Origin of the sequence: Sanguibacter hominis ATCC BAA-789 (genome assembly GCF_012396185.1) — a bacterium.
Taxonomy (GTDB): domain Bacteria; phylum Actinomycetota; class Actinomycetes; order Actinomycetales; family Cellulomonadaceae; genus Flavimobilis; species Flavimobilis hominis.
Genome location: NZ_JAAXOW010000001.1, coordinates 1,317,300 through 1,371,817 on the forward strand (window position 1 = coordinate 1,317,300; position 54,518 = coordinate 1,371,817).

Below are 54,518 nucleotides of genomic sequence, written 5' to 3' on the forward strand. Positions count from 1 at the left end.
GTGATGAGGGTGCCCGTGTAGCCCCACTCGCCGCGCAGCACGTCGTTGAGCAGCCAGTCGTTGAGGGTGATCGGCACGCCGTCGGTCGACTGGTAGCCGAGCATGAACGTGCGGCAGCCCTCGCGCGCGACGCGCTCGAACGGCGGCAGGAACCAGGAGCGCATCTTGCGGCGGGAGACGTCGGCCTCGCTCGCGTCGCGGCCGCCCTGCGTCTCGGAGTACGCGGCGAAGTGCTTGGCGGTCGCGAGGATCGCCGTCGGGTCGTCGAGGCCGGCGCCCTGGTAGCCGCGGACCATCGCGGACGCGAGCTCACCGATGAGGAACGGGTCCTCGCCGAACGTCTCGGAGACGCGGCCCCAGCGCAGGTCGCGGGCGATGCACAGGACGGGGGAGAAGGTCCAGTGGATGCCCGTCGCGGCGGCCTCGACGGCGGTGATGCGGGCGGCGCGCTCGACGAGCTCGGGGTCCCAGGAGGCGGCCATGCCGAGCTGGGTGGGGAAGATCGTCGTGCCCTTGAAGAACGAGTGGCCGTGGATGCAGTCCTCGGCGATGAGGAGCGGGATGCGCAGGCGCGTGGTCTCGGTGAGCGCGTGGGCCTCGCGGACCAGCTCGGGCGAGGTGTGCAGGATCGAGCCGACGTGCTTCTCCTCGATGAGGTGGCGGACGCCGTAGCTCGCGTCGAGCTGGAGCATCTGGCCGACCTTCTCGGGGAGCGTCATGCGTCCGAGGAGGTCCGCGACGCGGTCGGGGACCGGGAGGGACGGGTCGAGGTAGGGCAGGGTCACGGGAGGGTCCTCTCACGGCGGCGTCGGCGTCTCGGGCGGTGGCCCGGGGTGGGTGTGGCAGCGCTCCCACACTTGCACAGGCGAGCATAGTCGAATCGTTCCGACAAGGCCACGGGCCCTGACCAGCGGGGCGATCGGCGGGGTGGCTCAGGCCCTGGGCTCAGGGGGCGGGCGCGGGCGGCCCGGCTGGTCGAGGCGGCTCCGGCGCCGTCACCGCCGACCCGAGGCTCGCCGCGATGACCGCCCCGGCCGCCACCACGTGCAGCGCATCGACCGCCTGGCTCAGCAGCAGCCACCCGAACAGCATCGCGACCGCCGGCTCGAGGCTCAGCATGATCCCGAACGGGCGCGGCGACAGGCGCCGCAGCGCCGCGAGCTCGAGCGTGTACGGAACGACCGACGCCAGCAGGCCCGTGACGACCGCGAGCAGCAACAGCGACGCGTCGTCGCGCACGACGACCGCGTCCGCCGCGCCGAACGGCGCGAGCGCGACCGCCGCGACCGCCGCCGCGACCACGAGACCACCCTGCCCCGGCACAGTCCGCGCCACGCGCGAGCTCGCGAGGATGTACGCCGCCCAGAACGCTCCCGCGCCGAGCGCGAACGCGACGCCCCACGGGTCGAGCCGGCCGCCGACGTCGTCCGACGACAGTCCCAGCGCCGCGACCCCCGCAGCCGCCGTGGCGACCCACACCAGGTCCCTCGCCCGCCGCGTCAGCACCGCCGACAGCGCGAGCGGTCCCACGAACTCGATCGTCACCGCGACCCCGAGCGGGATCCGCGCGATCGCCTCGTAGAACATGCCGTTCATCGCCGCGAGCGTCACCCCGAACACGACCGCGGCGCGCCACTGCGCCGCCGTCCATCCGCGTACGCGCGGCCGGAACAGCACCCCCAGCACGACGGCGGCCACCGCGAGCCGCAGGAACGACACCCCGGCGGGGGACACGTCGTCGAACAGGTGGGCAGCGCCCGCGGCGCCGAGCTGGAGAGACACGCACGAGCCGAGCACGAGCCCCAGCGCGGGGACGGACGACGGACGGGCGGACGGCACGTGACCACTGTCTCACCCGAGGTGGACATGTCAGGACCCGGTAGTCGAGAGATCATGTGGATGTGAGCGCCCACACGAGCGACGCCGCCACCAGGCCCGCCGCACCCTTCGACATGGCTGCCGCGCGCGCCCTCTGGGAGGAGTACGCCGCGGCCCACCCCGACGTGGTCGCCGAGCACCCCGAGTGGGAGGTCGACCGGTTCGCCGACACGGCCGACTATGCGACCGAGATCGCCGGGTGGATCGAGACGCGCCACAAGCGCGCGACGTCGGACCTCGTCGACACGTTCCTCCAGCGCGGTGTGCCGCTGCCGCGCGTCGGCGCGCACTGGGTCGTGTGCGACGGCGACGGCAAGCCCCGCTACGTCCTGCGAACCCTGGGCCTCCGCCTCGGCACGATCTGGACCGCCGACGAGTCGTTCGCCGTGGACGAGGGTGACGGCACCCTCGACGAGTGGCGCGACGTCCACCGCCGCTACTGGACACGCATCTGCGCGTCTCGTGGCGAGGTGTTCACGGACGCGACGCCCGTCGTCCTCGAGCGCTTCGAGGTGGTCTGGCCTGCTACTGCCGCCGACCGCTAAAGTGCTCCTGCGCGGCCGCTGACCAGGCCGTCCATGTCGAGCACGACCAGGGGGCACGCGGTGGCATGCACGATCTCGGGCGCTCGTAGGGCTGTGGCCGTCGTCGCGACCGCAGCGCTCCTCCTGGTAGGCGCGGCCACGGCCGCCGCGCCCGCCCACGCTGCCGACCCGAAGCCCACCATCACGATCGGAACGATCAAGAACAAGAGCGTCACTCGCGGCAAGACCGCGACGATCAAGCCGGTCTACAAGACCAAGGGCAACGTCAAGGTCGTCCGCGCGCAGCTGCACGTCGTGAAGAACCGCCACTTCCTCCACCGCTACAAGAGGTCGGTCAAGCTCCCCGCCGGTAAGTACAAGATCACGACCCTCATCACGTACAAGACATGGCGGCCGCGGAAGGTCACGGATGTCAGGCTGAAGACCGTGACAGTCCCGTTGACGCAGGGCGCCGCGACGTTGCGGTGCACGGTCGGCGGGATCGTGAGCTTCGAGTACACGCACCGCGACCCGACGCATCGCGCTTCGTTGGAGTGTGTTGATCCGGTGACCCGCGGCACGGTCACGTATGGGCCCGTCGACCTGTGGTTCTCGAAGGACCAGGGGATCTGGATCGGTCACGGCCTGCGGGGCGACGGGTTCGCGCTGGCGAACCTGTGGGCCAAGGGCGCGCAGGACACGATCGTCGCCCCGAGGGACGAGCTCAAGGCCTTCGTCTCCACCAGGACGACGCGCACCGTCAAGGACTGGTCGTACGAGAAGACCAAGCAGAAGGTGCAGTGGGTGACCGTCCGGCCCCGGTGACCTGCAGGGACCCCGGCTTGCTCGCACAGGCTCGCGCGTCTCCAGGCTCATGCTCGACGCCCGAGGTGCCGATAGGTGAGCAGCGGTGCGTCCGGGGGGATCTGAGGGGCCCGAGCCGCGCCGGATCCGGGCACCACCACCAAGGAGAAGCACCATGTCAGTCATCACCTCCGGCGCGCGCAGGATCGTCGCCACCGTCGCGACCTCCGCGCTCATCCTGGCGGGCGCCGCCGTCGCTGCCGCGCCTGCCGGCGCAGCCGACGTCAAGCCCACCGTCACGATCGGCAAGATCGCGAAGAAGTCGGTCGTCAAGGGCAAGAAGGCGACGGTCAAGCCGGTCGTCAGGGCCAAGGGCAACGTCAAGATCCTCTCGACGACCGTCACCGTCACCAAGGCGGGCAAGGCAGTCGCGAAGAACAAGAAGTCCGCGAAGCTCGGTACGGGCGTCTACAAGGTCAAGACGACCGTCACGTACAAGACGTGGACCACGAAGACCACGACGAAGAAGGTCACGGTCCCGCTCACCGACGGCGCGGCGCCGATGATGTGCAAGGCGTCCGACGTCGAGAAGATCAAGCCGGTCGAGATGCTCACGCACATGGCCGACGTCGCGTGCACCGACCCGAAGACCAAGGGCACCGTCAAGTTCTCGAACGTCCTCTTCGGCTACGACGAGAACGACGGTGCCTGGTACGGCGCCGACCTTCGCGGCAACGGCATCGCCTTCGAGGACCTCATGCGCACCACGTCGCAGGAGTCGTACGTCATCCCGGTCGACTCGCTCAAGGTCACTGTCAAGGCCAAGACGAAGGTCTGGTCGAAGATCAAGACCAAGAAGTCCGTGCAGACGGTGAAGATCTCCGCCAAGTGATGTGACAGGGCCGGGCGCTGAGGCGCCCGGCCCTCGTCGTCTGGCGCCGACCCTCGGCGTTCGTCGTGTCCCGGGCCCCGGTCAGCGACCGGACCGCCGGTCCGCGCTCAGCGCGCGGGCGGTGCCGTCGAGCCGCGCACGACGAGCGACGTCTCGACGACGGTCTCGTGCTCTGTGGGCCGGCCCGCGAGGGTGTCGAGGAGAAGTTGCGCGGCAAGCTCGCCCTGGAGCGCGACCTGCTGGTTGACGGTCGTGAGGTCGACGAACGACGACACGGGGTGGTCATCGATGCCGACGATCGAGATGTCCTCCGGGATGCGCAGGCCGCGCCGGACGATCGCCTGGGTCGCGCCGTAGGCGAGCTCGTCGCTGTGCGCGAAGACCGCGGTGGGCATGGGGTCGCCCCGCTCGGCGCAGCCGTCGAGGATCGAGTCGATCGCTGCGGCTGCTTCCGTGCCGACCCAGGTGATGTTCCGGACGAGGTTGCCGTCGGCGGCGACGCCGGCGTCGCGCAGCGCCTCGTGCCAGGCGCGTGACCGGCCGGATGCGTCGGGCCAGTCGGGGTGGTGCGGGTCGGTGCCGGCGATCATGGCGATGCGCCGGTGGCCGAGGTCCAGCAGGTGCTGGACGGCTTGCCGTCCCGCGGCGGAGTCGTCGATGTGGACGTTCGGGTAGTCGGCCGTCTGGCCGCCTGCGGCGACCACCTGGACGCCGAGCAGCTCGAGGCGCTTCTGCTCTGCGGCGTCGACGGGGAAGGCGACCGCGATGACGGCGTCGACCTTGCGGCGCGCAGGCAGCCGGGTGAGGAACGTTGCGCGGTCCTCGGGGCCGTCGACGTGGTACAGCAGGAGGTCCATGTTGGCGCGCGAGAGGACGCGCTCGATCCCGGAGACCATCTCGCCGAAGAACCACCGGTTGATGTGCGGGACGACGAGGGCGACACGGCGGGCGGCGCCGCCTGCGAGGCGCTGCGCCTCGGGGGAGGCGACGTAGTCGAGCTCGCTCGCGGCCTCGAGGACGCGGGCGCGGGTCGACGCGGCGACGCCGTAGGCGCCGTTGAGCGCGCGCGACGCGGTCGCGAGGGAGACTCCGGCGGCCTGGGCGACGTCGTTGAGGCTCGGCGTGCTTCCAGAGGACATGTGCCGATCGTATGCCTGGAGCGGGCACAAAAGAAAGCGCTTCCGGCGGATCGCCCCTTGACGTCGGAAGCGCTTCCGATCCATGCTGGGAACATGAAGAACCAGGTCCAGCTCATCACCTACGCCGACCGCCTCGGCGGCGACCTCGCCGGCACCGCGCGCATCCTGCGCGAACGCTTCGCAGGAGCGTTCGGCGGCGTGCACCTCCTGCCCTTCTTCACGCCGTTCGACGGCGCCGACGCGGGCTTCGACCCCGTGGACCACACCGCCGTCGACCCCCGCCTCGGCTCGTGGGACGACGTCCGCGACCTCTCCCAGACGCACGACACCGTCGTCGACCTCATTGTCAACCACGTCTCCGCCGACTCCGCTGCGTTCCAGGACGTGCTGCGCCACGGCACGGCGTCCCCGCACTTCCCCATGTTCCTCACCATGTCGTCCGTCTTCCCCGACGGCGCGACCGAGGCCGAGCTCGCGCGCATCTACCGCCCCCGCCCCGGCCTGCCCTTCACCGCGATGCGTCTCGGCGACGAGCTGCGCTTCGTGTGGACGACGTTCACCCCCCAGCAGGTCGACATCGACATCCGCTCCGAGCAGGGCCGCGCCTACCTCACGAGCATCCTCGACGTCGTCGCCGCCGCCGGCGTGAGCCTCGTGCGGCTCGACGCCGTCGGCTACGCCGTCAAGACGCCCGGCACCACGAGCTTCATGACCCCCGAGACGTTCACGTTCATCGAGGAGTTCACTGCCGAGGCCCGCGCCAAGGGCGTCGAGGTCCTCGTCGAGGTGCACTCGTACTACCAGCGGCAGATCGAGATCGGCCGGTCCGTCGACCTCGTCTACGACTTCGCCCTGCCGCCCCTCGTGCTGCACGCCCTGTACACGGGCGACGGCTCCGTCCTCGCCGAGTGGATGCGCATCCGGCCCCGCAACGCCGTGACCGTCCTCGACACGCACGACGGCATCGGCGTGATCGACGTCGGCCCCGACCAGACCGTGCGCCCGGGCGAGGCCCCGCGGCCCGGGCTGCTCGACGCCACCCAGATCGACCAGCTCGTCGAGGGCATCCACGAGCACACGCGCGGCACGAGCCGCCTCGCGACCGGCGCCGCGGCGTCGAACCTCGACCTGTACCAGGTCAACTCGACGTTCTACGACGCCCTCGGTGGCGACGACCGCCGGTACCTCGCGGCCCGCGCCATCCAGGTGTTCACGCCGGGCGTACCGCAGGTCTACTACGTCGGCGCGCTCGCGGGCGGCAACGACGTCGAGCTGCTCGAGCGCACGGGCGTCGGACGGGACATCAACCGGCACCACTTCACGCCCGCGGAGATCGACGCGGCCCTCGAGCGTCCCGTCGTGCGCGCGCAGCTCGACCTGTTCCGCCTGCGCAACGAGGTCCCCGCGTTCGACGGCGACGTCGAGGCGAGCCTCGACGGCAGCGTCCTGACGATGGTGCGCCGCGGCGTCGAGGTGCCCGACGCCGTCGCGACCCTGCGCGTCGACCTCGCCACGGGCGAGGCGGACGTCGAGGTCACGGGGCCCGCGCCGCGGACCTGGACGTCCCGGATCTAGCCGAGGATCACCGGGACGCGCGCCCAGCCGCCGACGGGCGCGACCTCGCGGACGGGCGGGGTCGTCGGGTCGGCGGTGAGGGACTGCGTCGCGGCGACGATCGCGCGCACGAGCGTGCGCAGCTCGATCGTCGCCAGAGCCCGGCCCGGGCACACGTGCGCGCCGATGCCGTAGACGAGGTTGTGCGGTGCGTGGGCCTCCGGGGCGAGCTCGTCGGGGTCGCCGAAGACCTGCTCGTCGCGGTTGGCCGACGTCCAGTGCAGCTTGACCTTCGCTCCGGCCGGTATCGAGACGCCGCCCACCTCGACGGGGCACGTCGTGACACGGCGGTTGCCGATGAACGGCGAGTCGCGCCGGAGCAGCTCGTCGATGATCGCGTCGAGCTCCGCGTCCGAGACGCCCTCGCGCAGGCGCGCCTGGAGCGCGGGAGCCTGCGTGAGCTCGTGGAGCAGCACGCCCGCGCACAGCGCGATCGAGCCGAGGTCGCCGCCGGTCCAGTTGCGCAGCACCGAGATGACGTCCGCCCCGGCGAGGGGTGCTCCGTCGACCGTGACCGCGAGCAGCTGGTCGGTGACGTCAGCCTCGGGGGACGGGTCCGGGAGCCTGCCGTCGAGGATCGTCCGGATGATGTCGTCGAAGTCCTCGGCGACCTGTCGGGTGCGCTCGAGGGCGCCTGAACGGGTCGCGTCGTAGTTCTCGCTCATCCAGGACAGGAGCCGCTGCTCGACGTCGGCGGGCCAGCCGAGCCACGCGCTCTGGGCGCGTACCGCGAACACGGCGCCGATCTCGTTCACCGCGTCGACCTGCCTCCCCCGCGGCAGGCTGGCGACGAGCTCCGCGGCGACGCTCTCGAAGACGGGGACGTGCCGGGCCAGCGCGTCGAGGCTCAGCAGCGGGTCGAGCGCCTCGCGGACGCGGGCGTGCTCCGGCCCGTCCAGACCGTTGGGGACCTGCCGGAAGCGTGAGGTCGCGCTCGAGAAGGTCTGCGGGTCGAGCGCCGCGCGGCGCACGAGGTCGTGCCGGAGCAGGACCCATTCCCCGCGGTCGTTCTGGACGACCGGGTGGTGCGGGCGCAGCTCGTCCGTGTAGGCGCGCAGGTCGCGTCCGGCCGGGGAGACCTCGCCGGGGATGTGGTCGGTCATGCATCCAGTATCGGCGCGTCGGTGAGGTTTTGCCTCGGATGGCGCCGTGAAAAAACGTCGACGGGTCTTCGCGTAGGTCCTGGCGATCAGGCCAGGATCGACGTGACGGCCCGGGCGGCCGAGCCGAGCGGGTCGGCGAGCGCCGCGTCGCGGCCGCACGTCTCCACGAGGCTCGCGGTCGGGAACGGAGCAGGGATCCCCGGCGCGACGTCCCCGACGACGGCGGCGACGGGCACGCCCGCGGCGCGCGCCCGGTCGGCGACCCCGCCCACGACCTTCCCCGCGAACGACGTCGCGTCCAGCAGACCCTCGCCGGTGATCACGAGGTCGGCGCGGGTGATCGCGGCATCGAGCCCGACGACGTCCGCGACGAGGTCGAAGCCCGGCACGAGACGGGCGCCGAGCGCCGCGAGCCCGCCCGCGAGGCCACCCGCCGCCCCCGATCCGGGGATCGTGCCGACGTCCACCCCGAAGCGCCGCTCGTAGAGCCGCCGCAGTGCGACGAGACGGCGTGTGAGCGTGTCGACCTGCTCGGGCGTCGCGCCCTTCTGCGGACCGAACTCGCGGGCTGCGTCCTCGAAGCGCGTGGTGACGTCGCACGCGACCTCGAGCGCCACGCCTGCCGGGAGCGCGCCGATGGCGTCGAGCGCGGGGGCGCCGCCGTCCGTCATGGCAGAGCCGCCGACCGTGACGACGACGCGCGTCGCGCCGTCGTCCAGGGCGGCACGCACGAGCTGGCCCGTTCCCTGGCTCGTCGCGTCGAGCGGCCGCAGCCGCTGCCCTGCGAGCAGGGCGAGGCCGGACGCTCGCGCAGACTCGATCACGGCCGTCCCGTCCTCGAGCCGCCAGCCCGCCGTGACCGGCGCGCCGAGCGGACCGGTCACCGTCGTCGTCCGGTTCGGGCCGCCGAGGACGTCGAGCGTGCCCTCTCCGCCGTCGGCGAGGGGCAGCAGCTCGGTCGTGTGGCCGCGCTCCGCGCAGACGGCAGCGATCGCGGCGGCGATCTCCGCAGCGGTCGCGGTCCCCTTGAACTTGTCGGGGCAGATCAGGATGTGCACTGTCCCATCGTGCCGTGTCTCGGGAACGGCCCGCCGCTAGCGCTGCGGCCGGGCGCGGACCAGGGCGAGCGCCGCGACGAGCAGGACCGCGACGACACCGCCGAGCACGCACAGCGCGCCGTAGCTCCACGTCGACACGACGACCCCGGACAGCACTCCCGCACCGGCTCCGGCGAGCGACACGAGAACGTCGACCGACCCCTGCGTGCGTGCGCGACGGTCGAGCGGGAGGTTCTCGGCGACCGCCGTCGTCCCGGCGACGAGGCCCAGGCTCCATCCGAGGCCGAGCAGCCCGAGGGCGAACGCGAGCCACGGTACCGACGACTCGGGGGCGAGCCACGCGACGAAGCTCGCCGCGAGCAGCGTCAGCCCGGCCAGACCCGCGACGACGCGCGACCCGAGCCGGTCGACGAGCCAGCCGGACAGCGGTGACGGGAGGTACATCGCGCCGATGTGGATCGCGATGACCAGCCCGGTCGCGCCGAGCCCGTGACCGTGCGCCTTCATGTGGATCGGCGTCATCGTCATGATCGCTGCCATCACGATCTGCGTGACGACCATGGTGGTCGCGCCGAGGCGTACGCCCGGCGCGGACCCCGGCGAGCGATGACCGCCGCCGTCGTTGCCGGGCTTGGGCGGTACGGGTGCCGTCGCGGCGTGCTCGCGGGCGAGCAGCAGCGGGTCGGGTCGCAGCGCGACGGCGAGGATCGCGGCTGCGGCGCCGTACGCGACCGCAGCGAGCAGGAAGGGGCCGGCGAGACGCGGGATGGAGAGGGCGTCTGCGACGTCGCCCATCACCCCGACGAGGTTGGGGCCGGCGACCGCGCCGAGAGTCGTCGCGACGAGGACCGTCGAGACGGCTCGGCCGCGGTTGGCGGGAGCTGCGAGGTCGGCGCCCGCGTAGCGCGCCTGGAGGTTGGTCGCGTTGCCCGCGCCGTACACGAACAGGGAGGCGAGGAGCAGCACGGCGGACCCGAGCACGGCGGCGACGATGACGCCGACGGCGCCGAGTGCGCCGGCGAGGTAGCCGAGCGCGAGGCCGGGGCGGCGCCCGCGCAGCTGGGACACCCGCCCGACGGCGGCGGCGGCGAGCGCCCCGCCCGCCGCGAAGAGGGCGGTGGGCAGGCCGGACAGCGCGGTCGAGCCGAGCAGGTCTTGGGCGAGCAGCGCCCCCACCGTGATGCCCGCGGCGAGCCCGGCGCCGGAGAGGAGCTGGGCGCCGACGAGGACGTTCAGGGTGCGGCGTTGGGCGTGCGCGGTTTCGGGCTGGTCAGGTGCGATGGCCACGAGCGCAGTGTGTCACCGCGAGCCGGTGCGGCGCGCGGGGTGCTTCAGGTGGTGGCGCGGCTCAGAAGGTGTGCGGCGCGACGACGGTGACGGTCGCGCCGGCGGTGGCCAGCGCGTCGATCAGCAGTGCGGCCTCGGCCGGGGTGTACAGGCGCGGGAGGTCGGAGGGGGTGGTGAGAGCGAGGCGCTGGCTGGGCGTGAGGCTGCCGTGCTCCTCGATCGCGTGGCGGACGGCGCCGGAGAGCGCGCCGTGGGGCGCCCCGCCGTCGGCGAGGCGGAGGCTCACGAACGGGGTCGTGGCGGGTGCGGGCCGACGAACATAGGAGGCCCGGGCGTGGGTACGTCCGTCGAGGCTTGTCGTGATCGTCATGGGCAACAGCATGAAGGCGAGTAAAGAAACCGTCAAGCCGATACGGCGAAAGTGTCATGTATCACTCTCGGCAGAGTCAGGACCGAGGTCCTAGACGGGCGGCGCTGATCTGCATCGATACGTCTCATCTGCACCGACCCCACTATTTGTTACGTTCTGAGACGTGAATGCCAAGACCATCACCTCCCTCACCCTCACGGCCGCACTCGCGACGAGCCTGGCAGCCTGCTCGTCCGACGACCCCGCCGCACCCGCACCCGCCCCCGCGACGTCGTCGAGCAGCGGCGCGGCACCCGCGAAGACCTCCGAGCCGGCCGAGCCTGCACCGACCGAGACCGCTCCCGCCCCCGCGCGGACGCCCGACTCGTGCGCCGACGTCTCGACCGCCGCAGGCGCGGACGTCCCCGGCACGGCCCTCGGCACGTGCGTCGTCGACGCCATGACCGCCGCCGGCACCGGGCAGATGGTCGTCGAGGACGGGACGAGCACGAGCACCGTCGTGTTCCGGTTCGACCCGAAGTACAGCGCCTACGTCACCGGCGGCGTCGATGGCGGGCTCGGACTGATCCTCGAGGAGAAGACCGGCTGGTTCCTCCAGGCCGGCACCTGGGTCCAGGAGGGCAGCGGCGACCAGCTCGTCGACGCCGCGATCGGCCTCGCCCGCGTCTTCAGCGACCCGCTCATGATCAAGACCTACCTCGGCACGTGCGACACATGGTCGACGAAGGGCAGTGACGGCGCGCAGACCCGCTACGACTGCACGGACACGTTCACGTTCGCCGGGTCGTCGATGAGCGACGTCTGGTTCACGGTCGACGAGGACTTCCTCGGCGTCGAGTCCGTCGCGACAGCATCGATGGCGGGCATGTCCGCCACGACGACGCAGACGTTCTCCCGCTGGGGCGAGCCCGTCGAGATCCCCGACCCGCGCTGACCACGCCCCCGCCGCGCGACGTGCTCAGCGTGCCGCCGTCCAGTGGGCGGGCCGGCGGAGCCGCACGGGGACCTTCGTCAGCGCGTCGCCGGTCGCGGCCTCGAGCTGAGCCTGGCTGCAGAACAGCGTCTGGCTGAGGTCCGTGCCGTGGAGGCGCGCACCGCGCAGGTCGGCCCCCGTGAGGTCCGCCCAGCGCAGGTCGGCGCCGCGCAGGTCCGCCCCCACCGCCACGGCGCCGCGGAGGTTTCCCGCGAAGAGGTCGGCCCGGCGCAGGTCGGCACCGACGAGGTCGGCACCCGCGAGGTCCGACGGCGCGCGGTCGCCCGCGTGGGCCGCGCGCACCTCGTCGCTGACGTCCCGCAGGACGGCGACGACCGAGTCGTGGTGCGCTCCGGCGTCGGCCGCGAGGATCTCGGCAGGCAGCGCGCGGGCGAGCCGCTCGGACCGCTCGATCGCGCGGTCGAGCGCGGCGCTCGGGAACCCCAGCTCGGCAGCCTCGAGGAGGAGCCGGAGCAGCTCGTGGACGTGCCTGAGGCGGGGGAGCAGCGCGAACATCGCGCCCGCGGCGGCAGGGTCGGTGCGCCAGCTGCGGCCAGGATGCAGGGCGGTGATGCGTTGCCCGGCGCCGTAGCAGTCGTAGGCGACGCAACCGGCGTAGCCCGAGGGACGCAGCCGGTCATGGATGCCGCACACGGTGGCGTCGAGGTGGCCGCAGGGGGTGCCGGCTGGCTTGTCGACAGGGAAGTCCGACGAGCGGGACAGGTCGAGCGCGACGCAGCAGAGCGCCAGGCAGGCGGAGCAGTCGGCACGCAGGTCTGTGCGCGCGTCGAGCCGTTCGCGGTCGGGAGGGGTCACCCGACCAGGCTAGGAGCGGGGACGAGGCGCTGACCACGAGAAATCGCCGGCCCGGCACGTCCAGCGTGCCGGGCCGGCGGACCGCGAGGTCACCAGTCGTGGACGGTGCCGTCCGCGAGGCGGTTGTACGGGAGGTATGCGACCTCGTACGGGTACTTGCCCGCCTCGTCGACGTCGAGCTCGACGCCGAGACCCGGCTGGTCGCCCGGGTGCAGGTAGCCGTCCGTGAAGGTGAAGGACTGCTGGAACACCTCGTTAGTCCGCTCGCCGTGCTGCATGTACTCCTGGATGCCGAAGTTGTGGATCGCGAGCCCGACGTGCATCTGCGCGGCGAGGCCGACCGGGGAGATGTCGGTCGGTCCGTGGAAGCCGGACTTGACCTGGTACTGCGCCGCGAAGTCCATGACCTTCTTGAGCGGGCTGATCCCGCCGAAGTGCGTGGAGGCGGCACGCACGTAGTCGATGAGCTGCTCCTTGATGAGCCCCTGGAAGTCCCACACGGTGTTGAAGATCTCGCCGATCGCGAGCGGTGTGGTCGTGTGCTGCCGCACGAGGCGCAGCGCCTCCTGGTTCTCCGCTGGTGTGCAGTCCTCGAGCCAGAACAGGTCGTACGGCTCGAGCGACTTGCCGAGCTTCGCAGCCTGGATCGGCGTCATGCGGTGGTGGCCGTCGTGCAGCAGCGGAAGGTCCGGCCCGAACTCGTTGCGCACCGCCTCGAAGACGCCGGGCAGGTGGCGCAGGTAGGCGCGCGTGTCCCAGTCCTCCTCGGCCGGGTGCGCCCCGCGGCGCGCCGGCTCGTGGTCGTAGCGCTCGTCGTTGCCGTCGAGCGCGGCCTGCGACGCGATGCCGTAGATCGCCTTGAGGCCCGGCACGCCGGTCTGCACGCGGATCGAGCGGTAGCCCTGCTCCTGGTGCGACCGGATGGAGTCGAACAGCTCGGGCAGCTCCTTGCCGGACGCGTGCCCGTACGCCATGAGCCCGGTGCGGCTCGCGCCGCCGAGCAGCTGGTACACGGGCAGCCCGGCGACCTTGCCCTTGATGTCCCACAGCGCCATGTCGACCGCCCCGATCGCGGCCATGGTCACGGGCCCGCGACGCCAGTAGGCGGAGCGGTAGAGGAACTGCCACGTGTCCTCGATGCGGTGCGGGTCGCGGCCGATCAGGAGCGGCGCGACGTGCTCCTTGAGGTAGGCGACGACCGCGAGCTCGCGCCCGTTGAGGGTCGCGTCGCCGAGGCCGGTGACGCCGTCGTCGGTCGTGATCTTGAGGGTGACGAAGTTGCGGTTGGGGCTCGTGACGATGACGTCAGCGGCGGTGATCTTCATGATCCTGCTCCTTGGGGGCGATGGGTTCAGGCGTCGGCGTCGGGCGTGGTCGGGAGCGCCTCGCGGCGCGCCTTGACCTCGGCGACCATCTGGCCGAAGACCTTCTCGGTGAGGGGGTAGGCGAGCATGATCAGCACGCCGAGCGCGATGAACGCGGCGGGAACGAAGCCCGCGACGAGGCGGATGCCGTCCTGCGTGCCCTGGGTCTGCACCTCGGCGTCGGCCACGTACCCGATCCAGCCGAGGGCGTATGCGGCGGCCGCGCCGCCGATCGCCTGGCCGAGCTTGCGGACGAACGAGAAGACGGCGTACGTCGTGCCTTCGGTGCGCACTCCGCTGCGCCACTCGCCGTACTCGACCGTGTCGGCCTCGAGGGCCCACATGAGGGTGTTCACCGCGGCGAGGCCGATGCCGTACAGGCCGAAGGAGACGACCGCGAACGCGGGGATCGACGGCGGGCTGACGGCGACGCCGACGGCCCCGACGATCGCGACGAGGGACGCGACGATGTAGGAGCGCTTCTTGCCGAAGCGCCGCACGATGCGCGGGATGAACGGTGCGACGACGAACATCGCGCCGGTCGACACGACCGTCAGGACGATGAACATGTTCGCGTCGCCGAGGACGTCGCGGGCGTAGTACGCCTGCACGGTCTGGAGCGAGAACATCCCGACGAGGAACATGAGCGCGCTCGTGCACAGCATGAGCAGCGGGCGGTTGCCGCGCAGGGTGGCGAGGCTCTGCTTGAGGGAGACCTGCGCGACGTCGCGCACGACGGTCTCGCGTGCCGTCGAGAAGAGGAGCATGTACAGCCCGAACCCGACGACGACGAACAGGAGGGTCGTGAGCGTGAGCGACTGCTGCAGGTTGTCAGAGCTGCGGATCTGGGGCGCGACGACGAAGGACAGCATGATGATCGTCGTCGCCGTGCCGATCGTGCGGAAGCTCGCGAGCTTTGCGCGTTCCTCCGGGACCTGCGTCATCGCTGAGGCGAGCGAGCCGTAGGGGATGTTGACGAGCGAGTAGGCGAGGCCGAGCGCCGCGTACGTGAGGTAGGCGTAGACGAGCTTGCCGGTGCCACCGAGCCCGCCGGGGACGGTGAACGTGGCGACCGAGAGCAGCAGGACGGGCAGCGACCCGAAGAGGAAGAACGGCCGGAACTTGCCCCACCGGGTCATCGTCTTGTCGACCTGCCGGCCGGCGTAGATGTCGGCGAACGCGTCCCAGGCGCGGACGACGAGGAACAGGGTGCCCGCGGCTGCGGGGGAGATGCCGACGACGTCCGTGTAGTAGAGCAGCAGGAACATCGACGTCATGGAGAACGCGAGGTTGTTGGCGGCGTCGCCGGCGGCGTAGCCGACGAGCTGGCGCATCCGCAGTCCCCGCGCGGGGGTGGCCGCGGGAGGGGCGGTGAGGGCAGGGTTCACGGACGGTGAGACCCCAGCGACGTTGCTGGTCATGGTCGTTTCCTCGATCGTGGGGAGGGTCAGGGGCGGGCGGTCCAGCGGCTGCGCAGCGCGTGCGCGGCGGCCTTGGGGCGGCGGTCGCGGGTGAACGCGCCCTTCTTGTTGCCGTCGGCGCGGAACACACCGTCGGAGGTCTGGAAGTCCGCGAAGTTCCACACGTGCTCGCCGACGACGGCGGGCACCTTGTCGAAGACGCGGTGGTTCATCTCGAGGTAGGCCACCTGGTACTCCTCGCTCCAGGGCGTCTGGTGCAGGGAGTGGAGGCCGGCCATCGTGTCGGCGCCGTACTCGGTGATGATGATCGGCTTGCCGTCGCCCGCCCACTGCTCGAGCTCGGCGGTCCACGCCTCCTCGGCGGCCGCGAGGTCGCCGGTGTTGACGTACCAGCCGTAGTAGCGGTTGAGCATGATGACGTCAGCGAGCTCGGAGACCTGGCACTTGCCGTGCGGGGCGAGCATGACGTTGACGAACCCGATCGGGCGCGTGCTGTCGAGGGACCGGGCGAGCTCGAAGAGCGGCTCGAAGTAGGCGCGTGCGGCGTCCGTGTCTGACTCGGGCTCGTTCGCGATCGACCAGAGCACGACGGACGGGTGGTTCTTGTCGCGGGCGAACAGCTCGCGGATCGCCTGGGCGTGCACCTCGCGGGACTTGTCGTTGATGGTCTCGGGGGAGAACGTCGTGTAGCCCTGGGTGCCGAAGATCCCGCCGCCGAGGCCCATGTTCTGGCCGACGGCCGCGACCTCGTCGATCACGACGATGCCCTGACGGTCGGCGTAGTCGTAGACCTCGTCCGCGTACGGGTAGTGCGAGGTGCGGAACGAGTTGGCGCCGATCCACTCCATGAGCGCGAAGTCGTGGACCAGGAACGCGTCGTCGTGCCCCTTGCCGCGCACGGGGGAATCCTCGTGCTTGCCGAAGCCGGTGAAGTAGAACGGCTCGCCGTTGATGCGGAACTCGGTGCCGACGACCTCGACCGTGCGGATGCCGACCGTCTGGAGGTAGGAGTCGACGAGCTCGCCACCGTTCTCGAGGCGGATCTCGAGCTCGTACAGGTAGCCGTCACCGGGCGCCCACAGGTGCGCGTCGGCGACGTGCAGCTCGGAGCTCGCGCCTGCGGCGCGTGCGACCTCGACGCCGTCGGCGTCCCGCAGGACCGTCACCACGGTGACGTCCTCGGGGCCGTCCGTGACGACGTCGTACCCGACGACGCCGGTCGTGCCGTCGATCGTCGTCACGACGGTGACGTCCTCGACGCGCGTGCGCGGCGTCGCGGTGAGCCACACGCTGCGGTGCAGGCCCGCGTAGTTGAAGAAGTCGTGGAAGTAGCGCTGCCGGCGGCCCTGCGGGGTGTCCTCGACGATGCCCGGGGGGATCGTCTGGAACGTCAGCTCGTTGTTGACGGCCGCGGTCACGCGGATCTCCTCGCCCGGCGTGACGAGCTCGGTGATGTCGACCTCGAACGGCGTGTAGCCACCCTCGTGGCGGGCGACCTCGGTGTCGCCGACCCAGACGACCGCGCGGTGCGTGGCGGAGTCGAAGCGGAGGCTGATGCGCTGGCCGGCCCAGCCGCGCGGGACGCGGGCGGTCGTCTGGTACCAGGCGTCGCCGACGTGGGTGCGGGCGGCCGGATCCGTGAGGATGTCGTTGTAGGAGGCGGGGACGGGCATCGCGACCGACTCCTCGAGGGGGGCGGCGAACCAGCGTGCGTCGTGCCCCGCGCCGGTCCCGTCGAGGCGCAGCTCCCACAGGCCGTTCAGGGACTTGCGCTCGCGGGTGTTGGTGTCCTGAGGACGAAGCATCGTCGGTTCCTCTCGCAGGGGGGTGGGGTTGGCAGAGCCATTCAGCGCCTGCGCCCAGGGGCGCGGCAAGCGGTTGCCATGGATTGCCGCGTGCCGTACGTTCGCCGCATGGTCGACGACGACACAGGCGCCAAGCCGCCCACGATCTACGACGTGGCTGCGGCCTGCGGAGTCGCTCCGTCGACCGTCTCGCGGGCGTTCTCCCGGCCCGGCCGCGTCGCTGCGGCGACGGCCGCGCGCATCCACGAGGTCGCCGAGCAGATGGGATACCGCAGCAACCCGTTCGCGCAGGCCCTGCAGGGATCGCGCACGAAGCTCGTCGCGCTCGTCGCGTCCGACCTGACGAACCCGTTCTTCTTCGAGATCATCCGCGGCGCCGAGCGTGCGGCCGCGGAGCAGGACTACACGCTCCTCGTCGCGGACGTGAACGAGTCGACCGAGGTCGAGCGCCAGGCGCTCGACCGCACGGCGGGCATCGTCGAGGGGATCGTGCTCGCGACGTCACGCCTCTCGGACACGTCCATCCGCGCGATCGCACGGCGTCAGCCCGCCGTCGTGCTCAACAGGGTCGTCACGGACGTGCCGAGCGTCGTGACGGACAACGGGCGCGGCATGCGCCGCGCCGTCGAGCACCTCGCGGAGCTGGACCACCGCACGATCACGTACCTCGCTGGCCCGGAGGCGTCCTGGGCGGACGGCATGCGGTGGCGTGCGGCGCAGGAGGCCGGGCACGAGCTGGGCCTGCGCGTGCGCAGGCTCGGCCCGTTCGCCCCGACGATCGACGGCGGGCGCGCGGCAGCCCGCGCGTTCGCGGAGGCGCGCACGACGGCGGTCGTCGCGTACAACGACCTGATCGCGATCGGCTTCATGCAGACGGTGCAGTCGTGGGGCGTGGCCGTCCCGGGGGACGTGTCGGTCGTCGGGTTCGACGACATCTTCGGCGCGGACTTCTGCTCGCCAGCCCTGACGACGGTCGCCGCGCCGCTCGCCGCGCTCGGGAAGCACGCCGTCACGATGCTGGTCGAGCAGCTCAGCACGGTGGGGCTGCGGGGCGCCCGGACGGTTGTGCCGCGGCGCCCCGCGCTGCTGCCCGCCGCGCTGCGCGTCCGCGAGTCCACGGGCCCGCGCCCGCGCCGCCAACGCGCCTGGACGCCGACGCCGCCCGCAGGCTAAGGCCGGCGCGGGAGGCGCGGGTGGGTGCGGTCTCAGCTGCGCGGCAGGACCGTGAGGACGCGCTGGATGTGCTCCGCGAACTCCGCCATGAACTCCGTGAGGAACGTGGCGACGGACTCGTCGGTGACGCCGCCCTCGCCGTCGAACAGGTCAGGCGTGACGGTGATGTAGGCCTCGGGGGAGGTCATCTGCCGGGCGTTGCAGAAGCTCAGGACGCCGCGCAGCGACTGCTGGGCGACCGCGGTGCCGATCTTGCCGGGCGACGCTCCGATGACGGCCGCAGGCATGTGGTCGAACGAGTTCTGGCCCCATGGCCGTGACGCCCAGTCGAGGGCGTTCTTGAGCGCCCCGGGGATCGACCGGTTGTACTCGGGGGTGACGAACAGGACGGCGTCCGACGCCGCGATCGCGTTCTTGAGGGCACGTCCCTCCGCCGGGTAGTCGGCGTCGAAGTCGGGGCTGTAGAGCGGCAGGTCCCCGATGGGGATCTCCGTGAGCTCGAGGTTGTCGGGCGCGACCTTCGCGAGCACGCGGCTCAGCTCGCGGTTGATCGACGTGGACGAGAGGCTGCCGACGAAGTAGCCGACCTTGTACGTGACCATCGTTGTCTCCCGGTTGAGGTGTGGTCCTCTCACGGTCGCACTGCGCACGCTCGCCCGCCACCGCGTGCCGCAGCGCCCATCCGGCGCCCTACCGCGGGACGAGGACCTGCGCGTGCACGACGGCGCGGACGAGCTCGGCGTCCTGGGCGAGTGCGGGGTCGAGGAGGGCGAGCAGGTCACGGCTGCCCGCGTCCGCGGGCATCCCGACGAGGGGGCGCAGCCGTTCGGCGAGCGGGTCGTCGAGCGCGGGTCCGCCTGCGCGGACGGAGGCGATCCATGCGGCGAGCGCGGCCACGGCGCCGTCGGGCATGCGGCCTTCCGTGCGCTCGCGGCGCAGCGTCGGGAGGATGCGCACCGGCAGCTTCTGCGTGCCGTCCTTCGCGATCTGGGCGAGGAGGTGCCGGATCGACGTGTTCGCGAACCTGGCCGTGAGCGCGACGCGGTACGCGGCGAGGTCGCCGGCCGGCAGGGTCAGATGACGGCACGCCTCGTCCCACCACGCCTCGACGCGGCTGCGCACGAGGGGGTCCGCGAACGCCTCGGCGACGGTCTCGTGCCCGCGGGCGGAGCCCGCGTACGCGAGGAGGGAGTGCGCGCCGTTGAGGAGGAAGAGCTTGCGCTCCTCGTACGGCACGACGTCGTCGGTGAAGGTGGCCCCTGCCGTCTCCCAGGCGGGGTGCGGGCCGCGGAACTCCCCGGCGAGCACCCACTCGGCGAACGGCTCGGTCGCGACGGGCGCGGCGTCGTCGAACCCGGCTGCGCGGGCGCGGGCGACGTCGTCGTCGGTCGAGGCGGGCGTGATGCGGTCGACCATCGTCGTGACGTAGGAGAGGTGCTCGTCGGCCCACGCCTGCAGGCTCGGGTCCACGAGGGACGTGAGGTCCTCGACGACGTCGCGCAGCACGTCGCCGTTCGACGGCAGGTTGTCGCACGGGACGATCGTCAGCCCGCCCCCGCCGGCGGCACGGCGCGCAAGGAGGAACGCGACGATCCGGGCGGGGGCGGTCTGCACGGGGGCGCGCGGGTCGGCGCGCAGGGTCGCGACGTCGGCGGCGACGCGGGAGTCCTCGTGGTCGATCCCGCTGGCCCCGCGGACGTAGCCAGCCTCGGTGACGGTCGTCGTCATGACGGTGACGGCCGCGTCGGCGGCGTAGCGGAGCAGGGCCTCGTGGTCCGTGCCGGCGTGCGCGGCGACGACGGACTCGACGGTCTCGACGTGGTCCGCGCCGGGGGCGAGCTCGGCGAGCGTGTACAGCCCGTCCTGCGCGGTCAGCGTGTCGGCGAGGGCCCGGGAGCGGCCGGTGAACGCGGCGATGCCCCACTCGGCGGCGTCGTCGGCGTGCGCGGTGTACCAGGCCTGGTGCGCACGGAAGAACGCGCCGAGGCCGAGGTGCACGTGCCGCACGGGTGGCGCCGGCTGGGTGCGGCGGAGCGGTGCGGCGCTCACAGCCCGAACGCTTCCGCCGGGCGGCCGACCACGAGGTCGACGGCGATCTCGGCGGCCTCGTCCTCGTCGAGGCGATGCTCGGCGACGAGCCCCGCGAGGAAGCCCGCGTCGAGGCGGCGGGACATGTCGTGGCGGGCGGGGATCGAGCAGAAGGCTCGCGTGTCGTCGATGAAGCCGCTCGTCCGGGAGAAGCCGGCGGTCTCGGTGACGGCGGCGCGCCAGCGCCGGATCGCGTCCGGGGCGTCGAGGAACCACCACGGTGCGCCGACGTAGACGCTCGGGTAGAAGCCCGCGAGAGGTGCGATGTCGCGCGCGGACGCGGTCTCGTCGAGCGTGAAGAGGACGACCGTGAAGCCGGGGCTCGTGCCGAACCGTTCGAGCATCGGGCGCAGGTGGTCGGTGTAGGAGACCGCGAGCGGGAGGTCCGCGCCGACGTCGGCGCCGTAGCGGTCGAACGTCGGGCCGTGGTGGTTGCGCCGGACGCCCGGGTGGATGGTCATGGTGAGGCCGTCGTCGGCGGACATGCGGGCCTGCTCGAGGAGCATGTGGCGGCGCAGCGCGGTGCCGTCCGCGGTGCCGGCGTTCCCGCGGAGCGCGTCGGCGTAGATGCGCTCGGCGTCGGCCCGGTCGAGGTGCAAGGTGCCGGGGTCCTCGTGCGAGTGGTCCGCGGAGACGGCGCCGTGCGCCTTGAAGTGGGCGCGGCGCGACTCCATCGCGGCGACCCACCCGCTGAACGTGTCGGTCGCGACGCCGGCGGCCTCGCCGAGGCGCGCGACGTCGTCGGCCCATCCTGGGGCGGTGACCTCGAGGTAGCGGTCGGGGCGGAAGGTCGGTACGACGCGGCCTGTGAACGACGGGTCGGCCGCGAGCGCGGCATGCGCGGCGAGGTCGTCGACCGGGTCGTCGGTCGTGGCGAGGACGGAGATGTTGAAGCGGTCGAAGAGCGCGCGGGGGCGGAAGCCCGGCTCTGCGAGGCGTGCGGCGATCGCGTCGTAGACGGCGTCGGCGGTCTCGGCGCTCGGGCGGACGGTCACCCCGAAGACGTCGACGAGCTCGGACTCGAACCAGAAGCGCACGGGCGTGCCCGCGTACGCGGACCAGTGCGTGCACAGGTGCCGCCAGGCGCGGCGTGCGTCTCCCTCGGGGAGCGGTCCTTGCCCGACGCCGAGCTCGGAGAGGGGGACGCCCGACGCGTGCAGGAGGCGGGTGACGTAGTGGTCGGGCGTCACGAGGAGGGAGGTCGGGTCGGCGAAAGGCTCGTCGTCGAGCAGCATCGCCGCGGGGACGTGGCCGTGGGGGGACACGATCGGGAGGTCGCGGGTCTGGCCGTAGAGGCGGCGTGCGACGTCGCGCGCTGTCGGGTCGGCGGGGAGCAGCCGGTCGGGGTGAAGTGTCCAGGCGTCCATGCCGTCGAGTCTCGGCAGCGCCATGCGCTCCGGCAATCGGTTGCCGTCACTTGCCCCGCAGGGGCGCGAGCCCGACGGCGGAGCGCGCCTCAGTCCGAGCGCGTCACTCCTGGTGAGAGCCGTCCGAGCCGTACGCGGCGTCTTCGCCCGACGCCCGGTCCTCCTCGCGCAGCCGGGGCTCCGTGCGCAGCTCCGGCCGGAAGCCCGACTTGTCGGCGTAGAACGCACGCACCACGTCCATGTCCGCCCGCACGTCGCCCGTCGGCACGAACGTCATGCCCAGCCCGGACGTCATCGTGTCGCGGTCGACGTAGCCGAGCGTGATCGGCAGCCCCGCCTCGACCGCGATGCGGTGGAAGCCTGACTTCCAGTACGTGCCCGACGACCGGGTGCCCTCCGGCGTCACCACGAGGTAGAAGCCCTGCCCGGAACGCACCCGCTCGACGATGTCCGTGACGATCCCCGCCGGGTTCGACCGGTCGACCGGGATGCCGCCGAGCCATCGCATGATGAAGCCGAACGGCGGCTTGAACAGCGTGTGCTTGCCGAGGTACTTGACCTTCAGCCCCAGGTCCCACGCGATGCCGAGCATGAGGATGAAGTCCCAGTTGGAGGTGTGCGGTGCCCCGATCAGCACCCCGACGCCATCCGTGGGGACGACGGTCGACCTGTGGGTCCACGGGCTGATCTTCCAGCCCAGGCGAGCGATGGCACGACGAATCCTCATGCGCACACAGTAGGTGGTCACCGGCCGGATCCTGAGACGCCGCCCTCTGCGGCCCGCAGGCCCGGCGACGATCGAGCCATGACGGACCTTCCCGACCTCACGGCGCTCGTGCGCCGCGCGCGCCCCGAGGACGCACCGTCGCTCGCCGTCGTCCACGTGCAGGCGTGGCGCGAGACGTACCCCGGCCTGCTCTCGGACGAGCTGCTCGCGAACCTCTCCGTCCCCGAGCACGAGGCCATGTGGCGCGACATCCTCGACAGCCCCGACGCCCCCGGGGCGTGGCTCGCGCAGGTGCGCGACGACGTCGTCGGCTTCACGCTCGTGCGTGCCCCGCACGATGACGACGCCCCCCGCCCGCACGAGCTCGGCATGATGTACGTGCTCGACGCCGTCAAGGGCGCAGGCGTCGCCGACGCCCTCGTGACAGCCGCCCTCGGCGACGTGCCCGCCTACCTGTGGGTCGCGCGCGACAACCCGCGCGCACGACGCTTCTACGCCCGTCACGGCTTCGTCGCCGACGGCGCCACCAAGACCATCCCGCACTGGGACGACATCGTCGACGTCCGCATGGTCCGCTGACGTTCGTCGTGCGAGGCGCCGGGCGTCGGCTTACGGTCGAAGAACCGCGATACCGACGACCTCCAGGAGGAGACATGGGACTCGACGACAAGCTCAAGAACGCTGCCCAGGACCTGCAGGGCAAGGGCAAGGAGGCGGCCGGCAAGGCCACCGACGACGAGCGTCTCGAAGCGGAGGGCAAGGGCGACCAGGTCTCCGCCAACCTCAAGCAGGCTGGCGAGAAGGTCAAGGACGCCTTCAAGGACTGACGTCCCGATGAGCTCGACGCTCGGACGCGTCCACCCCCCACAGGTCCGCTCTCGCGGCCTGTGGGGGAGGCGCGTCGGCGCGTCCGCGCTCCTGGTCTTCGTCGTCGCCGGCGCGACCGGCCTGCTCGGGGTCCGCTCCACGACCAGGACGACGACGGAGGGGGACGTGACCCTGAGCGTCACCTACGCCGCCACCGCCCGCAGCGGCCTCGACGTCCCCTGGAGAGTGGTCGTCGAACGCGCCGGAGGGTTCGACGACGAGATCACCCTCGCCGTGACCGGCAACTACTTCGACATCTTCGAGACGCAGGGCTTCGTCCCGTCCCCCTCCGACGAGGTCCGCGACGGCACGCAGCTCTTCCTCACCTTCGCCGCCCCCGAGGGCGACACCTTCGTCCTCGACTTCGACGCCTACATCCAGCCCGCATCCCAGATCGGCCGCAGCGGCACCGTCGCCGTCGTCGAGGCCGACAGCACCCAGGTGGCCACGACGTCGTTCGCCACCCGCATCGTCCCGTAACGACACCAGCCGGCCGCGCCCGGCGCAGCTTCGCCCGGAGGAGTGGCTGTGGAGACCGTCGTCCGCGCCGTCATCATCTTCACGTTCCTGTGGGGCATCACCCGCGTGGTCGGGCGGTCCACCCTCGGCGAGCTCAGCGCTTTCGAGCTCATCCTCTTCATCTGCATGGGCGACCTCGTGCAGCAGGCGGTGACCCAGCAGGACTACTCCGTGACCGGGGCCATGCTCGCCGTCGGCACGTTCGCGCTGCTGACCATCTTCCTGTCGTGGATCAACGCCCGATATCCCGGGGCGCGGCGCTTCACGCACGGCGTCCCCGTCGTCGTCGTGCACGACGGCGAGGTGCAGGCCGACGTCATGCGCGCCGAACGGCTGTCCCTCGACGACCTGTACGGCGCAGCCCGCCAGCAGGGCATCGCCCGCATGGAGTCCGTGCGCCTCGCGGTGCTCGAGACGAACGGCCAGATCTCGTTCTTCCCGTTCGAGCAGACCAAGAGCTCCGACAGGTCGGCCGCTCGCTGAGGACCGTCAGCCCAGGTCGGCGTCGTGCACGCAGATCGCGATCTGCACGCGGTTGTCCACCTCGAGCTTTGTGAACAGCTTGCCCACGTGCGACTTCACCGTCGGCACCGACATGAAGAGGGTCGCCGCGATCTCGCTGTTGCTCAGCCCGCGGCCGATCGCCTGCGCCACCTCGAGCTCTCGCTCCGTGAGGCGTGCGAGGCGCTCGCGGGCGCACGCGCGCCGCGCCGGCGGTTCGTCGACACCACGGACGCCCTCCGTCGAGGAGCCCGGCGTCGCGACCGCTGCGATGAGCTGCGCCGTGATCGACGGCGACAGCGTCGGCTCCCCGGCCGCCGCCGCCAGCACGTCGCGCACGAGCCGCTCGGGCGGGGTGTCCTTGAGCAGGAAGCCCGTCGCGCCCGCGCGCAGGGCGCCGAGCACCATGTCGTCCGCGTCGAACGTCGTCAGCACGATGATCCGCAGGTCCGGGTTCGAGGCGAGCAGCGCTTCCGTCGTGGCGAGCCCGTCACGGCGAGGCATGCGGATGTCCATGAGCACGACGTCGGGCGTCGTCGCGCCGACGACCTCCTCAGCCTCGAGGCCGTCCCCGGCCTCGCCGACGATCTCGATCGAGCGGTCACCGCCGAGGATCATGCGCAGCCCCGCGCGGACCAGAGGATCGTCGTCGACCAGGACGACGCGGGCTGCCGGGGCGGACGAAGAGGTCGCGTCGGGCGTCATGGACGCAAGCCTTTCACGGAGGCGGGCGGAGCAGGGCAGAGCGGCACGGTGCGCGTGGGGGAGGCGTCCACTACCGTGGCTGTATGTCGAGCCCGGGCAGTGGTGCGGGGCGTGGACCGAAGGCCGACCGCGCCATGGATGCGATACGCGCCGCAGCGACCGACCTGATCGTCGCCGCCGTCGACACGTCCGCGCTCACGATGGACGCGCTCGTCGATCGCACCGGGCTCGCCGCCGACGTCGTGGCGCTCTACTTCCCCGACACCGACGCCCTCCTGCACGACCTGATCCTCTCCGCGTTCCAGCGGTGCCTCGCGCGCATGGACCTCGAGGTGTCGCTCCTTCCCGCCGGCGCGACGGCGCTCGAGGACCTCGAGGCGCTCGCCGTCGGCTACGTCGTGTGGGCAGGGGAGGACCCGAGCGGGTACGCGCTCGCTTTCGGGGTGCGCAACACGAGCGACCTCGGCCTGGCGAGCCTCGAGGACGGCGCCACGGCGCCCGCGCAGGTCCTCGACACGGTCATCGCGGGCGTCGAGCTCTGCCGCCCGGACCTCCCGCCTGACGTCGCGAAGGAGCGCGCGGTCGGGCTGTGGCTCGCCCTGCACGGTCTGGTCCGGATCCGTGTCGACCGGCCGAAGGTCGCGCTCGTGCCGACGAGGCACCTCATCCACACCGTCGTCGACGTGTTCGCAGGCAGCCCGGGCCGGAGCCTGCGGGTGATCCGCTAGGAGCGGTTCCGCGCTGCGCGCGTCGCGGTGGCCGGCGGCCGTCACGACCACGGGAGCCACGCCGACACGACGTAGCGTCCGGAGCGGTCGGGGCCGTGCCGCAGCTCGCCCCCGGCGAGGCTCGCCCGCTCGGCGAGGCCCGTGAGGCCCAGCCCCGACGACGGCGGTCCGTCCGTCGGACCCCGCTTCCCCGACGGGCGCGCGGCGGGCAGCGCGTTGAGCACCTCGATCGTGAGACGGTCGACGCCGTCGGGCGCCGTCGACCGGCCGACGCACACATCGACCGGCATCCCCGGAGCGTGCTTGCGCGTGTTCGTCAGCGCCTCCTGGACGATGCGGTACGCGGCGCGGCTCACCGCCCCCGACAACCCGGGCAACGCCTCCTCCACCTCGGGAGCGATGTCGAGCGCGACCGTCGTGCCCGCCGAGCGTGCCGACGTGACCAGCTCGTGGATGTCACCGAGCAAGGGCTGCGGCCGCTCCGGCGTGGCCGAGGACGGGCTCGCGTTGAGGTCGCGCAGCACCCCCAGGACCTCGCGCAGCTCCTTGAGGGCCAGGTTCGCGTTGTCACGGATGATCGCGGCGGTCTGCGCCGTCTCCTCCCGGCCGAGATCCGTGCGGTACGCGAGCGCGCCCGAGTGCATCGCGACGAGCGAGATGCGGTGCGCCAGGACGTCGTGCATCTCGCGCGCGATGCGCGTCCGCTCCTCGGCACGCGCCTGGTCGACACGTGCGGACTGCTCGCGCTCCGCCGTCTCGGCACGCGTGCGCAGCGTCGCGACGAGCTCGCGTCGCGCGCCGACGTACGAGCCGACCGCGACGACGATCCCGTAGACGAGGAGGGTCGCGATCATGAGCGCCCACCACGGGACGGTCGGCGTCATGTCGGACGTCATTCGGTCGTAGACGACCGACAGCGACACCCAGCCGACGCCGAGCGCCGCGATCTCACGCCAGCGGCGTCGCGTCGCGACCGACATGAGCACGACGAGCGACGGCGGCACGCCCGTCATCGAGAAGCTGCCGGCGAGGCACGCGACCGCACCCGCCAGGAGCGGCCACCGGCGACGCACCGCGAACGCCCCGAACGCGACGACACCGAGCAGGACGTCGAGCCCGAGCGAGCGGCCTGCGAACGCCGCATCCGTCGAGCCCACCACCAGCAGCAAGAGGGAGGCGGTCACCGTGACGAGCCAACGCCAGGTCTCCTGCCAGGTCGTCAGCGGCGCCGGGAGGAACACAGGCCGGCGCGGCTCCGGGTCGGACGTCGCGGTGACGGCGGGAGGCACTGGTGACATGGTCCCCCCACCCTAGGAGCGACGTCGGGCAGGGGGAAGCGACCCCGGTCGCGGGCACCCCCTACCGTGGGTGGACCTCCGTGAAGGACGCAGGGAGGACGCGCCCGCGCCCGCGGGACGATGCGGTCCCTGCCGCTGCGCTGGTGCGATAGACGCATGATCACCGTGGAGAGACTCACCAAGCGCTACGGCGGCTTCACCGCCGTCGACGACGTGTCGTTCACCGTCCGCCCCGGACGCGTCACCGGCTTCCTCGGCCCGAACGGGGCCGGCAAGTCCACCGCCATGCGGATGATGTGCGGCCTGACCGTGCCCACCGCCGGCACCGCCACCATCCTCGGCAAGCCCTACGCCGCGCTGCCGAACCCGGCGCGGCACGTCGGCGTCCTGCTCGACGCCTCCGCCCAGCACGCCGGCCGCACCGGCCGCGAGGTCCTCACGCTCGCCGCCATCATGACGGGCGCCGACCGCACGCGGGTCGACCAGATGCTCGACCTCGTCGGGCTCACCCCCAAGGAGGCCGGCCGCCGCGTCCGCAACTACTCCCTCGGCATGCGCCAGCGGCTCGGCATCGCCGGTGCGCTGCTCGGTGACCCGCAGGTGCTCATCCTCGACGAGCCCGTCAACGGCCTCGACCCGGCCGGCATCCGCTGGATGCGGTCGCTGCTCGCAGGGTTCGCAGGGCAGGGCGGCACCGTGCTGCTCTCCTCGCACCTGCTCCTCGAGATGCAGGAGGTCTCCGACGACCTCATCGTCATCGGCGGCGGCAAGATCGTCGCTCAAGGCTCCAAGGAGGAGCTGCTCAGCGTCCCCGGCTCGGTCGTCGCGTCCCTCGACGACGTCGCGCTCGCGAACGCGCTCGAGCGCGGCGGGTTCGAGGTGTCGCGCCATGCAGGCGGCGGCCTCGCGACGTCGGCGCAGCCCGAGCAGGTCGGCGTCGTCGCACGCGACGCCGCGATCGCGCTCACGAACCTCTCGCTCGCGCAGAACCACGGGCTCGAGGAGCTGTTCTTCAACCTGACTGCCGACACCGCACGAGAGGAGGTGGCGGCATGAGCACCGCGACCCTGACGACGCCGTCGGCCAAGGCTGACTGGTCCGTCCCGCCCGCTGGCGCGCCTGGCGTGCCGTTCCTGCGGCTGCTGCACGCCGAGCTGCGCAAGCTCGTCGACACCCGCGCCGGCCGTGGCCTGCTTATCGCGATCGGCGCGATCACGCTGGTCGGCCTCGGGATCGTCGTGGCCGTCGGAGAAGCCCCGACGCTGACGTTCTGGGAGCTCGCGAGCGGCGCGTCGTCCATCCAGATGCTCATCCTGCCGGCGCTCGGCGTGCTTGCCGTGACGGGCGAGTGGAGCCAGCGCACCGGCATGACGACGTACACGCAGGAGCCCCGACGTGGCCGGGTGAACGTTGCCAAGCTGCTCTCGGCGGTCATCCTGACGCTCGTGTGCACCGTCGCGCTGCTGCTCATGTCGGCGGTCGCGCACCTCGTCGCCGTCGGCCTCGACCAGACGAGCGCCGACTGGTCCGTCGGGTCCTCCGACATGTTTGCGCTCGTGTTCCTGCAGCTGCTCGTCGTGGTGCAGGGCGTCGCGTTCGGCATGCTGTTCCTCAGCACGCCCCTCGCGCTCGTCGTGTACTACATCCTGCCGATGGTCTGGTCGCTGCTCGCGCAGCTCGTGTCCTGGCTGCGGGACAGCGCCCCGTGGATCGACCTCAACACGGCGCTCATGCCGTTGTACGCGGACGAGGGACTGACAGGCCAGCACTGGGCCCAGATCGCCGTCACTGTGACGATCTGGATCGTCGTGCCGTACGTCGTCGGGCACCTGCGCATCGTCCGCCGCGAGGTCAAGTAGCCGAGTCGCGAGGGCGGGGCCCGCACGTCGGGCCCCGCCTTCGTGCTGCACCGCAGCCGGCCGTCGCAGGGGGACGTCCGGCGTCGCCGCCCCGCCGGCGCTCCCACCTGCCGTGCCGTGCGGTCGCCGACCCGCCGGCGCTACCCGCTGCTTCGTGAGGTAGGGGGTTCTTCGCGAGGTAGGCCGGTGGTCGTGAGGTAGGGCGCTGCATGCCCCTACCTCACGTGGAGAGCCCTACCTCGGCAGCTCGCTGTGGCGCGGGGTGGCGCGGGGTGGCGCGGGCGCGCCGGACGACGCGGCCGCGGCGACGAAGTTCGCGGCGGATCAGGTCGCGGCGGTCGTTAGGGTGGTGGGATGCGCACGCTCGTCATCTCCGCCGTCTGCTTCCGGGACGAGCAAGGCCGCATCCTCACGGTCCGCAAGCGCGGTACGTCGAAGTTCATGCTGGTGGGAGGCAAGCTCGAGCCGGGCGAGGATCCCGCCACGGCGGCTGTCCGTGAGGTGGCGGAGGAGGTCGGTCTGGAGATCCGCCTCGACGAGCTCGAGCTGCTGGGAGCATTCGACTCCGACGCCGCGAACGAGACCGACACCCGGATCGCGTCCACGGTCTACCTCGCGCCCCTTCCTGAGGGAGCGACGCCGGAGGCCGCCGCCGAGATTGCCGAGCTGGCGTGGCTCGACCCCGCGACGGCGTCCGCCCGCGACGATCTTGCCCCGCTGCTCCAGCACCACGTCATCCCCGTGCTGGACGGGCTCGTCGCCGGGCGCTGAGCCGGGAGCCCGTGCCGCGCGACCTGCCCCACACCCCTCCGGGAACCGACGCGGCGCCTCGCACCCGCGACCAGGCGGCGCGGAACGCTCAGCGAGCTCGGAGCGCCGGCCGAGGTGTGTGAGGGATCGGCCCGGGCGCTGCCCGGAGAACTCGGGCGACCAGCAGCTCAGGGCTCCGGAGGTCCTCCTTCGTGACGCGCACGAGGCGCCACCCCGCCTCCGTAAGTGCGTCAGCGCGCCGCTTCTCACGGATGAACGTCTCCTGCTCAGCGCCCGCGTACTTCGAGCGTCCGTCGTACTCGATGAGGAGTCGCCAGGCCTCCCACCCCATGTCGGCCCGGAACCGGCCGAGATGCGTGCGCACCTCGAGCTGCGTCGTCGGGCGGGGGAGCCCGGCGGCCAGCACGATCAACCGCGTGCAGCTCTCCCCCGGGGACTCCGCGCCGGCATCGGCGCAGGCGAGGAGCTCTCGCGCCAGCCGGACCCCGCGACAGCCCACGCGCTCCTCGAGAAGCGCAGAGACCTCCGCCAGGTTCAGACCTGCGCGCAGGGCGGCGTCGACGACGACGAGGCCCTCGGCGGGTGACGACGTCATGGCGCAGTCGGCGACCGTCCGCGGGAGCGTCGTGACAGGCAGGCCGCCGACCTGGGTGCGCTGCCCGTGCGGCACGACCGCGACGTGCCGGGCGACCGGTGCGCCCCGCCGCACGCTCGACCTCGTCGGCGACGTCACGTGGATCCTCGACCCGGAGCGCCAGCTGGGCAGGTCCCACGGGAGCGCCGCGGTCGTGTGGGAGAAGCAGGCGTGTGGTGCGAGCGTCTGGCTCAGCGCGACCAGGGTGGCCCGGAGCTCGCGTTCGCGGCGTTCGTGCGTATCCATGCCGGCCGGGTGCGCCTCCATCGAGGCGCCGCGCCTGAGCCGGATCCACTCCCCGCTCCGGCGCCGGACGGCGACGTCGGAGGGCAGGTGGTCCCGGCTGAATCGGACGGTCGAGATGGTGCGCGTGCCCTGGCTCATGGGCACAGAGTTGTCACGTGAACGGTGCGCCGTGCGGTCGTGAGACTCGGGCTGTGGGTCCACCCCCTGGTGTTGGACGCCGTGGGCAGGCAGCCGCGACCAGTCGCCCGGGGCGGCCGCCCGGGCCGCGCGGGCCACCCGTGTCGCGAGGTAGGGGGCTCGACGCGAGGTAGGGCCGTCGAACGCCCTACCTCGAGGGGGAGGGCCTACCTCGAGAGGGAGGGCCTACCTCGAGAGGGAGGGCCTACCTCGGTGCAGGGCCGGGCGGACGTGCGCACAGCGCGGGGGGCGCCTCAGCGCGGGGCACCTCAGCACCGGGCGCTGAGCCCGGTCGCGTCAGACGCCCGCGTAGAAGGCGCCGATCGCACCCGACAGCGCGACGACGTCGCGCACGTGGATCAGCTCGCGCGCGGAGTGCATCGACAGCAGGGGCGCACCGACGTCGACCGTGCGGATGCCGAGACGCACCGACGTGATCGGGCCGATCGTCGAGCCGCACGGGACCGTGTTGTTCGAGACGAACGCCTGCGGCTGCGTGCCGGCAGCCTCGCACGCGCGCGCCCACAGGGCCGCGCCGTGCGCGTCGGACGCGTAGCGCTGGTTCGCGTTGATCTTGAGCAGCGGGCCGCCGCCGGGCACCGGGTGGTGCGTCGGGTCGTGCCGCTCGGCGTAGTTCGGGTGCACGGCGTGGCCGACGTCGCTCGACACGCACCACGACGCGGCGTACATGCGGGCGAGCTCCTCCGTCGTGCCGCCCGACAGGCGCGCGGTCACGTCGGCGAGGAACGGTCCGGCCGCGCCCGAGCGGGACTCCGACCCGATCTCCTCGTGGTCGAACGCCGCGAGGACGCTGATGTGGTCCGCGTCGTCGGGCGCGCCGAGGAGCGCGACGAGGCCCGCGTGGACGGACGTGAGGTTGTCCATGCGGGGCGCCGCGAACAGGGTGCGGCCGGCGCCGAAGCGCGCGGGCGGGGCCGTGTCGACGGTGATGACGTCGTGGCCGACGACGTCGCTCGCCGCGACCCCTGCGATGCTCGCGAGGAGCTCGAGGACGTCACGCTCGGCCACGGGGCCGTCGTCGCCGTCGACGCCGAACACGGGCTGCATGTGGCGCTGCTTGTCGAGCTTGAGACCGTCGTTCGACGACCGGTCCAGGTGGATCGCGAGCTGCGGGACGCGCAGCATCGGGCCCGTGCGCACGAGGTGCTCGGCGCCGTCGCGCGTCACGAGGCGGCCGCCGAGCTCGAGCTCGCGGTCGAGCCACGAGTTGAGCAGCGGCCCGCCGTAGACCTCGACGGCGGCCTGCAGCCAGCCGTGCGACACGGTCGTCGGTGCGGGCTTGAGCTTGAGGCCCGGGGAGTCCGTGTGCGCGCCGAGGATGCGCAGCGGGGTGGTGGGGCCCGACGACGCGGGACGCACCCACGCGATGATCGCGCCGTCGCGCACGACGTACGCGCGTACGTGCCCGGCGACGTCCCAGGCGGCTGCCTCGTCGAGGCGCGTGAAGCCCGCGTCGTCGAGCCGGCGGGCCACTTCGGCGGCGGCGTGGAAGGACGACGGCGACGCTGAGATGAAGCGGGCGAAGTCGTCGATGTGCGCGTCCAGGTTCTGCGAGGTCATGCGTCTATCCAAGCACTCGGTCCTCCGGCGCACCGGCACTCAGGTCCCGGCAGCCGGAGCGTGCAGGGTTGCGACGACCGGCGGCGTCGCGCCGCGGACGCGCAGCCGTGCCAGGACCTCGTCGAGCGCACGGTGGTAGGCGACCGTGCGCGGGTAGCCCGAGTGGGTCGCGACGGAGAAGAGGTAGGTGGTGCGGTCGTCCTCCTCCGCGAGGCGGTCGACGTCGTTCGGTGCGTATCCCCACGCGGGGAAGCCGAGGTAGTCGCTGCGCCGCCACAGGCTGACCCAGGCGGGCGGGCCAGTCCGGCCGCCGTGGAGCCGGCTCGTGAGCGCGCCCGTGAGCGGCGTCGCCGTCGCGGAGCCCTCGGCGATCTCGCGACCCCACGGGTCGGTGGCGAAGGCGCCGGGCGGCTTGCACGGCGGGACGCCGAGCGTCGCGGGGCCGAGGAGGTCGGGCAGGAATCGGCCGAAGTACGGGCGCACCTGGACGCCGTAGGTCAGCAGCCCGACGTCGTCCCACCCGTCCTCGTCCCGGGCGAACAGGGCGGCGATCGTCAGGAGCGCCCCGAGGCTGTGCGCGGACACGACGACGACCCGCCGCTTCCCCCGCTCCCCGCCGGTCAGCCACGCGTCGATGCGGCCGCGCAGCTCGGGGACGGCTCGCTCGGCGTAGCACGGCGGGCCGAACGGGTGGGCGGCGCGCGGGAGGAAGCAGAGGATGTCCCACACGATCCCGAGGGGCCGGGTCACGCCGCCGGTCCCGCTCGCTGCGACCATCGACCCGACGACGAGGAGCGCGACGGCGCCGACCGCCGCCACGGGGAGCGCGGCCTGCGTGGGTGTGAGGTTGAGGAGGATCGGGGCCCACTGCGCGCGCACCTCGACGAGCGAGGCGACGTCGTCGGCGGCCGTGACGGAACGCGCCTCGGTGAGCAGAGTGAGGACGAGGACGACGAAGGACAGCGCTGCGATCGTCCCGAGGATCACCTCGGCCCGTTGCAGCTCGGCGGCGTTGCGCCGCGCCGTGAGGATGCGGGCGAGCGCTCGCGGGGTGAGGTCAGCATCGCCCGGGTTCGGGTAGCGCTTGCCGCGCGGTTCGAGCGGGGCGCGGCTGAGCGCGCGCCGCACGCCCATCCCGATGAGCACGACGACGGTTGCTGCGACGACGAGGAGCGTCGCCGTCGCGAACTCGACGTAGGCGGCCGGCGCGGCGACGCGTACGGCGGGCGCGGGCGACGTCGGGACGACGTCGAAGACGGGGCCGCCCTTCCAGGCGGCCTCTGCGGCGGTGGCGTGCTCGGGCGGGACGGCGAGCCGTGCGCCGTCGGCCGGGCCGTTGAGGTAGGCGGCGGTGCCCGAGACGAGGAGGGAGCAGAGCACCATCGACGTGGCGGTCGCGAGGAGGAGGAAGACGCCAGGGCCCGCTCCGCGCCATCCTTCGTGCCGCCGTGCGGTCTTGCGGGGCCGGAGGAGCGCCGTGGTCGTGCGGAGGGCGATCGCCAGCAGCAGCGCGGCGCCGACCGCCTCGAGCCACCCGCTCAGCCGCACGTCGCCGACCGTGAGGTCCATCGCTGCGGCCGTGAGCGCGACGGTCGCGAGGACGGCTGCCCAGATGGTCGTCCAGGGGCGGCGGCTGTCGCGCCACGCGAGGGCGCTGACCGCGAGCACGAGGAGCAGGGCGACGAGCGCCGTGGGCGCGACCATGAGGCTGGACAGCTCGCTGCCGAGACGGGGGTCGTGGACGGCGCCGTCCGCGGGGAGGGCCCACAGGCGGGCGAGCGTGCCTGCGAACATGATCGAGACGGCGACGAGGTAGGAGACGGCGGCGCCGGCGTGGCGGTGGGCGGTCGTGCTCCGGCGCGCGGGGGCGGGCACGTCGACGGACGCCGCGGAGTCGACGGCGAGCCGGTGGCCGACGAGGACGAGCAGCACGACGGCGACGACGAGCAGGACGAGGAAGTCAGGCTCGCGGGTCGTCGTCCTCAGGCATGCGGCGTCGGTGATCGTGCGGATGTCGCGGCACGCCCAGACGCCCCCGAAGACGCGGTCCCACGCGACGATCCCGACGAGGAGCGCGAGCGCGCCGGCGACGTGCAGGAGGGTGCTCGCCAGGGTGAGGCGTGCGTGGCTCCAGAACCCGGGGGTCGCGAGGAGGACCGCCGACGAGGGTGTCCGAGACCCGGGCGACGTAGCTGTCGCGTGCCGTGCTGAGGTGCGTTCCTCGTACCGGACCCGCCCGAGGCTGCTGAGCAGCCAGAGAAGGACGACGAGGACCGCGACCGCGACGAGCACGAGCGCGGTGCGTTGACCGGGCGTGCGGCTGGCGAGCGCCTTGAGGGAGTCGGGCAGCTGGGTGCAGACGGCGGCGACCGGCTGGTCGGGGCTCATGCCTGTGCTCGGGAGCGACGGGAGGGGGCGGAAGCACTGCGAGGCCACGAGGGAGAGCCCGACGGTCGCGAACGACGAGACGGTGAGGAGAGTGAGCAGCAGGCCGTAGAGGCGCACGGCGATCGCGGTCCCGCGGCTGGCTCTGCTCGCTCTGGTGTCGCCCTGCCGGCCCGGGTGGATCGGACGGGCCCAGTACGCGGTGTTGGCCAGGCCGAACGGGAGGACGAGGGTCCAGGCGGCTCGGGCGGCCCCGCGGGCGACGGCGCCCAGCGCATCGCCGAGGGGCAGGTTGGTCGCGCGCGCCATGGCACCCCACGAGTAGGCCTCGCGCGTGACGTCCGACCGTTGGCGGTGGCGATGGTCCGGGGGGCGTGCGACCGCTTCGGCGCGGGCCTCGGCGGTGGGCGTCCAGAAGCTGCCGAGGTCGTCGCCGTCGGCGCGCTCGATCTTGTCGGCGGGAAGGTCGAGCATGCTGGTCGGTGGCGTGTTGGAGACACCGTGCACGCGCAGCTCGAGGATCTCGGTCTTCGCTCGGTTCTTCGCCATGGTCGCCTCGCGCGTCCGCGGCGCCGCTCGTGCCAACCTGCACGGCCGGAGCGGCTCCGGCTGTCCCTGTTGTCCGGAATGTACCTCTGGGTCCCGGTGGCGACCAGGGTGGTCGTGCTCGTCCGGGATGTCAGAGGTGCGCCGTACCGTCGCGGCATGAGACATGCGTTCGTGGGCAGCTACGGCTCGGCCGACCAGATCGTCGAGATGGCGGTCGAGGCTGAGCGGGCGGGGTGGGATGCCTTCTTCACGTGGGACGGCATCACGATCGGTGAGGTCGACACGTTCGACCCGTGGGTGCTGCTCGGCGCGATCGCGGTGCGCACCGAGCGCATCCGCCTCGGCGCGCAGGTGTTCTCCCTCGCCCGGAGGCGGCCGTGGAAGGTCGCGCGTGAGTCCGTGACGGTCGATCAGCTCTCGCACGGTCGGCTGATCATGCCCGTGGGGCTCGGCGCGGTCGAGGACGGTGGCTACTCGCGCGTCTCTGGCGAGGTCACGTCCGCGCGGGAGCGTGCCGAGCGGCTCGACGACTGCCTCGACGTCCTCGCCAAGGCGTGGACGGGCGAGAAGTTCAGCCACGACGGACCGGTCTACCAGGCGACGGACGTCGTCTTCCGGCCGCGTCCCGTGCAGGAGCCGCGCATCCCGGTGTGGGCGGTCGGGCTGTGGCCTGCGCCCAGGTCGATGCGCAGGGCAGCCCGCTGGGACGGCGTGATCGTCCAGCCGCGCGAGGAGGACCCGTTCGCGCCCGCGACGCCGGAGCACGTGCGACGCGTCGTCGCGTGGTTGGGCGAGCACCTGCCGGAGCGGGACCCGGCGGCGCCACCGTTCGACGTCGTGGTCGAGGGGGTCTCCGTCGACGACCGGTCCGCGGCGGTGGAGCGCGTCGCGGCGCTCGAGGAGGCAGGGGCGTCGTGGTGGGTCGAGTCCCGGTGGGACGTCGAGCGTGACACGCCGGAGGCCCTCCTCGCGCGGATCCGTCAGGGGCCGCCGCGGTGACGCCGGGGACGCGTCAGAGCAGGATCGGGATGGGCCGGAGGTCTGGCGCCGGGTCGGAGGCGTGGCGCTGGTGCGACTCGACGGCGAAGCGCTCGCGGCTGTTGCGCGGTGCGGGCACCCCGTCGTCCGACGGTGTGAACCCCGACTTGAGAGCGACCCGCCGCGACGCGACGTTGTCGGCCCGGTGACCGAGCTCCACGCGCGTCACGCCCATCTCGGAGAACGCGTAGGTGACGAGGGACGCGCACGCCCGCGACGCGAGCCCCGAGCCGCGGTGCTCCGGGGCAGTCCAGTAGTGCACCCACGCGCGGCGGTCGCCGCCGGCGGGCTCGTCGCCGCGCTCGCACGCGACGCCGACGCAGCCGATCGCGCGGCCGTCGACGTCGATCGCGAGGCTGATCTCCTGTCCCGGCTCGACCGTGAGCTCGTTCGCGATGAACTGCTCGTAGTCGCCCAGGGACTGCGGCGCGTCACCGAACTGGCGGTCCAGGTCGGGGTCGGCGCGACGGGCCGCCATGAGGTCGGCGGCGTCGTCCGAGGTCCAGGGGCGGAGGGTCACGAGCACCGGACAATTATGCGACGGACCGCGCGCAGACATGGCACCCTGGCTCCTTCGGCCCACGTTCCCTCCCCACCCCCGGAGACGACATGACCACGACCGCACCCGAGGACGTCGTCCTCGTCGCCGCCGCGCGCACCCCCCACGGACGCCTCAACGGCGCGTTCGCCACGGTGAGCGCGATCGACCTCGGAGCCGCAGCGATCCGCGGCGCTCTCGAGCGGGGCGCGATCGACGCGAGCGCGGTCGACCTGGTGATCATGGGCAACGTCCTGCAGGCCGGGCTGGGGCAGGCGCCCGCCCGGCAGGCTGCGATCGCCGCGGGCATCGGCTGGGACGTCCCCGCTGTGACGATCAACACCGTGTGCCTGAGCGGGCTCACGTCGATCGTCGACGGTGCGCGCCGCATCCGCAGCGGCGAGGTCGACGTCGTCGTCGCGGGCGGCATGGAGTCCATGACGCAAGCGCCGCACCTCTTGCGCGGTCAGCGTGCCGGCTGGGTGTACGGCGACGTCACCGCCGTCGACTCGATGGCGCACGACGGCCTCTCGGACGCGTGGAGCCACGAGGCGATGGGCCTCGACACGGAGCGGCGCACCGCCGACCACCCGGCGTCGCGCGAGGAGCAGGACGAGGTCGCCGCCCGATCCCACCGCCTCGCAGCACAGGCGCGCGACGCGGGCGTCCTCGCCCGGGAGATCGTGCCCGTCACGGTGAAGGGACGCCGCGGTGACACCGTCGTCACGGACGACGAGGGCATCCGCCCCGACACGACGCCGGAGAAGCTCGCGGCCCTGCGCCCCGCGTTCACCCCGGACGGCACCCTGACGGCCGGCAACTCGTCGACGATCAACGACGGCGCGGCCGCCGTCGTCCTCGCGCGCCGCTCCGTCGCGGAGGAGAGGGGCTGGACCGTCCTCGCGACGCTCCGCTCGGCCGCCGAGGTCGCTGGCCCGTCGCCCGCCCTCGCCCCGCAGCCCGGCAACGCCGTGCTGCGCGCCCTCGCGACCGAGGGCTGGCAGCTCGAGGACCTCGACCTGCTCGAGATCAACGAGGCGTTCGCTGCGGTCGCCGTCCACTCGGTGCGCCAGCTCGGCGTGCCGATCGACAGGGTCAACGTGCACGGCGGCGCGATCTCGCTCGGCCACCCTCTCGGCGCGTCGGGTGCTCGCCTCGTCGTGCACCTCGCGCACGAGCTCGCGAGCCGCGGCTCGGGCCGCGCCGTCGCCGCGCTGTGCGGCGGCACCGGCCAGGGCACCGCGCTGCTCCTCGAGGCCGTGACCGCGAGCTGACCGACGACCTGCGGTTAGCCTGGTCGGACCCCTGGACCGACCGGAGAACCGCCATGCCGCAGACCTCAGACGCCCGCCTCGCCCCGACCGGGCTGCGATCCCTCGCGACGGCGCCCGCCGCCCACCCTGACGCCGTCGTGCAGGGCGACCGATGGCGTGTGACCGTCCTGACGGACGGCCTCGTGCGCATCGAGCGTGCCGAGGACGGCGTGTTCGAGGACCGTGCGTCGACGTTCGCGATCAACCGGGCGCTGCCCGTCCCGCAGTTCCGCGTGGTCGAGACGGACACGCACGTCGAGATCCTCACGGACCGCCTGCACCTCGTCTACGACCGCGGCCCGCTGACGACCGCGGGGCTGAGCGTGCAGGTGCGTGGCAGCCTCACGCAGTACCACTCGATCTGGCGGTACGGCCAGGAGCCGTGGGACTACGAGGGCAACACGGCGGGGCTCGTGCGCCTGCCCGGGACGGCTCGCACGCTCGACGCGGCGGACGGCGCGGTGCCGCTCGAGGACGGCGTCGTCTCGCAGACAGGCTTCGCGGTCCTCGACGACTCGACGTCGTTCCTCCTCACGGACGACGGTTGGGTCGCACCGCGCGACGGGACACGCACCGACCTGTACGTCTTCGCGTACGGCGACGACTTCCCGGCCGCGCTGCGCGCGTTCTACGCGGTCTCGGGCTCGACGCCGCTCCTGCCGCGCTTCGCGCTCGGCTCCTGGTGGAGCCGCTACTACCCGTACACGGCTGACGGCTACCGCGAGCTCATGGAGCGGTTCGAGGCAGAGGGCCTGCCGTTCTCGGTCTCGGTCATCGACATGGACTGGCACCTCGTGGACATCCCCGAGCGCTTCGGGTCCGGCTGGACGGGCTACACGTGGAACCGCGAGCTGTTCCCCGACCCGAAGGGTCTGCTCGACTGGCTGCACGAGCACGACCTGCGCGTGACGCTCAACGTGCACCCGGCCGACGGCGTGCGGGCGTTCGAGGAGGCGTACCCCGAGATGGCGGCGGCGCTCGGGCGGGACACGTCGAACGAGGACGCGCTCGCGTTCGACGTCACCGACGAGCAGTTCCTGACCGCGTACTTCGACATCCTGCACCGTCGCCTCGAGGCGGACGGCGTGGACTTCTGGTGGCTCGACTGGCAGTCGGGCCCGCACTCTCGCGTGCCGGGGATCGACCCGCTGTGGATGCTGAACCACTTCCACTTCCTGGACTCGGCAGGCCGGCGGTCGGGGCGCGAGGTGCGCCCGCTGACGTTCTCGCGGTATGCGGGCCCGGGCTCGCACCGCTACCCGGTCGGGTTCAGCGGTGACACGTCGATCACGTGGGCGTCGCTCGACTTCCAGCCGTACTTCACGGCGTGCGCGTCGAACATCGGCTACGGCTGGTGGAGCCACGACATCGGCGGGCACATGCACGGCATCAAGGACGACGAGCTCGCGACGCGGTGGGTGCAGCTCGGGGTGTTCTCGCCGATCATGCGCCTGCACTCGGGCGCGAACCCGTTCATCCAGAAGGAGCCGTGGACGTTCGGGCCGCAGGCCCGCGAGGTGCAGACGCAGTTCCTCCGTCTGAGGCACCGGCTCGTGCCGTACCTGCACACGATGAACCACCGTGCGGCGTCGGACGGCGCGCCGCTCGTGGAGCCGCTGTACTACCGGTTCCCGCGCTCGCCGGAGGCGTACGCGTCGCCGAACGAGTACACGTTCGGCACGCAGCTCATGGTGCACCCGGTCACGGAGAAGCTGGACCCGCGCACGGGCCTGGGGCGTACGAGCACGTGGCTGCCGGGCGGTACGTGGGTCGACCTCATGACGGGTGTCGCGTACGACGGCGGCCGGGTCGTGCGGCTGCACCGCGACCTGCGGTCGATCCCCGTGCTCGCGGCGGCGGGGGCGGTCGTGCCGCTCGACGCCGCGCGCGTCCCGGGCAACGACACGTCGGCGCCGGTGGCGCTCGAGGTGATCGTCGTCGTCGGCGCGGACGGTTCGTTCGAGCTCGTGGAGGACGACGGCTCGCTCGAGCGTGCGGACCTGCCGACGGTGCGCACGCCGGTCGCGTGGGTGCAGGGTGAGGGGCGTGCCGTCGTCGGGCCGGTGTCCGTGTCGGGTGACGAGGCGGCCGCGCGTGCGGCGGTCCCGGCGCGACGTGACTGGACGCTGACGTTCCCGTCCGTCGACCTGGGCTGGGGTGGCACCGCGACGGCGACGGTCGACGGCGTGGACGTGCCGGTCCGGCTCGATGCGCGTGCCCCGCTGCTGGGGGACGCCGGAGGGTGGGGGCTCGCGGTGACCGTCGCGGACGTCCCGGTGGACGCGCGGCTCGAGGTCACGCTGCACCCGGTCGACGGCGGGCCGGTGCGCCTCGCGCCGAACGACGTCGCGCGGCACGTGTTCGAGATCCTCGATGCCGCGCGCATCGAGTACGACCTCAAGGACCTCGTGCGGTCGGTCGCGACGTCGGGCCAGCCGCTCGCGGTGCGTGTCTCGCACCTGCAGGCGCTCGGCCTCGAGCCTGCGCTCGAGGGTGCGGTGACGGAGGTCCTGCTCGCGCGGGCGTGAGCCCCGCCGCCCGCGCTGGGGCAGGTCAGGTGCGGTCGTGCAGGGTGATCTGGTAGCCGTCCGGGTCGGCGAAGACGAAGGTGCGGCCGAACGGGCCGTCGATCGGCGCCGAGACGATCGTGACGCCGTCGGCTGCCATGCGCGTGTGGATCGCGTCGGCGTCGGGTGCGTGGAGCCAGACGCCGACGCCGAGGCCGAGCTGCGGCGCGGAGTCGAGGTCGACGCCGGGGAGCGGGGTGCGGACGGCGAACGCCGCGGGCGTCGTGTCGAAGACGACGGCGTGGGGCGGGCCCGCCTGGCGGGTGAGGCCGAGGTACGTCTCGTAGAAGTGGGCGGAGGCGGCGAGGTCGCGTACCTGGAGCGAGATGAAGCCGGGGCCGGAGGCGGGCATGGTGTCTCCCTGGTCGAATTGATGTCAGTTATCTGACATCCGCGACGCTATGTCAGACTACTGACATGAGTCAACCGGCGCCCGCAGTCGACCTCGCGACCTCCCTCGGCTACCTGCTCAAGGAGACGTCCAACGCCCTGCGCCTCGCCATGGAGGCCGTGCTCCGCCCGCTCGGCATGACGATCACCCACTACTCCTGCCTCGAGCTGCTCGCACAGCGCCCCGGCCTGTCGAGCTCCGAGCTCGCCCGCGGCACGTTCGTGACCCGGCAGTCGATGAACGTGCTGCTGCAAGCGCTCGAGCGTGACGGAGTCGTCACCCGGCCCGACGCGCCCGAGGTCGGGCGCGTCCTGCCCGCCGAGCTCACCATGAAGGGTCGCGAGCAGCTCGCCGCCGCGAGCGCCGCGGTCCGAGCGGTCGAGGACCGCATGAAGAGGCTCCTCGACGCCGACGAGCAGGCGCACCTGCGCGACCTCCTGTCCCGCTGCGCCCAGTCGCTCCGCGACGGGCAGGACCACGCTCCGGTCGGGTCGCCGTCGGGCAGCGAGCGCGGCTGACCCGCGCAGCCCGCCGCGCGGCGCGCGCACCCGAGCGGCGCCGCGGCGCGCGAAGATGAGCACATGCGCATCGCACTCGTGACCCTCGGCGGGACGATCAGCTCGGAGCCGCTCGACGGTGCGGGGCCCTCCTCGCCCGGCCCTGACGCCGGGGGCGGCGGCGTCGTCCCCGTGTCCGGGGCAGCGACGTTCGCGCGCGAGGTCGCGCGCTTCGTCCCTGGGATCGAGGTCGTGCCGGTCGAGGCGCAGATGGTGCCGTCGTCGTCGCTCTCGGTCGCGGACCTGCGCGGGCTCGCCGCGCGCATCGCGGCCCTGGTCGAGGAGGGCGACGGCGTGGACGGCGTCGTCGTCGCGCAGGGCACCGACACGATCGAGGAGACGGCGTTCGCGCTCGACCTCGTCGGCGCGGCCGACGAGGTGCCGGTCGTCGTGACCGGAGCGATGCGCGACCGCTCCGCACCAGGGCCCGACGGCGCCGCGAACGTCGTCGCTGCGCTGCGCGCCGCAGCGAGTCACGACGTGCGCGGCCGCGGTGTGCTCGTCGCGTTCGCCGACCGGCTGCACGCCGCGCGGTGGGTCACCAAGACGTCGACGTTCCGGGTCGACGCGTTCACGTCCGAGCCGTTCGGGCCCGTCGGGATCGTCGCTGAGGGGCGCGTCCGCCTCGGCTCCGCGCCGCGCCCGCTGCCGCCGTTCGAGATTCCGTCCGGGCCGCCCGCGCGGGTCGCGGTCGTGACGGCCGGGATCGGTGACGACCTCGCCGTCCTGCCTGCGCTCGCGGACCTCGGGTACGACGGCGCCGTGCTCGTCGCGACGGGAGCCGGCCACGTGCCCGCGGTGGCGGTCGAGAATGTCACGATGGCGGCGGCAGGCCTGCCGGTCGTGCTGTGCTCGCGCACGGGCGCCGGACCGGTCTTCACGCACACGTACGGCTACGAGGGCGGCGAGATCGACCTGATCGAGCGCGGCGTCATGCCCGCGGGCGTGCTCACGCCCGCGAAGGCACGGCTGCTGCTCATGCTGCTCGTCGCTACGGGGCTGACCGGCGCTGAGCTGCAACGGTCCTTCGCGCGCTACGCCGAGTCCTGAGCCGCCTCACGTCGTGATCCGCGCCTGCCCCTCGGCGTTGCGCGCGACGATCTTCATCTCCGCGCCCAGCGGGTCGCGGACGACGGCGAGCCGCCCGAACCCGCTCTCCTCCGGCTCCTTGACGACCGTGCCACCGTGCTCGACGACGGTCGCGACCGCAGCGTCCGCGTCGTCGACCAGGAAGTACACGTACCAGGCGCTCGGTGCGCCGTCGGGCAGGTAGCGGGCGGCGTCCATGATGCCGGCCTGCGGCTCGTCACCGACCATGTGCCGCGCGTACCGGAAGTCGTCCGTGTCAGACATGAGGTCGACGTCCCAGTCGAAGACGTGACGGTAGAAGTCGAGCGAGCGGCGGAAGTCGCCGTTCATCTCCTCGCACCAGGCGGGCGCACCGTGCACCTCTTCGAGGTCGAACCCGTTGAGACCCGCGGCCTGCCACGCGCCGATGCCGCCGCCCGCGGGGTCGAGGAAGAACGCGAACCGACCCATCCCGGGGATCTCCATCGGCTCGACGATCACCTGCCCGCCGGCCGTCGCGACGCGCGCCGCGGCAGCGTTGGCGTCCGTCACCGCGAGGTACACGGACCACATGTCGGCAGGGCCGTCGCCCTGGTGCGGCATGATCCCGCCGATCTGGTGGCCGTCCTTGGTGATCTGGGCGTAGCCGCCGTACTCGGGGCCGCCCTCCTCGAACTCCCAGCCGAACAGCGCGGCGTAGAACGCGCGGGCCCGTTCGGGGTCGGAGGTGTCGAGGTCGATCCAGACGGGGGAGCCGGTGTGGAAGGACGTGCGCACGGTCATGGGAGGCACCTTCGCTCGGGGATATCCACGCTACGAGCGTCGCGGCACGAGGGCATAGGGGCCTGCACCCGCCCGGCGTCGGTGGGTGCGGCTAGCGTGGCGGGCATGGCTGATCCGGATGCCGCCCCGATCCTCGACCTGGGCAGTCGTGCGGCGTGGCGTGCGTGGCTCGCGGAGCAGCACACGGTGTCGGACGGTGTGTGGGTGGTCCTCGCGCGCGGCGCGTCGGCGAGCACGGGCCTCGGCTACGAGGACGCGGTCCTCGAGGCGTTGTGCTTCGGCTGGATCGACGGTCGCGCCCGCCCGTACGAGGGTGAACGCTCGCTGCAGTGGTTCACGCGGCGCAAGGGGCGCTCGATGTGGGCGAGCTCGAACAAGTTGCGCGTCGAGCTGCTCGAGGCCGAGGGACTCATGACGGACGCCGGCCGCGCGGCGATCGCGGCGGCCCGCGCGTCGGGCATGTGGGAGCTGCTCGACGGGCCCGAGCGGCTCGAGGAGCCGCCCGAGCTCGCGGCCGCGCTCGACGCCGTGCCGCAGGCCCGTGCGACCTGGGACGCGTGCACGCCGAGCGTCCGCAAGATGGCGCTCACCCAGCTCGCGATGCTGCGCGGCGAGGAGTCGCGCGCGCGGAAGATCGCGGCGTTCGTGGAGCGGACGGCGTCGGGCGCGAAGCCCGTGTGACGGCCGGGCCTAGCAGCGTCCGGCGTGCGTGCTCGCCCGCGCGCGGTGCCTCAGCCGAGCGTGACGAGGAGCGCCGCGTACACCGCGGTGCCGCCCACGATGCTCAGCAGCGCGTTGCGCCGCCACAGGTGCAGGCCGACCGTGACGGCGAGGGCGACGGCCTCGACGAGACCGCGCGGCGCCGTCGTCCCGGCGGGTTCGCGGAGCGTGTAGATCACGAGGATCACCATGATGCCGACGGGCATGCGCGCACCGAGCCAGGCGACGGCGCGCGACTCGCGCAGCCGTTCGACGACGAGGAACGGTGCGGCGCGCAGCGCGAACGTCACCACGAGGAAGACGCCGAGCGCGGCGGCGACGTATCCGCCGTCAGGCACGCGGCGCCTCCCGTCGGCTGGTGAGGGCGAACCGCGCGACGAGCACGACGACGAACGTCGTCATCGCGACGACGAGCATGTAGTCGGGGGCGACGAGCTGTGCGCCGAGCGCGCACGCGCCCGCGATGATCGGTGCGGGCACGTCGCGGTGCGCGCTGAAGGCGTCGATGGCGAGCACCGCGAACAGGGCGGTCAGGGCGAAGCCGATGCCGGGGACGTCCGGCAGGAGGCCGCCCACCAGGGCGCCGGTGACACCCCCGACGACCCAGTACGCCTGGCACAGCACCTGGATCCACAGGATGCGGGCCTCCGAGAGGCTGCCGGGCGCGCGCGTCGCGACGACGGCGTACGTCTCGTCGGTGAGCGCGTACATCGCGTACAGGCGCCGCAGCGGGCCGCGGACCTCGTGCAGCGGGAACGACAGCGCGTAGAACACGTGCCGGAAGTTCACGAGGAACGTCGTCACGGCGATCGACGCGAGCGGCGTCGCTGCGAGCAGCAGCCCGACGGCGAGGAACTCGAGCGACCCGGCGTAGATCGTCAGCGAGAAGACCGGCGCCCACCACCACGCGAAGCCGGACTGCACGAGCAGCATGCCGAACGCGACGCCGAGCGGGAACAGACCGAAGCCGACGGCGGCGGTATCGCTGAGCGCGGCCCGCCAGGCCGGGTAGGCGGGGGCGGGCTCGGCGGGCATGCGGTCACGCTACCTCCGCCGACGCGGCGCGGGCGGGGAGGTCCGCGCTCGTTAGGGTGGGGCGTGCCCTCCTACCGCGTGACGCTGCTGATCGGTGACATGCGGGTCGGGCGGGCGCCCGAGGAGGTGCTGCCCGCGGCGGTCGACGCCGCCCGCGAGCTGACGACGGCGGAGTCGTGGGACCTCGCGATCCGGCACGGCATGCCGCGCATCACGGTGCGCTACATCGCGGACGACGACGCCGAGGCGTTCCGTGTCGCCGAGCTCGTGCGGGCGCGCACGAACCTCGTCGCCCAGGCCCGCGGCACGACGGTCACGCGCCGCTACGGCGGCCGCTTCTACCCGGTCGCGCCGCCCCACGGCACGTACTAGTGGACGCCGCCGCCCGCGCCACCCGACCCTCCGCTCGAGGTAGGCCCTCCCGCTCGAGGTAGGGCCTGTCACGTGAGGTAGTGCCTTGGAGGGCCCTACCTGGGGTGCGGCCCCCTACCTCGCGTGCAGCCCCCTACTTCGGCACCACCTCGCGTGGGGTAGGCCCTCCGCTCGAGGTAGGGCCTGTCACGTGAGGTAGTGCCCTGGAGGGCCCTACCTGGGGTGCGGCCCCCTACCTCGCGTGCAGCCCCCTACCCGGTGCGCGGTTCAGTGCAGGTCGGCGACGCGGGTGCCGACGTGGAGCGCCTCGAGGGTGCCCGCGCTCGCGGTGGCGAGCGTGGTGTCGAGAGCGGCGCGCGACCGCGCTGGCACGAGCAGCGTGAACGTCGCGGTCGCGGCGTACGCGACGTCGTCGAGCACCGCGTCGTGGTGGGTGACCCAGTCCCGCAGCACGTGCTCGATGCGCCCCGCCTCGGCGTGCGGGACGTCGACGAGCACCTCGTCGAGCAGGGCGCGCCGCACGATCGGGGCGCGGTCGAGCGTCTCGGAGACTGCGGAGGAGTAGGCGCGCACGAGCCCGCCGGCGCCGAGCAGGATCCCGCCGAAGTATCGGGTGACGACGGTGACGACGTCGGTCATGTTCCGATGGCGCAGCACCTCGAGCATGGGGATGCCGGCGGTGCCGGAGGGTTCGCCGTCGTCGGAGGAGCGTTGCTGGTCGGCGTGCGTGCCGACGACGAGCGCGACGCACGAGTGGCGTGCGTCCCAGAACTCCTTGCGGACGGCGGCGACGACGGCGTCCGCCTCGGCGACGGAGCCGACGTGCACGGCGCGTGCGATGAACCGGGACTTCTTGATGACGAGCTCGTGGACGGTGGTGCCGGCGACGGTCGAGGGCAGGGCCTCGGGTTCTCTCGCGCCGGTCACGGTCTCATCATCCCAGTCGCGGCCGGGCGCGCGGCGCGGCGAGGTGGCACGTCGAGCGGCGGACGGGCCGCGCCCGGAGGGCAGAGGCTCAGCCGCCCGGCAGCATCCGGGTCTCGGGCGCGGGGAGCTGTGCGGCGGGGGCGAGCGGCGACATGGCGCCGATGATCTGGTCGAGCACGGCGAGCGCGCGGCGGCTGCCCTCGGGCCCGACCTCGCGGACGGCGGCGTCGGTCGCGCGGATCTGCACGGCTTCGGCCTGGGTGAGGACGGCGCGGCCGGCGTCGGTGAGGTGGATCGCTGCCGCGCGGCCGGCGTCGTCGTGGACGATGCCGACGAGGCCGCGGGCGGCGAGGGACTCGGCGGTCGCGACGACGGCGTCGGTCGTCATGCCGACGGCGCGGCCGAGGCGGCGCGGGTGGTCGTCGTGCTCGTGGCGGGCGGCGTCGAGCGCGTCGAGGAGCGCGAGCTCGCTGCGGCGCAGGCCGGACTCCTGCTCGACGAGGTGGAGGAGGGTGTCACCGAGCTCCTTGAGCTGGTCGACGCGGTCGAGGATCGCGAGGGTGGTCGCGAAGTCGCCGGCGCTGGACGTGGGTTCGTGGCGGGCGTCGCTGCGCACGAGTGCGACGGTGCCCGGTGAGAGGTGCAGCGTGTCCGGGGAGGTGGCGACTGTGTCACTGTCCATGGTCACGAGCGTGTCACGGTGCGCTGTGAGGTCGCTGGGAGGAACGGTGGAGATCAGGAGGCGAGGCGGGGCAGGACGACGAGGAGCAGGTTGACAGCGGCGCCTGCGCCGCCGACGAGTGCGCCGGTGAGCGCGGTGCGTCGCGCGGCGAGGGCCTGCGTGCGGCGGCGTACGACGACGAACAGCACGACGGCGAGGGCCGCGAGCGCGAGGGGCGCGACGGTGAGGAGGCTCGTCGCTCCCGCGACGGCACCCACGGCGACCGTCGCGCCGGCGAGCCGCTCGTCGGTCCGGTGGCGGCCGTGCGCGAGGGTCGTCGGCTCCGGGGTGGTGGGCATGCGCCCCACCTTGGCGTGTCGTGGGCCGTGCGGCAAGAGCGTCCCGTCAGGGGGTGTCCTGCACGACGACCGCCTGCCCGCTGGTCTCGGTGCCTCCGCTGGTGCGGACGGTGAGCAGCCCGACGAGGCCGAGCACGACGAGCAGCTGGAGGGTCACGGCGATCCCGCCGAGCCAGACGCCGGCGGTCGCGAGGCCGGGCCGGGTGGTGCCGTCGCGGCGGGCGGACCGTCCGAGGATGATCGCGACGATGCCGAACGCGAGGCCGATGAAGGGCAGGAGGACGGCGGCGATGCCGGCGACGAGCGCGCCGACGGCGCTGGTGTCGCCTGGTGCGCGCGGCGCTGCGGGTGCGGGCTGAGGGGGCGTGCCTGCATCGACGATCCCGGACTCGAGGAGGCCTGCGGCGACGTCTTCGGGGGTGCCGAGCTGGGCGAGGATCGCGGTGATGTCGTCGTCGGTCGCGGGGTGCCCGAGCGAGGCGAGCGCGTCGTCGAGGTGCTCGCGGACGGATCCGAGGGCGTCGGCGCGGTCGACGGGGGAGGCGGTGGCGAGCATCCGGCCGAGGTCGTCGAGGTATCGGTCGACGCGGGCGGCGAGCGTGGGCTCGAGGGGGTGCTGCTGGGTGTCAGTCATGAGTGGCTCCCGAGGAGTGCGGAGTCGACCGCGTCGCGGAACTGGCTCCAGACGGTCGTGAACTGGTGGAGGGACTGGCGGCCGGCGGGCGTCAGCGAGTAGTAGCGGCGGGGCGGGCCTGACGGGGACTCGCGCCAGGAGGTCTCGACGAGTCCTTGGCGGCGCAGGCGGGCGAGGAGGGGGTAGAGGGTGCCTTCACCGTTCATGAGGATGCCGTCGGCGCTCAGGCGTGCGCCGATGTCGAGGCCGTAGGCCTCGCCGTCGCGGAGGAGGGCGAGGACGCAGTACTCGACGCTCCCGCGCCGCAGGTGCGACAGGATGGACTCGTCACCGGGTTCCATGCGTCACAAGGTACCTGCGAACCGGGAGCCCCACAAGGTGGTCCTGGGTGCTTCAGCCCGCGAGCAGCTTCCGGATCGCCCGAGCGAGCCCGTCCTCGGCGTTCGACGTCGTCACCCACGTCGCCTCCGCCTGCACCTCGGCCGACGCGTTCGCCATCGCGACCGACGTCCCTGCGTGCGCGAACATACCGAGGTCGTTCGGGCCGTCGCCCACCGCCGCCATCTCGGCACGCGCGATCCCCAGGTCGGCGGCGAGCTGGTCGATCCCGGTCGACTTGTCTACGCCCGGCGCGACGATCTCGAGGTAGTGCTCGCCCGACAAGAACGCGTCGCACCCCGCAGGGAGCGCGGCGGCGATCCCGGGCACCAGGTCCGGCAGCCCGTGCGCGGGCGGCACCATGAGCTTGTGCGGACCCGCCGCGCCGGGCGCGAGCTGCGCCTCGCCCAGGAGCCCCGCCGGGGCCTGGCCCGTCGCCTTCTGCTCCCACTCGCCGTACCCGTCCCAGCGGGACGGGAACCAGCCCGCGCCGTCGTACCAGTTCGCGACGTGCCCCGCGGCGAGGACCTGCTCGACGATCGTGCGCGCGACCTCGTGGTCGAGGCGTGTCGAGTGCAGCTCGGTGAACGTCCCGTCGGCGTGGCACTGCCCGACGAGCGCGCCCTGGAATGCGACGACGCAGCCCGCGAGCGGCGCGTACGGGACGTCGAGCAGCCCCAGCTCCTCGACGAGGTGCCGCATCGCGAGCGGCCCGCGAGCCGACGCGAGCACCACCGAGACACCCGCGGCGGTCGCCTCGGCGACCGCCGCGCGCACCTCGGCGGAGATGCGGTGGTCGGGCGTGAGGAGGGTCCCGTCGACGTCGGACGCGATCAGGCGGACGGGGGCGGTGGTGCCAGGCATGCGTCAAGCATGCCTGCTCGAGGCCGTGCCTCGTGCTGCGCGATACGGTCGAGGCCATGGACGACCTTCTCGACGTGCTCACCCTCGACCAGCTCCGGGCGCGGACGAGCGTCCGCTGGAGCCACTACCCGGACGACGTGCTCCCGCTGTGGGTCGCCGAGATGGACGTGCCGCTCGCGGAGCCGGTCCGCCAGGCGGTCCGCGCGCTCCTCGACGCGCACGACGTCGGCTACCCGCCGGAGGACGGGGCGCTCACGACGGCGTTCGCCGGGTTCGCGGCGCGGCGCTGGGGCTGGACCGTCGACCCGACGGCCGTGCGGCAGCTGACCGACGTCATGACGGCGGTGCAGACCGCCGTCGCAGCGGTCGTCGCCCCCGGTGGCGTCGTGATCGTCCCGACGCCCGTCTACGGACCGTTCCGCTGGTACACGGAGGGCGCTGGCCGCCGCGTCGAGACCGTCTCCTTGCGCGACGACCGGCTCGACGTGGCGGCGATCGACGCGACGGCCGCGCGCGTGCGCGCCGAGGTCGGCCCGGGAGCGGGCATCGCGCTGCTGCTGTGCAACCCGCACAACCCGACGGGCGTCGTGCACTCGCGCGAGGAGCTGGCAGCGCTCGCGGACGTCGCCGCACGGCACGACGTGCGGGTCGTGTCGGACGAGGCGCACGCCCCGCTCGTGCTGCCCGGCTCGCCCGCGTACGTCCCGTATCTCGAGGTGGACCCGCGCGGGCTCGCGGTGCACTCGGCGGCGAAGGCGTGGAACCTCGCGGGGTTCAAGTCGGCGCTGCTCGTCGCGGGGGACGAGGCGCACGACGTCCTCGCGCGCGTGCCTGCGTACCTGTCGGACGCCGTCGGGCACGTGAGCATGGCCGCGCACGCGGCCGCGTACCGCGAGGGGGAGGCGTGGCTCGACGAGCTGCTGCCCGCGCTCGCGCGTCGGCGCGACCTGCTGGTCGAGCTGGTGGGGGAGCACCTGCCGGGCGCGCGTGTCCGGGCGCCTGAGGCGACGTATCTCGGGTGGGTGGACCTGCGCGCGGCGGGTCCCGACGGCGCCGGGCTCGGCGACGACCCGGCGAAGGTCTTCCTCGTGGAGGGGCGGGTCGCGCTGTCGCGTGGCCTGGACTTCGGGCCGGGGGGTGAGGGCCACGTGCGGGTGAACTGTGCGACGCGGTCGGACGTGCTGAGGGAGGCGCTCGCGCGGATGGGCGAGGTGGCTGCCGGTCGTCGCGGGTGATCGACGTGTGACGGAGACGTCACCCGCAGCCCTTCACGATACCGACGAGGCGTTGGTAAATTTATCGACACCACGTCGGCAACCCGAAGGGTCCCCCATGTTCCTCGCACTGCGCGAGCTACGATTCGCGCGCACCCGCTTCGCGCTCATGGGCGCGGTCATCGCGCTCGTCTCCGTCCTCGTCGTCCTCCTGTCCGGCCTCTCCGCCGGCCTCGTCAACGACGGCGTCTCCGGACTCAAGCAGCTTCCCGTCACGCACTTCTCGTTCGAGGGGGGCACCAAGACGGACGCAGCGTTCACGCGCTCCATCATCGATGTCGAGCAGGTCGACAAGCTCGCCGAGCAGCCCGGCGTCACCGACGCCGCGCCGTACGGGCTCATGCTCGCCAACGCCAAGAAGGACGACGGCGGCCAGCCCGTCGACCTGACCCTCGTCGGCGTCGAGGAGGGCTCCTTCGTCGCGCCGTCCGCCGTCGCCGAGGGCGACCTCGTCGGCCAGGCCGACGGCATCGTCGTCTCGTCGACCGCGAAGGACGCCGGCCTCGAGCTCGGTGACAGGGTCACCCTCGAGCGGCTCGACCGCACCCTGACCGTCGTCGGCATCCTGCCCGAGCAGCACACGTTCGGCCACGTCGACATCGCGTACCTCCCGCTCGCCACCTGGCAGGAGCTGCACGCCGGCGGCGACGTCACCGTCGCTGCCGACGCCGAGGTCCCCGACGTCACGACCGCCGCCGCCCTGCGCGTCGACGGCGACTTCGACCCGGCCGCCACCGACGCCGCTCTCGGCACCACGACGCTGACCCTCAAGGCATCGTTCGGCGCCTCTCCCGGCTACTCGGCCGAGACCGCGACGCTCATGCTCATCCAGGTGTTCCTGTACGCGATCTCCGCGCTCGTCGTCGGCGCGTTCTTCACCGTCTGGACGATCCAGCGCCGCCACGAGATCGCCGTGATGCGCGCGATGGGTGCGACCCGCAAGTTCCTGCTCGCCGACAGCCTCGGCCAGGCCGCGCTGCTCCTCGCGGGCGCTATCGGCACCGGCTTCGCGGTCGGCATCGGGCTCGGTGCGCTCCTCCAGGGCACGGCGATGCCGTTCGCCCTCCAGGCTCCCGACCTCGCGGTCGCCGCAGTGCTCCTGGTCGTGCTCGGCATGGTCGGTGCTACCGCCGCCGTCATCCGCATCACCTCCGTCGACCCCCTGACCGCCCTGGGAGGGCAGCGATGAACGACTCCACCCAGTCCCGCTCCGTCCTCGAGCTCGAGGGTGTGACCCTGCGGCACGGCGACGGCGACTCGACCGTCACGGCGCTCGAGGCCGTCAACCTGGACGTCACCGCTGGCGAGCTCGTCGCGGTGGTCGGGCCGTCGGGCTCCGGCAAGTCCTCGCTCCTGGCTGTCGCCGGCGCGCTCGTGACTCCCGAGTCCGGCACCGTCCGGGTCGACGGCGTCGACCTGGGCTCGGCCGACGCGAGCACGAAGGCGCGGCTGCGTCGCGAGCGGATCGGCTTCGTGTTCCAGTCGGGCAACCTCATCCCGGCGCTGACGTGCCTCGACCAGCTGCGGCTCGCGCTCAAGATCGCGGGCATGTCGCCGGACGACGAGCGCGCTCGTGACCCGCGCGAGCTCCTCGACGCCGTGTCGATGAGCCACAAGGCGGACCGTCGCCCGCACGAGCTGTCCGGCGGTGAGCGGCAGCGCGTCGGTATCGCGCGCGCGTTCATGACGAGCCCCGCGCTGCTCCTCGTCGACGAGCCGACCGCGGCCCTCGACCGGGCGCGCAGCCACGAGGTCGTCGAGCTCCTCGCGAAGGAGGTCGCCACGTTCGGCGCCGGCGCGCTCATGGTCACCCACGACCACGACGTCCTCGAGCACTGCGACCGCGTGCTCGAGATGGTCGACGGCTCGCTCGGAGCGCCCGCCCGCTGACGAGGGCACGACTGCCCCGCGATCTCACGCACGACGCCGACCCCTGGCTGGGGGTCGGCGTCGTGCGTGGTCCAATAGTCACGAAGGAGGGGACATGCCGAGGATCAACGCCGCGACGCTCGTGGAGCACCGCGCGGCCCAGCGGCGCGCGGTGCTTGACGCCGCTCGCGAGCTCGTCTCGGAGCGGGGCGGGGACTTCACGCTCGGCCAGGTCGCCGCGAGGGCGGGGCTCGCCCGCCCGAGCCTCTACCAGTACTTCGCGTCACGCGAGGAGCTCGTCGAGGCCGTCGTGATGGACGTGTTCCCCCGCTGGTCGGCGCGGATCGTGGAGGTCGTCGAGGCTGCCTCCAGCCCGCGCGAGGCCGTCCTCGCGTATGCGGAGGTCAACCTCGAGCTCGTCGCGGGCGGGGAGCACGAGATCGCTGCCGCGCTCAGCACGATCGCCCCCCAGCCTGTCGTGGCGTTGCGCAGCGCGGAGATGCACCGGGAGATGCTCGAGCCCTTGGCGCGCACGCTCGGCCAGATGGGGGTCGACGACCCCGGCCGTGCGGCCGAGCTCGTCAACGCCGTCGTGCTCGCCGCGTCGCGGCAGGTCGAGTCGGGTGAGACTGTCGCCACGGTCATGAGCCGCGTCGAGGCTGTCCTCGCGCTCAGCGCGCGCACCTGACCGTTGCCGCTGCGGGGGATCAACTTCGCCACGAAAGACGAGACGACCGGGACCGGCTGAGCCGGCACCGGTCGTCAGTGCGTCGTGGGGACGGTCAGAGGGCGACCTCGAACCAGACGGACTTGAGCTGGCCGTCGAGCTCGTCGTAGCCCACGCCCCAGCGCGTCGCGAGCATGTCGACCAGGGCGACACCGCGACCGCCGGGCTGCGTGGGCGGCGGGTGCTTGATGATCGGCAGGTCACGGGCGCAGTCGCGCACCTCGACGCGTGCGCGCTCCGCGTTGACGTGGATGATGAGGGAGACCGGCGGGACGGCGTGCGCCACCGCGTTCGTGACGACCTCGCTGACCAGCAAGATCATCACGTTGAGGGTCTCGCCCTCGATCCCAGCCTCGGTGAGCAGGTCGTGGGCCCATCGGCGTGCGGGCGCGATCGCTGCGAAGTGCGGCTCGATCTCGAGCGCGTGCTGCATGCGGTCCCTCCCTCCAGTGCCGTCCGGCACCGTCTGCGGACCCGGTGATCGTATCCGGGATCGGTGCCATCGCGTTGAACCCAGGGTTTCCTGGGATACGGGGCGTCGCAACTCGAGGGATGGGTGCAGGGGCCTCGTGGTGGGGAGGTCGGGCGGCGCGTCGCCCGGTCAGACGGCCGGCGTGCCGTACGGTGGTGACACGAGGGGGCCAGATTTCGCAGGATCCCGCGATTTCAGGCATGATTCCCTACGCTTGACCATGTCCCGCCGAACGGCAGGCACAGTTAGTCCACAGCTCGCCGCGACGTCCCTGCCGTGGCGTGACCCGATGAAGGGAATCGCATGTCGCTCAACCGCTCTGACCTCGTCTCGGCCATCGCCGCCAAGGCTGACCTGACCAAGGCTGACGCTGACAAGGCCGTCGCCGCGCTCCAGGAGGTCCTGATCGAGTCGCTCGCCGCTGGCGAGGCTGTCAAGGTCACGGGCCTGCTCTCCGTCGAGCGCGTCGAGCGCGCTGCTCGCACGGGCCGCAACCCGCGCACGGGCGAGGAGATCCAGATCCCCGCTGGCTTCGGCGTCAAGATCTCGGCCGGCTCGCTCCTGAAGAAGGCCGTCGCCAAGTAAGGCACGCAGTACTCGCGAGAGACCCCGCCCCGGTCCTGACCGGTGGCGGGGTCTCTGCGTGCGGAGGCAGTCGCGCAGGTCACGGTCGCCGTGATTTGACCGTGGTTCCGCGGCCCCCGTACGATGAGGTGATCAGTGACCGCTCCCCGGGCCTTAGCTCGCT

General features: G+C 72.7%; 58 protein-coding genes (1 of these 58 only partly in view). 26 read left to right on the forward strand and 32 right to left on the reverse strand.

Going from position 1 to position 54,518, the window contains the following annotated elements; translation table 11 throughout:
- Together HF995_RS06020 and HF995_RS06025 are read right to left on the reverse strand one after the other, a co-directional pair.
- A protein-coding gene (locus HF995_RS06020; protein ID WP_350308754.1) for an exo-beta-d-1,3/1,6-glucosidase crosses the window boundary here: on the reverse strand, positions 1-785 show its 5' portion. It extends 1,495 nt beyond the left edge of the window; 785 of the gene's 2,280 nt are visible here — the first part of the coding sequence; it begins with the start codon at positions 783-785; its stop codon lies off the left edge, out of view.
- A 160-nt stretch (positions 786-945) separates the two neighbouring features.
- A complete protein-coding gene (locus HF995_RS06025) occupies positions 946-1,839 on the reverse strand; it encodes an EamA family transporter (protein WP_168446824.1) in 894 nt (297 codons plus the stop codon).
- Positions 1,840-1,901: 62 nt separating this feature from the next.
- Between HF995_RS06025 and HF995_RS06030 the strand changes: the two genes are divergently transcribed.
- From HF995_RS06030 to HF995_RS06040, 3 genes are all read left to right on the forward strand, one after another.
- Positions 1,902-2,423 (forward strand): ASCH domain-containing protein, encoded by a 522-nt coding sequence (locus HF995_RS06030; protein WP_350308755.1) that lies wholly within the window; start codon positions 1,902-1,904, stop codon positions 2,421-2,423.
- Positions 2,424-2,483: 60 nt separating this feature from the next.
- Positions 2,484-3,227: a hypothetical protein gene (locus HF995_RS06035; protein WP_168446825.1), complete on the forward strand. Its 744-nt coding sequence runs from the start codon at positions 2,484-2,486 to the stop codon at positions 3,225-3,227.
- 154 nt (positions 3,228-3,381) lie between these two features.
- Positions 3,382-4,098, forward strand: coding sequence for a hypothetical protein (locus HF995_RS06040; protein WP_168446826.1), 717 nt, complete (start codon positions 3,382-3,384; stop codon positions 4,096-4,098).
- A gap of 107 nt (positions 4,099-4,205) precedes the next feature.
- Here HF995_RS06040 and HF995_RS06045 read toward each other — a convergent pair whose 3' ends face one another.
- Positions 4,206-5,237, reverse strand: a complete 1,032-nt coding sequence (locus tag HF995_RS06045; RefSeq protein ID WP_168446827.1) for a LacI family DNA-binding transcriptional regulator — start codon at positions 5,235-5,237, stop codon at positions 4,206-4,208.
- A gap of 93 nt (positions 5,238-5,330) precedes the next feature.
- Here HF995_RS06045 and gtfA point away from each other — a divergent pair, with 93 nt between their 5' ends.
- On the forward strand, positions 5,331-6,812 hold the full coding sequence (gene gtfA, locus HF995_RS06050) for a sucrose phosphorylase (RefSeq protein WP_168446828.1): 1,482 nt from the start codon (positions 5,331-5,333) through the stop codon (positions 6,810-6,812).
- On the opposite strand, the gene HF995_RS06055 is transcribed toward gtfA, so the two are convergent.
- The 4 genes from HF995_RS06055 to HF995_RS06070 form a co-directional block, all read right to left on the reverse strand.
- Positions 6,809-7,954: a cytochrome P450 gene (locus HF995_RS06055; RefSeq protein WP_168446829.1), complete on the reverse strand. Its 1,146-nt coding sequence runs from the start codon at positions 7,952-7,954 to the stop codon at positions 6,809-6,811. The two genes, gtfA and HF995_RS06055, sit on opposite strands and share 4 nt — an antisense overlap.
- An 86-nt stretch (positions 7,955-8,040) precedes the next feature.
- Positions 8,041-9,012, reverse strand: coding sequence for a glycerate kinase family protein (locus tag HF995_RS06060; protein ID WP_168446830.1), 972 nt, complete (start codon positions 9,010-9,012; stop codon positions 8,041-8,043).
- Between the two features lie 36 nt (positions 9,013-9,048).
- Entirely contained in the window at positions 9,049-10,299 is a 1,251-nt protein-coding gene (locus tag HF995_RS06065; RefSeq protein ID WP_350308756.1) for an MFS transporter, read from the reverse strand.
- A 61-nt stretch (positions 10,300-10,360) separates the two neighbouring features.
- Positions 10,361-10,669 (reverse strand): hypothetical protein, encoded by a 309-nt coding sequence (locus HF995_RS06070; RefSeq protein WP_168446831.1) that lies wholly within the window; start codon positions 10,667-10,669, stop codon positions 10,361-10,363.
- Positions 10,670-10,832: 163 nt separating this feature from the next.
- Between HF995_RS06070 and HF995_RS06075 the strand changes: the two genes are divergently transcribed.
- Positions 10,833-11,603, forward strand: a complete 771-nt coding sequence (locus tag HF995_RS06075) for a hypothetical protein (protein ID WP_168446832.1) — start codon at positions 10,833-10,835, stop codon at positions 11,601-11,603.
- A 24-nt stretch (positions 11,604-11,627) separates the two neighbouring features.
- On the opposite strand, the gene HF995_RS06080 is transcribed toward HF995_RS06075, so the two are convergent.
- The 4 genes from HF995_RS06080 to uidA all read right to left on the reverse strand — a co-directional run bounded on the left by HF995_RS06080 (position 11,628) and on the right by uidA (position 17,048).
- On the reverse strand, positions 11,628-12,458 hold the full coding sequence (locus tag HF995_RS06080) for a pentapeptide repeat-containing protein (RefSeq protein WP_168446833.1): 831 nt from the start codon (positions 12,456-12,458) through the stop codon (positions 11,628-11,630).
- 89 nt (positions 12,459-12,547) lie between these two features.
- Positions 12,548-13,783, reverse strand: coding sequence for a D-mannonate dehydratase ManD (manD, locus tag HF995_RS06085; protein WP_168446834.1), 1,236 nt, complete (start codon positions 13,781-13,783; stop codon positions 12,548-12,550).
- Between the two features lie 26 nt (positions 13,784-13,809).
- Entirely contained in the window at positions 13,810-15,243 is a 1,434-nt protein-coding gene (gene uidB / locus HF995_RS06090; RefSeq protein ID WP_286189218.1) for a glucuronide transporter, read from the reverse strand.
- Between the two features lie 26 nt (positions 15,244-15,269).
- A complete protein-coding gene (gene uidA, locus HF995_RS06095) occupies positions 15,270-17,048 on the reverse strand; it encodes a beta-glucuronidase (RefSeq protein ID WP_168446835.1) in 1,779 nt (592 codons plus the stop codon).
- A gap of 108 nt (positions 17,049-17,156) precedes the next feature.
- Here uidA and HF995_RS06100 point away from each other — a divergent pair, with 108 nt between their 5' ends.
- A complete protein-coding gene (locus tag HF995_RS06100) occupies positions 17,157-18,221 on the forward strand; it encodes a LacI family DNA-binding transcriptional regulator (RefSeq protein WP_168446836.1) in 1,065 nt (354 codons plus the stop codon).
- A gap of 32 nt (positions 18,222-18,253) precedes the next feature.
- Here the strand turns inward: HF995_RS06100 and HF995_RS06105 are convergent, their stop codons facing one another.
- From HF995_RS06105 to HF995_RS06120, 4 genes are all read right to left on the reverse strand, one after another.
- The gene (locus tag HF995_RS06105; RefSeq protein WP_168446837.1) at positions 18,254-18,823 is read right to left on the reverse strand and encodes an NADPH-dependent FMN reductase; all 570 of its coding nucleotides are present in this window, start codon (positions 18,821-18,823) and stop codon (positions 18,254-18,256) included.
- A gap of 88 nt (positions 18,824-18,911) precedes the next feature.
- Positions 18,912-20,270 (reverse strand): mannitol dehydrogenase family protein, encoded by a 1,359-nt coding sequence (locus HF995_RS14080; protein ID WP_350308757.1) that lies wholly within the window; start codon positions 20,268-20,270, stop codon positions 18,912-18,914.
- Positions 20,267-21,676 carry a glucuronate isomerase gene (gene uxaC / locus HF995_RS06115; RefSeq protein WP_210727080.1) on the reverse strand — a complete coding sequence of 470 codons (1,410 nt, stop codon included), beginning with the start codon at positions 21,674-21,676 and terminating at the stop codon, positions 20,267-20,269. The genes HF995_RS14080 and uxaC overlap by 4 nt, the downstream gene beginning before the upstream one ends.
- Positions 21,677-21,779: 103 nt before the next feature.
- Positions 21,780-22,403: a 1-acyl-sn-glycerol-3-phosphate acyltransferase gene (locus tag HF995_RS06120; protein ID WP_168446839.1), complete on the reverse strand. Its 624-nt coding sequence runs from the start codon at positions 22,401-22,403 to the stop codon at positions 21,780-21,782.
- A 78-nt stretch (positions 22,404-22,481) separates the two neighbouring features.
- Here HF995_RS06120 and HF995_RS06125 point away from each other — a divergent pair, with 78 nt between their 5' ends.
- From HF995_RS06125 to HF995_RS14085, 4 genes are all read left to right on the forward strand, one after another.
- Complete coding sequence (locus HF995_RS06125) at positions 22,482-22,982, forward strand: GNAT family N-acetyltransferase (protein WP_168446840.1); 501 nt, start codon at positions 22,482-22,484, stop codon at positions 22,980-22,982.
- A 74-nt stretch (positions 22,983-23,056) separates the two neighbouring features.
- Positions 23,057-23,230, forward strand: coding sequence for a CsbD family protein (locus tag HF995_RS06130; RefSeq protein ID WP_168446841.1), 174 nt, complete (start codon positions 23,057-23,059; stop codon positions 23,228-23,230).
- Positions 23,231-23,237: 7 nt separating this feature from the next.
- Positions 23,238-23,750, forward strand: a complete 513-nt coding sequence (locus tag HF995_RS13605; RefSeq protein WP_210727081.1) for a hypothetical protein — start codon at positions 23,238-23,240, stop codon at positions 23,748-23,750.
- A 48-nt stretch (positions 23,751-23,798) separates the two neighbouring features.
- Entirely contained in the window at positions 23,799-24,272 is a 474-nt protein-coding gene (locus tag HF995_RS14085; RefSeq protein ID WP_168446842.1) for a DUF421 domain-containing protein, read from the forward strand.
- Between the two features lie 6 nt (positions 24,273-24,278).
- On the opposite strand, the gene HF995_RS06145 is transcribed toward HF995_RS14085, so the two are convergent.
- The gene (locus tag HF995_RS06145) at positions 24,279-24,995 is read right to left on the reverse strand and encodes a response regulator (RefSeq protein WP_168446843.1); all 717 of its coding nucleotides are present in this window, start codon (positions 24,993-24,995) and stop codon (positions 24,279-24,281) included.
- 134 nt (positions 24,996-25,129) lie between these two features.
- Between HF995_RS06145 and HF995_RS06150 the strand changes: the two genes are divergently transcribed.
- On the forward strand, positions 25,130-25,723 hold the full coding sequence (locus HF995_RS06150; protein WP_168446844.1) for a TetR/AcrR family transcriptional regulator: 594 nt from the start codon (positions 25,130-25,132) through the stop codon (positions 25,721-25,723).
- A 41-nt stretch (positions 25,724-25,764) separates the two neighbouring features.
- On the opposite strand, the gene HF995_RS06155 is transcribed toward HF995_RS06150, so the two are convergent.
- Positions 25,765-27,021, reverse strand: a complete 1,257-nt coding sequence (locus HF995_RS06155; protein ID WP_168446845.1) for a sensor histidine kinase — start codon at positions 27,019-27,021, stop codon at positions 25,765-25,767.
- Between the two features lie 156 nt (positions 27,022-27,177).
- On the opposite strand from HF995_RS06155, the gene HF995_RS06160 reads away from it, so the two are divergent.
- From HF995_RS06160 to HF995_RS06170, 3 genes are all read left to right on the forward strand, one after another.
- On the forward strand, positions 27,178-28,077 hold the full coding sequence (locus HF995_RS06160) for an ABC transporter ATP-binding protein (RefSeq protein WP_168446846.1): 900 nt from the start codon (positions 27,178-27,180) through the stop codon (positions 28,075-28,077).
- Positions 28,074-28,880, forward strand: coding sequence for a hypothetical protein (locus tag HF995_RS06165; protein ID WP_168446847.1), 807 nt, complete (start codon positions 28,074-28,076; stop codon positions 28,878-28,880). The genes HF995_RS06160 and HF995_RS06165 overlap by 4 nt, the downstream gene beginning before the upstream one ends.
- Positions 28,881-29,234: 354 nt before the next feature.
- Positions 29,235-29,651, forward strand: a complete 417-nt coding sequence (locus HF995_RS06170) for an NUDIX hydrolase (RefSeq protein ID WP_210727082.1) — start codon at positions 29,235-29,237, stop codon at positions 29,649-29,651.
- 88 nt (positions 29,652-29,739) lie between these two features.
- Here the strand turns inward: HF995_RS06170 and HF995_RS06175 are convergent, their stop codons facing one another.
- The 3 genes from HF995_RS06175 to HF995_RS06185 form a co-directional block, all read right to left on the reverse strand.
- Positions 29,740-30,669, reverse strand: a complete 930-nt coding sequence (locus HF995_RS06175; protein WP_168446848.1) for a hypothetical protein — start codon at positions 30,667-30,669, stop codon at positions 29,740-29,742.
- A 336-nt stretch (positions 30,670-31,005) separates the two neighbouring features.
- Positions 31,006-32,289: a M18 family aminopeptidase gene (locus tag HF995_RS06180; protein WP_168446849.1), complete on the reverse strand. Its 1,284-nt coding sequence runs from the start codon at positions 32,287-32,289 to the stop codon at positions 31,006-31,008.
- Between the two features lie 39 nt (positions 32,290-32,328).
- On the reverse strand, positions 32,329-35,223 hold the full coding sequence (locus HF995_RS06185) for a hypothetical protein (protein WP_168446850.1): 2,895 nt from the start codon (positions 35,221-35,223) through the stop codon (positions 32,329-32,331).
- 156 nt (positions 35,224-35,379) lie between these two features.
- Between HF995_RS06185 and HF995_RS06190 the strand changes: the two genes are divergently transcribed.
- Positions 35,380-36,222 carry an LLM class flavin-dependent oxidoreductase gene (locus tag HF995_RS06190; RefSeq protein ID WP_168446851.1) on the forward strand — a complete coding sequence of 281 codons (843 nt, stop codon included), beginning with the start codon at positions 35,380-35,382 and terminating at the stop codon, positions 36,220-36,222.
- Positions 36,223-36,235: 13 nt separating this feature from the next.
- Here HF995_RS06190 and HF995_RS06195 read toward each other — a convergent pair whose 3' ends face one another.
- Positions 36,236-36,787, reverse strand: a complete 552-nt coding sequence (locus HF995_RS06195; RefSeq protein ID WP_168446852.1) for a GNAT family N-acetyltransferase — start codon at positions 36,785-36,787, stop codon at positions 36,236-36,238.
- An 83-nt stretch (positions 36,788-36,870) separates the two neighbouring features.
- Here HF995_RS06195 and HF995_RS06200 point away from each other — a divergent pair, with 83 nt between their 5' ends.
- Positions 36,871-38,073 (forward strand): acetyl-CoA C-acetyltransferase, encoded by a 1,203-nt coding sequence (locus tag HF995_RS06200; RefSeq protein ID WP_168446853.1) that lies wholly within the window; start codon positions 36,871-36,873, stop codon positions 38,071-38,073.
- A 53-nt stretch (positions 38,074-38,126) separates the two neighbouring features.
- The gene (locus tag HF995_RS06205) at positions 38,127-40,640 is read left to right on the forward strand and encodes a glycoside hydrolase family 31 protein (protein ID WP_168446854.1); all 2,514 of its coding nucleotides are present in this window, start codon (positions 38,127-38,129) and stop codon (positions 40,638-40,640) included.
- 25 nt (positions 40,641-40,665) lie between these two features.
- Here HF995_RS06205 and HF995_RS06210 read toward each other — a convergent pair whose 3' ends face one another.
- Positions 40,666-41,031, reverse strand: a complete 366-nt coding sequence (locus tag HF995_RS06210; protein WP_168446855.1) for a VOC family protein — start codon at positions 41,029-41,031, stop codon at positions 40,666-40,668.
- 65 nt (positions 41,032-41,096) lie between these two features.
- On the opposite strand from HF995_RS06210, the gene HF995_RS06215 reads away from it, so the two are divergent.
- Positions 41,097-41,588: a MarR family winged helix-turn-helix transcriptional regulator gene (locus tag HF995_RS06215; RefSeq protein WP_168446856.1), complete on the forward strand. Its 492-nt coding sequence runs from the start codon at positions 41,097-41,099 to the stop codon at positions 41,586-41,588.
- Positions 41,589-41,651: 63 nt separating this feature from the next.
- Positions 41,652-42,677: an asparaginase gene (locus tag HF995_RS06220; protein WP_168446857.1), complete on the forward strand. Its 1,026-nt coding sequence runs from the start codon at positions 41,652-41,654 to the stop codon at positions 42,675-42,677.
- A 6-nt stretch (positions 42,678-42,683) separates the two neighbouring features.
- Here the strand turns inward: HF995_RS06220 and HF995_RS06225 are convergent, their stop codons facing one another.
- Positions 42,684-43,478: a VOC family protein gene (locus HF995_RS06225; protein ID WP_168446858.1), complete on the reverse strand. Its 795-nt coding sequence runs from the start codon at positions 43,476-43,478 to the stop codon at positions 42,684-42,686.
- A gap of 105 nt (positions 43,479-43,583) precedes the next feature.
- Between HF995_RS06225 and HF995_RS06230 the strand changes: the two genes are divergently transcribed.
- A complete protein-coding gene (locus HF995_RS06230) occupies positions 43,584-44,159 on the forward strand; it encodes a YdeI/OmpD-associated family protein (protein WP_168446859.1) in 576 nt (191 codons plus the stop codon).
- A gap of 50 nt (positions 44,160-44,209) precedes the next feature.
- Here the strand turns inward: HF995_RS06230 and HF995_RS06235 are convergent, their stop codons facing one another.
- Complete coding sequence (locus HF995_RS06235) at positions 44,210-44,536, reverse strand: branched-chain amino acid transporter permease (RefSeq protein ID WP_168446860.1); 327 nt, start codon at positions 44,534-44,536, stop codon at positions 44,210-44,212.
- Positions 44,529-45,233 carry an AzlC family ABC transporter permease gene (locus HF995_RS06240; RefSeq protein ID WP_168446861.1) on the reverse strand — a complete coding sequence of 235 codons (705 nt, stop codon included), beginning with the start codon at positions 45,231-45,233 and terminating at the stop codon, positions 44,529-44,531. The genes HF995_RS06235 and HF995_RS06240 overlap by 8 nt, the downstream gene beginning before the upstream one ends.
- 63 nt (positions 45,234-45,296) lie before the next feature.
- Here HF995_RS06240 and HF995_RS06245 point away from each other — a divergent pair, with 63 nt between their 5' ends.
- Positions 45,297-45,605 (forward strand): hypothetical protein, encoded by a 309-nt coding sequence (locus HF995_RS06245; RefSeq protein ID WP_168446862.1) that lies wholly within the window; start codon positions 45,297-45,299, stop codon positions 45,603-45,605.
- Between the two features lie 267 nt (positions 45,606-45,872).
- On the opposite strand, the gene HF995_RS06250 is transcribed toward HF995_RS06245, so the two are convergent.
- The 6 genes from HF995_RS06250 to HF995_RS06275 form a co-directional block, all read right to left on the reverse strand.
- Positions 45,873-46,532, reverse strand: coding sequence for an IMPACT family protein (locus HF995_RS06250; RefSeq protein WP_168446863.1), 660 nt, complete (start codon positions 46,530-46,532; stop codon positions 45,873-45,875).
- Between the two features lie 88 nt (positions 46,533-46,620).
- Positions 46,621-47,214 carry a hypothetical protein gene (locus tag HF995_RS06255; protein WP_168446864.1) on the reverse strand — a complete coding sequence of 198 codons (594 nt, stop codon included), beginning with the start codon at positions 47,212-47,214 and terminating at the stop codon, positions 46,621-46,623.
- A 53-nt stretch (positions 47,215-47,267) separates the two neighbouring features.
- A complete protein-coding gene (locus HF995_RS06260; RefSeq protein ID WP_168446865.1) occupies positions 47,268-47,552 on the reverse strand; it encodes a hypothetical protein in 285 nt (94 codons plus the stop codon).
- 46 nt (positions 47,553-47,598) lie between these two features.
- Positions 47,599-48,186, reverse strand: a complete 588-nt coding sequence (locus tag HF995_RS06265; protein ID WP_168446866.1) for an HAAS signaling domain-containing protein — start codon at positions 48,184-48,186, stop codon at positions 47,599-47,601.
- Positions 48,183-48,527 carry a PadR family transcriptional regulator gene (locus HF995_RS06270; RefSeq protein WP_168446867.1) on the reverse strand — a complete coding sequence of 115 codons (345 nt, stop codon included), beginning with the start codon at positions 48,525-48,527 and terminating at the stop codon, positions 48,183-48,185. Before HF995_RS06270 ends, HF995_RS06265 begins: the two co-directional genes overlap by 4 nt.
- A 52-nt stretch (positions 48,528-48,579) precedes the next feature.
- Complete coding sequence (locus HF995_RS06275; RefSeq protein WP_168446868.1) at positions 48,580-49,428, reverse strand: Cof-type HAD-IIB family hydrolase; 849 nt, start codon at positions 49,426-49,428, stop codon at positions 48,580-48,582.
- A gap of 56 nt (positions 49,429-49,484) precedes the next feature.
- On the opposite strand from HF995_RS06275, the gene HF995_RS06280 reads away from it, so the two are divergent.
- The 4 genes from HF995_RS06280 to HF995_RS06295 all read left to right on the forward strand — a co-directional run bounded on the left by HF995_RS06280 (position 49,485) and on the right by HF995_RS06295 (position 53,259).
- Positions 49,485-50,663 carry a MalY/PatB family protein gene (locus tag HF995_RS06280; RefSeq protein ID WP_168446869.1) on the forward strand — a complete coding sequence of 393 codons (1,179 nt, stop codon included), beginning with the start codon at positions 49,485-49,487 and terminating at the stop codon, positions 50,661-50,663.
- A gap of 97 nt (positions 50,664-50,760) precedes the next feature.
- A complete protein-coding gene (locus tag HF995_RS06285) occupies positions 50,761-51,891 on the forward strand; it encodes an ABC transporter permease (RefSeq protein ID WP_168446870.1) in 1,131 nt (376 codons plus the stop codon).
- A complete protein-coding gene (locus HF995_RS06290) occupies positions 51,888-52,592 on the forward strand; it encodes an ABC transporter ATP-binding protein (RefSeq protein WP_168446871.1) in 705 nt (234 codons plus the stop codon). The genes HF995_RS06285 and HF995_RS06290 overlap by 4 nt, the downstream gene beginning before the upstream one ends.
- Positions 52,593-52,686: 94 nt before the next feature.
- Positions 52,687-53,259: a TetR/AcrR family transcriptional regulator gene (locus HF995_RS06295; protein WP_168446872.1), complete on the forward strand. Its 573-nt coding sequence runs from the start codon at positions 52,687-52,689 to the stop codon at positions 53,257-53,259.
- Between the two features lie 94 nt (positions 53,260-53,353).
- Here the strand turns inward: HF995_RS06295 and HF995_RS06300 are convergent, their stop codons facing one another.
- A complete protein-coding gene (locus tag HF995_RS06300; protein ID WP_168446873.1) occupies positions 53,354-53,731 on the reverse strand; it encodes an ATP-binding protein in 378 nt (125 codons plus the stop codon).
- A 342-nt stretch (positions 53,732-54,073) separates the two neighbouring features.
- On the opposite strand from HF995_RS06300, the gene HF995_RS06305 reads away from it, so the two are divergent.
- Positions 54,074-54,355: an HU family DNA-binding protein gene (locus HF995_RS06305; RefSeq protein ID WP_168446874.1), complete on the forward strand. Its 282-nt coding sequence runs from the start codon at positions 54,074-54,076 to the stop codon at positions 54,353-54,355.
- The last annotated feature ends 163 nt before the right edge of the window (positions 54,356-54,518 follow it).

Coding starts and splice junctions, on each gene's coding strand:
- HF995_RS06160 (WP_168446846.1), top strand. CDS start 27,178: ATGATCACCGTGGAGAGACTCACCAAGCGCTACGGCGGCTTCACCGCC.
- HF995_RS06255 (WP_168446864.1), bottom strand. CDS start 47,214: ATGGACAGTGACACAGTCGCCACCTCCCCGGACACGCTGCACCTCTCA.
- HF995_RS13605 (WP_210727081.1), top strand. CDS start 23,238: ATGAGCTCGACGCTCGGACGCGTCCACCCCCCACAGGTCCGCTCTCGC.
- HF995_RS06260 (WP_168446865.1), bottom strand. CDS start 47,552: ATGCCCACCACCCCGGAGCCGACGACCCTCGCGCACGGCCGCCACCGG.
- HF995_RS06240 (WP_168446861.1), bottom strand. CDS start 45,233: ATGCCCGCCGAGCCCGCCCCCGCCTACCCGGCCTGGCGGGCCGCGCTC.
- HF995_RS06300 (WP_168446873.1), bottom strand. CDS start 53,731: ATGCAGCACGCGCTCGAGATCGAGCCGCACTTCGCAGCGATCGCGCCC.
- HF995_RS06180 (WP_168446849.1), bottom strand. CDS start 32,289: ATGACCTCGCAGAACCTGGACGCGCACATCGACGACTTCGCCCGCTTC.
- HF995_RS06295 (WP_168446872.1), top strand. CDS start 52,687: ATGCCGAGGATCAACGCCGCGACGCTCGTGGAGCACCGCGCGGCCCAG.
- HF995_RS06190 (WP_168446851.1), top strand. CDS start 35,380: ATGAGACATGCGTTCGTGGGCAGCTACGGCTCGGCCGACCAGATCGTC.
- HF995_RS06150 (WP_168446844.1), top strand. CDS start 25,130: ATGGATGCGATACGCGCCGCAGCGACCGACCTGATCGTCGCCGCCGTC.
- HF995_RS06225 (WP_168446858.1), bottom strand. CDS start 43,478: ATGACCGTGCGCACGTCCTTCCACACCGGCTCCCCCGTCTGGATCGAC.
- HF995_RS06125 (WP_168446840.1), top strand. CDS start 22,482: ATGACGGACCTTCCCGACCTCACGGCGCTCGTGCGCCGCGCGCGCCCC.
- HF995_RS06200 (WP_168446853.1), top strand. CDS start 36,871: ATGACCACGACCGCACCCGAGGACGTCGTCCTCGTCGCCGCCGCGCGC.
- HF995_RS06040 (WP_168446826.1), top strand. CDS start 3,382: ATGTCAGTCATCACCTCCGGCGCGCGCAGGATCGTCGCCACCGTCGCG.
- HF995_RS06070 (WP_168446831.1), bottom strand. CDS start 10,669: ATGACGATCACGACAAGCCTCGACGGACGTACCCACGCCCGGGCCTCC.
- HF995_RS06290 (WP_168446871.1), top strand. CDS start 51,888: ATGAACGACTCCACCCAGTCCCGCTCCGTCCTCGAGCTCGAGGGTGTG.
- HF995_RS06100 (WP_168446836.1), top strand. CDS start 17,157: ATGGTCGACGACGACACAGGCGCCAAGCCGCCCACGATCTACGACGTG.
- uidA (WP_168446835.1), bottom strand. CDS start 17,048: ATGCTTCGTCCTCAGGACACCAACACCCGCGAGCGCAAGTCCCTGAAC.
- HF995_RS06055 (WP_168446829.1), bottom strand. CDS start 7,954: ATGACCGACCACATCCCCGGCGAGGTCTCCCCGGCCGGACGCGACCTG.
- manD (WP_168446834.1), bottom strand. CDS start 13,783: ATGAAGATCACCGCCGCTGACGTCATCGTCACGAGCCCCAACCGCAAC.
- HF995_RS06230 (WP_168446859.1), top strand. CDS start 43,584: ATGGCTGATCCGGATGCCGCCCCGATCCTCGACCTGGGCAGTCGTGCG.
- HF995_RS06270 (WP_168446867.1), bottom strand. CDS start 48,527: ATGGAACCCGGTGACGAGTCCATCCTGTCGCACCTGCGGCGCGGGAGC.
- HF995_RS06215 (WP_168446856.1), top strand. CDS start 41,097: ATGAGTCAACCGGCGCCCGCAGTCGACCTCGCGACCTCCCTCGGCTAC.
- HF995_RS06130 (WP_168446841.1), top strand. CDS start 23,057: ATGGGACTCGACGACAAGCTCAAGAACGCTGCCCAGGACCTGCAGGGC.
- HF995_RS06210 (WP_168446855.1), bottom strand. CDS start 41,031: ATGCCCGCCTCCGGCCCCGGCTTCATCTCGCTCCAGGTACGCGACCTC.
- HF995_RS06120 (WP_168446839.1), bottom strand. CDS start 22,403: ATGAGGATTCGTCGTGCCATCGCTCGCCTGGGCTGGAAGATCAGCCCG.
- uidB (WP_286189218.1), bottom strand. CDS start 15,243: ATGACCAGCAACGTCGCTGGGGTCTCACCGTCCGTGAACCCTGCCCTC.
- HF995_RS06280 (WP_168446869.1), top strand. CDS start 49,485: ATGGACGACCTTCTCGACGTGCTCACCCTCGACCAGCTCCGGGCGCGG.
- HF995_RS06165 (WP_168446847.1), top strand. CDS start 28,074: ATGAGCACCGCGACCCTGACGACGCCGTCGGCCAAGGCTGACTGGTCC.
- uxaC (WP_210727080.1), bottom strand. CDS start 21,676: ATGGACGCCTGGACACTTCACCCCGACCGGCTGCTCCCCGCCGACCCG.
- HF995_RS06185 (WP_168446850.1), bottom strand. CDS start 35,223: ATGGCGAAGAACCGAGCGAAGACCGAGATCCTCGAGCTGCGCGTGCAC.
- HF995_RS06175 (WP_168446848.1), bottom strand. CDS start 30,669: ATGAGCCAGGGCACGCGCACCATCTCGACCGTCCGATTCAGCCGGGAC.
- HF995_RS06145 (WP_168446843.1), bottom strand. CDS start 24,995: ATGACGCCCGACGCGACCTCTTCGTCCGCCCCGGCAGCCCGCGTCGTC.
- HF995_RS06305 (WP_168446874.1), top strand. CDS start 54,074: ATGTCGCTCAACCGCTCTGACCTCGTCTCGGCCATCGCCGCCAAGGCT.
- HF995_RS06045 (WP_168446827.1), bottom strand. CDS start 5,237: ATGTCCTCTGGAAGCACGCCGAGCCTCAACGACGTCGCCCAGGCCGCC.
- HF995_RS06170 (WP_210727082.1), top strand. CDS start 29,235: ATGCGCACGCTCGTCATCTCCGCCGTCTGCTTCCGGGACGAGCAAGGC.
- HF995_RS06105 (WP_168446837.1), bottom strand. CDS start 18,823: ATGGTCACGTACAAGGTCGGCTACTTCGTCGGCAGCCTCTCGTCCACG.
- HF995_RS06155 (WP_168446845.1), bottom strand. CDS start 27,021: ATGTCACCAGTGCCTCCCGCCGTCACCGCGACGTCCGACCCGGAGCCG.
- HF995_RS06220 (WP_168446857.1), top strand. CDS start 41,652: ATGCGCATCGCACTCGTGACCCTCGGCGGGACGATCAGCTCGGAGCCG.
- HF995_RS06265 (WP_168446866.1), bottom strand. CDS start 48,186: ATGACTGACACCCAGCAGCACCCCCTCGAGCCCACGCTCGCCGCCCGC.
- HF995_RS06275 (WP_168446868.1), bottom strand. CDS start 49,428: ATGCCTGGCACCACCGCCCCCGTCCGCCTGATCGCGTCCGACGTCGAC.
- HF995_RS06285 (WP_168446870.1), top strand. CDS start 50,761: ATGTTCCTCGCACTGCGCGAGCTACGATTCGCGCGCACCCGCTTCGCG.
- HF995_RS06205 (WP_168446854.1), top strand. CDS start 38,127: ATGCCGCAGACCTCAGACGCCCGCCTCGCCCCGACCGGGCTGCGATCC.
- gtfA (WP_168446828.1), top strand. CDS start 5,331: ATGAAGAACCAGGTCCAGCTCATCACCTACGCCGACCGCCTCGGCGGC.